At 29.2% G+C, this 57,671-nt stretch carries 54 protein-coding genes, 5 tRNA genes, 1 rRNA gene, 2 riboswitches and 1 other annotated feature (1 of these 63 running past the window's edge); of the genes, 11 read left to right on the forward strand and 49 right to left on the reverse strand.

Annotated elements, in window-relative coordinates; genetic code table 11:
* Positions 1 to 61: ribosomal RNA gene (locus ACUSRV_RS13760) — 16S ribosomal RNA — on the reverse strand; the annotation flags it as partial.
* A 322-nt stretch (positions 62 to 383) separates the two neighbouring features.
* Here ACUSRV_RS13760 and ACUSRV_RS13765 point away from each other — a divergent pair.
* Both ACUSRV_RS13765 and ACUSRV_RS13770 read left to right on the forward strand, forming a co-directional pair.
* Positions 384 to 635 (forward strand): hypothetical protein, encoded by a 252-nt coding sequence (locus tag ACUSRV_RS13765; RefSeq protein WP_490142543.1) that lies wholly within the window; start codon positions 384 to 386, stop codon positions 633 to 635.
* 4 nt (positions 636 to 639) lie between these two features.
* A complete protein-coding gene (locus tag ACUSRV_RS13770; RefSeq protein WP_490142544.1) occupies positions 640 to 2,760 on the forward strand; it encodes a tetratricopeptide repeat protein in 2,121 nt (706 codons plus the stop codon).
* 32 nt (positions 2,761 to 2,792) lie between these two features.
* Here the strand turns inward: ACUSRV_RS13770 and ACUSRV_RS13775 are convergent, their stop codons facing one another.
* From ACUSRV_RS13775 to ACUSRV_RS13855, 17 genes are all read right to left on the reverse strand, one after another.
* Positions 2,793 to 3,314 carry a hypothetical protein gene (locus ACUSRV_RS13775; RefSeq protein ID WP_490142545.1) on the reverse strand — a complete coding sequence of 174 codons (522 nt, stop codon included), beginning with the start codon at positions 3,312 to 3,314 and terminating at the stop codon, positions 2,793 to 2,795.
* Between the two features lie 50 nt (positions 3,315 to 3,364).
* The gene (locus ACUSRV_RS13780) at positions 3,365 to 3,712 is read right to left on the reverse strand and encodes a hypothetical protein (protein ID WP_490142546.1); all 348 of its coding nucleotides are present in this window, start codon (positions 3,710 to 3,712) and stop codon (positions 3,365 to 3,367) included.
* Positions 3,713 to 3,845: 133 nt separating this feature from the next.
* A tRNA-Trp gene (locus ACUSRV_RS13785) sits at positions 3,846 to 3,921 on the reverse strand.
* Positions 3,922 to 3,926: 5 nt separating this feature from the next.
* Positions 3,927 to 4,003 (reverse strand) — tRNA-Ile (locus ACUSRV_RS13790).
* Between the two features lie 13 nt (positions 4,004 to 4,016).
* A tRNA-Ser gene (locus ACUSRV_RS13795) sits at positions 4,017 to 4,105 on the reverse strand.
* Positions 4,106 to 4,114: 9 nt separating this feature from the next.
* Positions 4,115 to 4,198: transfer RNA gene (locus ACUSRV_RS13800), tRNA-Leu, on the reverse strand.
* 3 nt (positions 4,199 to 4,201) lie between these two features.
* Positions 4,202 to 4,276, reverse strand: a tRNA-Thr gene (locus ACUSRV_RS13805).
* 126 nt (positions 4,277 to 4,402) lie between these two features.
* Entirely contained in the window at positions 4,403 to 5,716 is a 1,314-nt protein-coding gene (gene argH / locus ACUSRV_RS13810; RefSeq protein ID WP_490142547.1) for an argininosuccinate lyase, read from the reverse strand.
* A gap of 8 nt (positions 5,717 to 5,724) precedes the next feature.
* Positions 5,725 to 6,921, reverse strand: coding sequence for an argininosuccinate synthase (locus ACUSRV_RS13815; protein ID WP_490142548.1), 1,197 nt, complete (start codon positions 6,919 to 6,921; stop codon positions 5,725 to 5,727).
* 390 nt (positions 6,922 to 7,311) lie between these two features.
* Positions 7,312 to 7,522 (reverse strand) — a binding site (T-box leader).
* A gap of 76 nt (positions 7,523 to 7,598) precedes the next feature.
* Positions 7,599 to 7,922 (reverse strand): hypothetical protein, encoded by a 324-nt coding sequence (locus tag ACUSRV_RS13820; RefSeq protein ID WP_490142549.1) that lies wholly within the window; start codon positions 7,920 to 7,922, stop codon positions 7,599 to 7,601.
* Positions 7,923 to 7,973: 51 nt separating this feature from the next.
* Positions 7,974 to 8,780 (reverse strand): metallophosphoesterase, encoded by an 807-nt coding sequence (locus ACUSRV_RS13825; protein ID WP_490142550.1) that lies wholly within the window; start codon positions 8,778 to 8,780, stop codon positions 7,974 to 7,976.
* 97 nt (positions 8,781 to 8,877) lie between these two features.
* Positions 8,878 to 9,576: an ABC transporter ATP-binding protein gene (locus ACUSRV_RS13830; RefSeq protein ID WP_490142551.1), complete on the reverse strand. Its 699-nt coding sequence runs from the start codon at positions 9,574 to 9,576 to the stop codon at positions 8,878 to 8,880.
* Positions 9,554 to 10,570 (reverse strand): ABC transporter substrate-binding protein, encoded by a 1,017-nt coding sequence (locus ACUSRV_RS13835; protein ID WP_490142552.1) that lies wholly within the window; start codon positions 10,568 to 10,570, stop codon positions 9,554 to 9,556. Before ACUSRV_RS13835 ends, ACUSRV_RS13830 begins: the two co-directional genes overlap by 23 nt.
* Positions 10,571 to 10,574: 4 nt before the next feature.
* Entirely contained in the window at positions 10,575 to 11,342 is a 768-nt protein-coding gene (locus tag ACUSRV_RS13840) for an ABC transporter permease (RefSeq protein WP_490142553.1), read from the reverse strand.
* On the reverse strand, positions 11,317 to 11,607 hold the full coding sequence (locus tag ACUSRV_RS13845; protein ID WP_490142554.1) for an MTH1187 family thiamine-binding protein: 291 nt from the start codon (positions 11,605 to 11,607) through the stop codon (positions 11,317 to 11,319). Before ACUSRV_RS13845 ends, ACUSRV_RS13840 begins: the two co-directional genes overlap by 26 nt.
* A 75-nt stretch (positions 11,608 to 11,682) precedes the next feature.
* Positions 11,683 to 11,788: riboswitch (TPP riboswitch) on the reverse strand.
* Between the two features lie 45 nt (positions 11,789 to 11,833).
* Positions 11,834 to 12,595: a TatD family hydrolase gene (locus tag ACUSRV_RS13850; RefSeq protein WP_490142555.1), complete on the reverse strand. Its 762-nt coding sequence runs from the start codon at positions 12,593 to 12,595 to the stop codon at positions 11,834 to 11,836.
* Positions 12,596 to 12,613: 18 nt separating this feature from the next.
* Positions 12,614 to 14,116, reverse strand: a complete 1,503-nt coding sequence (locus ACUSRV_RS13855; RefSeq protein WP_490142556.1) for a patatin-like phospholipase family protein — start codon at positions 14,114 to 14,116, stop codon at positions 12,614 to 12,616.
* 209 nt (positions 14,117 to 14,325) lie between these two features.
* Positions 14,326 to 14,430, forward strand: a riboswitch (SAM riboswitch).
* A 77-nt stretch (positions 14,431 to 14,507) separates the two neighbouring features.
* Between ACUSRV_RS13855 and ACUSRV_RS13860 the strand changes: the two genes are divergently transcribed.
* From ACUSRV_RS13860 to ACUSRV_RS13880, 5 genes are all read left to right on the forward strand, one after another.
* Complete coding sequence (locus ACUSRV_RS13860) at positions 14,508 to 15,266, forward strand: methionine ABC transporter ATP-binding protein (RefSeq protein ID WP_490142557.1); 759 nt, start codon at positions 14,508 to 14,510, stop codon at positions 15,264 to 15,266.
* Positions 15,259 to 15,912 carry a methionine ABC transporter permease gene (locus ACUSRV_RS13865; RefSeq protein ID WP_490142558.1) on the forward strand — a complete coding sequence of 218 codons (654 nt, stop codon included), beginning with the start codon at positions 15,259 to 15,261 and terminating at the stop codon, positions 15,910 to 15,912. The genes ACUSRV_RS13860 and ACUSRV_RS13865 overlap by 8 nt, the downstream gene beginning before the upstream one ends.
* A 20-nt stretch (positions 15,913 to 15,932) precedes the next feature.
* The gene (locus ACUSRV_RS13870; protein ID WP_490142559.1) at positions 15,933 to 16,742 is read left to right on the forward strand and encodes a MetQ/NlpA family ABC transporter substrate-binding protein; all 810 of its coding nucleotides are present in this window, start codon (positions 15,933 to 15,935) and stop codon (positions 16,740 to 16,742) included.
* Between the two features lie 141 nt (positions 16,743 to 16,883).
* On the forward strand, positions 16,884 to 18,158 hold the full coding sequence (locus ACUSRV_RS13875) for a bifunctional O-acetylhomoserine aminocarboxypropyltransferase/cysteine synthase (RefSeq protein ID WP_490142560.1): 1,275 nt from the start codon (positions 16,884 to 16,886) through the stop codon (positions 18,156 to 18,158).
* Between the two features lie 8 nt (positions 18,159 to 18,166).
* The gene (locus tag ACUSRV_RS13880; RefSeq protein WP_490142561.1) at positions 18,167 to 19,051 is read left to right on the forward strand and encodes a homoserine O-succinyltransferase; all 885 of its coding nucleotides are present in this window, start codon (positions 18,167 to 18,169) and stop codon (positions 19,049 to 19,051) included.
* Positions 19,052 to 19,229: 178 nt separating this feature from the next.
* Here the strand turns inward: ACUSRV_RS13880 and ACUSRV_RS13885 are convergent, their stop codons facing one another.
* The 9 genes from ACUSRV_RS13885 to ACUSRV_RS13925 form a co-directional block, all read right to left on the reverse strand.
* Complete coding sequence (locus tag ACUSRV_RS13885; RefSeq protein ID WP_490142562.1) at positions 19,230 to 20,504, reverse strand: dicarboxylate/amino acid:cation symporter; 1,275 nt, start codon at positions 20,502 to 20,504, stop codon at positions 19,230 to 19,232.
* Between the two features lie 219 nt (positions 20,505 to 20,723).
* Entirely contained in the window at positions 20,724 to 21,701 is a 978-nt protein-coding gene (locus tag ACUSRV_RS13890; RefSeq protein WP_490142563.1) for a galactose-1-phosphate uridylyltransferase, read from the reverse strand.
* A 22-nt stretch (positions 21,702 to 21,723) separates the two neighbouring features.
* On the reverse strand, positions 21,724 to 22,197 hold the full coding sequence (locus tag ACUSRV_RS13895; protein WP_490142564.1) for an aminoacyl-tRNA deacylase: 474 nt from the start codon (positions 22,195 to 22,197) through the stop codon (positions 21,724 to 21,726).
* A gap of 154 nt (positions 22,198 to 22,351) precedes the next feature.
* Positions 22,352 to 23,188: an AIM24 family protein gene (locus ACUSRV_RS13900; protein WP_490142565.1), complete on the reverse strand. Its 837-nt coding sequence runs from the start codon at positions 23,186 to 23,188 to the stop codon at positions 22,352 to 22,354.
* A gap of 2 nt (positions 23,189 to 23,190) precedes the next feature.
* Positions 23,191 to 24,018, reverse strand: a complete 828-nt coding sequence (locus ACUSRV_RS13905; RefSeq protein ID WP_490142566.1) for an AAC(3) family N-acetyltransferase — start codon at positions 24,016 to 24,018, stop codon at positions 23,191 to 23,193.
* A 52-nt stretch (positions 24,019 to 24,070) separates the two neighbouring features.
* Positions 24,071 to 25,213, reverse strand: a complete 1,143-nt coding sequence (locus tag ACUSRV_RS13910) for an aldo/keto reductase (protein WP_490142567.1) — start codon at positions 25,211 to 25,213, stop codon at positions 24,071 to 24,073.
* Between the two features lie 117 nt (positions 25,214 to 25,330).
* On the reverse strand, positions 25,331 to 26,098 hold the full coding sequence (locus ACUSRV_RS13915; RefSeq protein ID WP_490142568.1) for a DODA-type extradiol aromatic ring-opening family dioxygenase: 768 nt from the start codon (positions 26,096 to 26,098) through the stop codon (positions 25,331 to 25,333).
* Between the two features lie 150 nt (positions 26,099 to 26,248).
* Positions 26,249 to 27,334, reverse strand: coding sequence for a putative NPN-dependent ornithine cyclodeaminase (locus ACUSRV_RS13920; RefSeq protein ID WP_490142569.1), 1,086 nt, complete (start codon positions 27,332 to 27,334; stop codon positions 26,249 to 26,251).
* A gap of 236 nt (positions 27,335 to 27,570) precedes the next feature.
* A complete protein-coding gene (locus ACUSRV_RS13925) occupies positions 27,571 to 28,413 on the reverse strand; it encodes a sulfurtransferase (RefSeq protein ID WP_490142570.1) in 843 nt (280 codons plus the stop codon).
* A gap of 222 nt (positions 28,414 to 28,635) precedes the next feature.
* On the opposite strand from ACUSRV_RS13925, the gene ACUSRV_RS13930 reads away from it, so the two are divergent.
* Entirely contained in the window at positions 28,636 to 29,835 is a 1,200-nt protein-coding gene (locus tag ACUSRV_RS13930; RefSeq protein WP_490142571.1) for a pyridoxal phosphate-dependent aminotransferase, read from the forward strand.
* Between the two features lie 46 nt (positions 29,836 to 29,881).
* Here ACUSRV_RS13930 and ACUSRV_RS13935 read toward each other — a convergent pair whose 3' ends face one another.
* Positions 29,882 to 30,721, reverse strand: coding sequence for a tetrahydrofolate dehydrogenase/cyclohydrolase catalytic domain-containing protein (locus ACUSRV_RS13935; RefSeq protein WP_490142572.1), 840 nt, complete (start codon positions 30,719 to 30,721; stop codon positions 29,882 to 29,884).
* 328 nt (positions 30,722 to 31,049) lie between these two features.
* Here ACUSRV_RS13935 and ACUSRV_RS13940 point away from each other — a divergent pair, with 328 nt between their 5' ends.
* Positions 31,050 to 32,252 (forward strand): pyridoxal phosphate-dependent aminotransferase, encoded by a 1,203-nt coding sequence (locus tag ACUSRV_RS13940; RefSeq protein ID WP_490142573.1) that lies wholly within the window; start codon positions 31,050 to 31,052, stop codon positions 32,250 to 32,252.
* A gap of 71 nt (positions 32,253 to 32,323) precedes the next feature.
* Here the strand turns inward: ACUSRV_RS13940 and ACUSRV_RS13945 are convergent, their stop codons facing one another.
* On the reverse strand, positions 32,324 to 32,779 hold the full coding sequence (locus ACUSRV_RS13945; RefSeq protein WP_490142574.1) for a MarR family winged helix-turn-helix transcriptional regulator: 456 nt from the start codon (positions 32,777 to 32,779) through the stop codon (positions 32,324 to 32,326).
* Positions 32,780 to 32,972: 193 nt separating this feature from the next.
* On the opposite strand from ACUSRV_RS13945, the gene ACUSRV_RS13950 reads away from it, so the two are divergent.
* A complete protein-coding gene (locus ACUSRV_RS13950) occupies positions 32,973 to 33,833 on the forward strand; it encodes a DMT family transporter (RefSeq protein WP_490142575.1) in 861 nt (286 codons plus the stop codon).
* 18 nt (positions 33,834 to 33,851) lie between these two features.
* Here the strand turns inward: ACUSRV_RS13950 and ACUSRV_RS13955 are convergent, their stop codons facing one another.
* From ACUSRV_RS13955 to ACUSRV_RS13975, 5 genes are all read right to left on the reverse strand, one after another.
* The gene (locus ACUSRV_RS13955; protein WP_490142576.1) at positions 33,852 to 34,730 is read right to left on the reverse strand and encodes a DUF1002 domain-containing protein; all 879 of its coding nucleotides are present in this window, start codon (positions 34,728 to 34,730) and stop codon (positions 33,852 to 33,854) included.
* Positions 34,731 to 34,913: 183 nt separating this feature from the next.
* Positions 34,914 to 35,075 carry a rubredoxin gene (gene rd, locus ACUSRV_RS13960; RefSeq protein ID WP_490142577.1) on the reverse strand — a complete coding sequence of 54 codons (162 nt, stop codon included), beginning with the start codon at positions 35,073 to 35,075 and terminating at the stop codon, positions 34,914 to 34,916.
* Positions 35,076 to 35,307: 232 nt separating this feature from the next.
* Positions 35,308 to 36,819, reverse strand: a complete 1,512-nt coding sequence (yjeM, locus tag ACUSRV_RS13965; protein WP_490142578.1) for a glutamate/gamma-aminobutyrate family transporter YjeM — start codon at positions 36,817 to 36,819, stop codon at positions 35,308 to 35,310.
* 246 nt (positions 36,820 to 37,065) lie between these two features.
* Complete coding sequence (gene purB, locus ACUSRV_RS13970; protein ID WP_490142579.1) at positions 37,066 to 38,508, reverse strand: adenylosuccinate lyase; 1,443 nt, start codon at positions 38,506 to 38,508, stop codon at positions 37,066 to 37,068.
* Between the two features lie 78 nt (positions 38,509 to 38,586).
* On the reverse strand, positions 38,587 to 39,495 hold the full coding sequence (locus tag ACUSRV_RS13975) for a tyrosine-type recombinase/integrase (RefSeq protein ID WP_490142580.1): 909 nt from the start codon (positions 39,493 to 39,495) through the stop codon (positions 38,587 to 38,589).
* A gap of 147 nt (positions 39,496 to 39,642) precedes the next feature.
* Here ACUSRV_RS13975 and ACUSRV_RS13980 point away from each other — a divergent pair, with 147 nt between their 5' ends.
* On the forward strand, positions 39,643 to 40,467 hold the full coding sequence (locus ACUSRV_RS13980; RefSeq protein WP_490142581.1) for an undecaprenyl-diphosphate phosphatase: 825 nt from the start codon (positions 39,643 to 39,645) through the stop codon (positions 40,465 to 40,467).
* Positions 40,468 to 40,493: 26 nt separating this feature from the next.
* On the opposite strand, the gene ACUSRV_RS13985 is transcribed toward ACUSRV_RS13980, so the two are convergent.
* The 15 genes from ACUSRV_RS13985 to ACUSRV_RS14055 all read right to left on the reverse strand — a co-directional run.
* A complete protein-coding gene (locus tag ACUSRV_RS13985) occupies positions 40,494 to 42,287 on the reverse strand; it encodes a DNA helicase (protein ID WP_490142582.1) in 1,794 nt (597 codons plus the stop codon).
* 153 nt (positions 42,288 to 42,440) lie between these two features.
* Entirely contained in the window at positions 42,441 to 42,896 is a 456-nt protein-coding gene (locus tag ACUSRV_RS13990; protein WP_490142583.1) for a M15 family metallopeptidase, read from the reverse strand.
* 136 nt (positions 42,897 to 43,032) lie between these two features.
* On the reverse strand, positions 43,033 to 44,568 hold the full coding sequence (gene murJ, locus ACUSRV_RS13995) for a murein biosynthesis integral membrane protein MurJ (RefSeq protein WP_490142584.1): 1,536 nt from the start codon (positions 44,566 to 44,568) through the stop codon (positions 43,033 to 43,035).
* Between the two features lie 89 nt (positions 44,569 to 44,657).
* On the reverse strand, positions 44,658 to 44,969 hold the full coding sequence (locus ACUSRV_RS14000) for a hypothetical protein (RefSeq protein ID WP_490142585.1): 312 nt from the start codon (positions 44,967 to 44,969) through the stop codon (positions 44,658 to 44,660).
* A 183-nt stretch (positions 44,970 to 45,152) separates the two neighbouring features.
* The gene (rny, locus tag ACUSRV_RS14005) at positions 45,153 to 46,688 is read right to left on the reverse strand and encodes a ribonuclease Y (protein WP_490142639.1); all 1,536 of its coding nucleotides are present in this window, start codon (positions 46,686 to 46,688) and stop codon (positions 45,153 to 45,155) included.
* Positions 46,689 to 46,830: 142 nt separating this feature from the next.
* Complete coding sequence (recA, locus tag ACUSRV_RS14010) at positions 46,831 to 47,877, reverse strand: recombinase RecA (protein WP_490142586.1); 1,047 nt, start codon at positions 47,875 to 47,877, stop codon at positions 46,831 to 46,833.
* A 192-nt stretch (positions 47,878 to 48,069) separates the two neighbouring features.
* Positions 48,070 to 48,636 carry a CDP-diacylglycerol--glycerol-3-phosphate 3-phosphatidyltransferase gene (pgsA, locus tag ACUSRV_RS14015; protein WP_490142587.1) on the reverse strand — a complete coding sequence of 189 codons (567 nt, stop codon included), beginning with the start codon at positions 48,634 to 48,636 and terminating at the stop codon, positions 48,070 to 48,072.
* Complete coding sequence (rimO, locus tag ACUSRV_RS14020; protein ID WP_490142588.1) at positions 48,620 to 49,960, reverse strand: 30S ribosomal protein S12 methylthiotransferase RimO; 1,341 nt, start codon at positions 49,958 to 49,960, stop codon at positions 48,620 to 48,622. Before rimO ends, pgsA begins: the two co-directional genes overlap by 17 nt.
* Positions 49,954 to 51,009, reverse strand: coding sequence for a tRNA 2-selenouridine(34) synthase MnmH (gene mnmH / locus ACUSRV_RS14025; protein WP_490142589.1), 1,056 nt, complete (start codon positions 51,007 to 51,009; stop codon positions 49,954 to 49,956). The genes rimO and mnmH overlap by 7 nt, the downstream gene beginning before the upstream one ends.
* A 2-nt stretch (positions 51,010 to 51,011) precedes the next feature.
* Entirely contained in the window at positions 51,012 to 53,285 is a 2,274-nt protein-coding gene (locus ACUSRV_RS14030; RefSeq protein WP_490142640.1) for an FtsK/SpoIIIE family DNA translocase, read from the reverse strand.
* 259 nt (positions 53,286 to 53,544) lie between these two features.
* The gene (locus ACUSRV_RS14035) at positions 53,545 to 54,384 is read right to left on the reverse strand and encodes a ClpP family protease (RefSeq protein WP_490142590.1); all 840 of its coding nucleotides are present in this window, start codon (positions 54,382 to 54,384) and stop codon (positions 53,545 to 53,547) included.
* Positions 54,385 to 54,507: 123 nt separating this feature from the next.
* Positions 54,508 to 55,278 (reverse strand): acyl-CoA dehydratase activase, encoded by a 771-nt coding sequence (locus tag ACUSRV_RS14040; RefSeq protein ID WP_490142591.1) that lies wholly within the window; start codon positions 55,276 to 55,278, stop codon positions 54,508 to 54,510.
* A 251-nt stretch (positions 55,279 to 55,529) separates the two neighbouring features.
* Positions 55,530 to 56,744: an aspartate kinase gene (dapG, locus tag ACUSRV_RS14045; protein WP_490142592.1), complete on the reverse strand. Its 1,215-nt coding sequence runs from the start codon at positions 56,742 to 56,744 to the stop codon at positions 55,530 to 55,532.
* An 11-nt stretch (positions 56,745 to 56,755) separates the two neighbouring features.
* On the reverse strand, positions 56,756 to 57,001 hold the full coding sequence (locus tag ACUSRV_RS14050; protein WP_490142593.1) for a YlmC/YmxH family sporulation protein: 246 nt from the start codon (positions 56,999 to 57,001) through the stop codon (positions 56,756 to 56,758).
* Positions 57,002 to 57,040: 39 nt separating this feature from the next.
* A protein-coding gene (locus tag ACUSRV_RS14055) for a M16 family metallopeptidase (protein WP_490142594.1) crosses the window boundary here: on the reverse strand, positions 57,041 to 57,671 show its 3' portion. 611 nt of this gene lie beyond the right edge of the window; only the last 631 of its 1,242 coding nucleotides appear in the window; its start codon lies beyond the right edge, outside the window; it ends in the stop codon at positions 57,041 to 57,043.

Here is a 57,671-nt window from a genome sequence, read left to right on the forward strand (position 1 = left end):
CTTGCATGTGTTAGGCACGCCGCCAGCGTTCATCCTGAGCCAGGATCAAACTCTCATGATAAACTTGGCATTACTTTTAAATAAATGGTGTTTAATTATCCTACTGTTTAATTTTCAAAGTTCAATTATCTTTTGTCCTTTTCTTAAGGACAAGTATAACTATACCATCTCTAAAATCTGTTGTCAACTTATTTTTCGACCTTTTTCTTCCTTTTTCGAGGACAAGTAATACTATACCACCTTAAGTATATTAAGTCAAACTTTTTATATAACTACACCCTGGAAGTTCATGGTATATAAATTTATTCTCGAATCTATTCTAACTTCATATATTTAAATAAAGACCATACTTAAATCTTTTATAAATTAAAGGAGGACAATTATTGGAAAATAAATATATATATGAAAAAATAGATAAAGTTTTACAAAATCAAGATAAAGTTGATTATGAAGAATTATTAGAACTTTTCAAAATGCTAGAATTAAATATGCAAACTTCTAAAACAAATATAAATAATGAACTAGATGAAAATAGCTTCTATACTTATATAAAGTCTTCATATTATGTAAAGAAATTGGAAACTATCTACTCGAGTTTTGTCGTTACTACATCTAGAAATGAAGATGAGAGGTGAGAATATGAGTTATATAGGACTATCAACATTTAGCGTAGAATCATTAATCAGTTATATAACAAATAACGTAGAGAAAGCAAATAAAATAGAAGATATAACTATTTATTATAAAAAAATCTTTGACTATGCCATTACCTATATTAACGATATTGAATACGACGAAGAACTTAAGTATAGATTTGATAATATCCTAAAATGTTACGAAGGTTTTTTAAGACTACACGGGAATATTAAGTATACGGATACAGAATCAATATCTATATTTAACTATTCTTATACATTTTCAGATGCCATAATCATGCTTAAAGATGTTATACTATTAAATCCAAACGATAAATCAACTTATTTTTTATTAGGAATATGTTACGAGTCCAAAAATCAATATCCTAAGGCCATAGAAAGTTATAAAATGTCTTTAAGTCTATCTAATGAAATTTGGACTTACTATTGGCTCTCTAGATGTTTTTATAAAAGCAATATGCTCGATGAAGCCTTAAAATGTCTAAGTGAAATATTAGATAACGTCAACGGTGAAAATATAAGCAAACAATATTTGGATATATATGAATTCAAGGGGTTGATATTACAAAAGCAAAATAAATTTGAAGAAGTAATACTAAATTGTTTTGATGCAAAAAAATATCTTGAATTGTCTAAAACATTATTTGATGATGCAAAATTTAGTTCTATTAGGCTTTTAGATAAAGTAACTACTGATTGCAAAAAAAATTATGAAGGTAAAAACTATGATAATTTACTGGTAGACCTATTACAATGTTTTGATATATACTATTCATTAGGCATTAATGACCTTGATTTCAGAAGTTATATACATTATGTAAAAGTATCATACGAAACTGATATTTCTGATATACCTTTTTCAGGTATGTTAGAATACAAGGATTGTATAAATTATATAAGAGAAATTCTATTCAATAGACGAGATTATAAAAATTTATTCAATATACAGCTAAAAATAAATCATCTCAATAGTTTAGTTAGATTTCCAGGGTATATAAACTTAATATCTTTAATATCTAAATTGTTAAATGATATTAAAACTGACAAATTTTCATTTGGGCAAAATAAGTTTCAAGGAGACGATATATATATATCTAATTCACTTAACTCACCAATTGTATTCACTTCTATACAAGATAGACGTATAGATTTAATAGATATATTAGATGAATGTTTAGAAATTGAACCTCAAAATAAATACTTATTTTTATTTGAGAAAGCCAAATTACTACAAGAATCAAATCTTTATGATTATGCTTTAGTTTGTTATTCGCTTATAATAGATGAACATTTTGATAAAAATAAAATAGATTTTTATTTATCTAGTGAAATACTAGTTGATAATGAATATATAGATATAGCTTTTAAATCTTTAGATGAAAAGTTAAAAATCCTAAATATAATTTATGGAGATGAGTCTAGAGAAATTTATTTATATTTAAATGAACTATGTAATATATACGATAAATATATACAGTATATACTTAAAGATACCAATATAAAATATGAAAAGATGTATTCCCAAGCATTAAATTACTGTCGTAAAATACTTAATCTAGTAAAATCAAAAAAAGAACTCCAAGAGGTTTGGAAGTTAAAAGAAGAAGAAATATTTTTTAATTATGTAAAAACGCATATTTCTATAATAGACTGTGAAGCAAATTTTATATACGATCCTAATAGCGAAAGTATTATAACTAGGCACTATAACTTTGATGATGAAGGATTAAAGTTATACGACGAATTAATAAAGCTAAACCCTAACAATCCCATGTTTTACTATTATAAAGGAATTCGATTGGCTTCCATAATAAACATTCAAAAAAAGAAAAATTACGGAATGGATTTATCGCATTTTACAATGAATAAAAGTAAGAATAAAAATGCAAAAAACCCTACAACCGAAAGATTTAAAAGTGTAATATACTATATTAAAAATAAAAATATCTATGATGAATTACTATCTTTATATATAAAAGCATACAACCTAGATAAAACTAATGAGGATTTTATAAATCATATATTAGATCTTTTAGAAAAATTAGTTAAGTACAATAATTTTCTAAAATATAATAAAGAAAAAACAAAAAAGTATCTTAAATAAAATAAGCCTACTTATTTAAAGTAGGCTTTCTTTTATATTTTTTCCATATATCCACTTGGATGGAATTTATATATATCTCCATTATATTTGTCTACAAAAAATCCAATATCTCCATCTACATTTGGCAAGAATAAATACCCCTTATATCCTTTATCTTGTAAAACTTCTTTAAACATTGTTTCATCGCCTTGATATATATAATCAACATTGGAATTATACTGTATTAGTAAATTTTTGGCATCTTCAACAGTGAATTCTTTTTTAATATTTTGATTATTAACTTCATTTAAATCCTTATTTGCTTTATTACTTTCAATTAAATTTTCATTGTTTATATTAACAGTTTCATCTTGTTTTTTGATATCTTCACTACCACTTTTTGGTTCATCAACTGCAACTTTTGATTCTTCAACTATAACTTCTGTTTTTGTATCAGTTTCTGAACTAACAACACTTTTTGGATGTGCTTCTATGCTAGAATACCAGTATAACCCCATACCCGAAAAAATTACAATTAACAACGATATTCCTAATTTCTTAATACCTTTTCTCATTTTATTCACCCCTATAAACTTTTAGTATATATCGATTATGGTCATAATAATTAAATATTATTCTCAATACTTATAAATATCATTTTTATATCGTCTATCTGAGCAAATTGTACATATTTTATATTTTCAATATCTTTGTCTTCTATTAATAATGGATCAACAACTACTATTTTCACATCAGAATCTCCAGATGCATCTAGTGTTTTATCTACAAGTTTAATAAAATCTACAGTACTTATAGAGTCTTCTTTACATCCACATAACATTAAATTCCCAGATCTATAGTGTTCTAGAATCCCCTTTATACCCCATAGTTCTTGTCCTTTATTTATACATACTACTTCTGCACCCATATTCTGACCCTTTATAATTTTATCCTTTAACTCTGATAATTTCATTCTATTATCCCCCTCGTATAATAATCTTTATATAATTGTACGAAAAAAAGATCACTTATATTCCACTATATTTATTTTAAAAACAAAAAAAGAACTTGTCAGTGACAAATTCTTTTTATATACATTATTATATTGGCAGGGGTGGAGGGATTCGAACCCCCGGCGCACGGTTTTGGAGACCGACGCTCTACCAGCTGAGCTACACCCCTATTTTTGGTGGACCTTCAGGGACTCGAACCCCAGACCTACCGGTTATGAGCCGGGCGCTCTAACCAACTGAGCTAAAGGTCCAAAAATAAAAAAATGGCGGAGAGGGTGGGATTCGAACCCACGGCCCCTTGCGGAGTCACTGGTTTTCAAGACCAGCTCCTTAAACCACTCGGACACCTCTCCGTTTTATTATGGTGCGGGTGGAGGGACTTGAACCCCCACGCACAAGGCGCCAGATCCTAAGTCTGGTGCGTCTGCCAATTCCGCCACACCCGCATATGGAGCTAGTGATAGGAATCGAACCTACAACCTGCTGATTACAAGTCAGCTGCTCTACCGTTGAGCCACACTAGCATATTTTTTGTATCGCTTGACAAGTTATATAATATCACCTTTTTTATATGTGGTCAATATTATTTTTTCAAAAAAATTTATATTTTTTTAAAAAAATTAGGACTACTATTATTGTAGTCCTATGAATTATATATACTTTTTTATACCTTGTTTTAATATGTTGTTATAATCTATATATGGATAAATATCTTCTTTAAATAAATTACTAAATGTTAAAAATTCATCCATCGTTAGATCTTCTATATTTTTATTGTTCTCTTCACAGTATAAAACTATATTTCCAACTACTTTGTGTGCATTTCTAAATTCCAATCCTTCTTTAACTAAATAATCCGCAACTTCTGTAGCATTTAAAAATCCTTTTTTAACAGCCTTTAACATCTTGTCCTTATTTACAGTTAATGTATCTAATACCCCATTCATAACTGATAAACATGCTATAGTTGTATCTAACGAATCAAAGAAAGATTCTTTATCTTCTTGCATATCTTTATTATAAGCAAGAGGTAATCCCTTCATAGTAGTAAGAAGTGCCATCAAGTCTCCATATACCCTTCCACATTTACCTCTTATAAGTTCACATGCATCTGGATTTTTCTTTTGTGGCATTATTGATGAACCAGTTGAAAATTCATCACTCATAGTTACAAATTCAAATTCCTTAGAACTAAACAGTATTAGCTCTTCACTCAATCTAGATAAATGCATCATTATTAAAGAAAAATTACTCATCATTTCTATTAAATAATCTCTATCTGAAACACCATCTAAATAGTTATCTACAGGTTTATAAAAGCTAAGCAACTTTGTAGTTACACTTCTATCTATATCATAAGTAGTTCCAGCTAATGCACAACACCCAAGTGGATTTTCATTTAGCATATCTATTGAGTTTAATATTCTCTTTTTATCTCTAAGGAACATAGAATAATAAGCCATAACGTGATATTTAAATGTAACAACTTGAGCTCTTTGTAAATGAGTATATCCTGGCATTATATAAGGATTTTTGTCCCCTAATTTTTTTATAGTTAAAAGTAGTTCATCTATTTTATTCACAATTGAATAAGCGTATTTTCTAGCATACATCTTTGTATCCACAGCTACTTGGTCATTTCTACTTCTAGCTGTATGAAGTTTTTTACCTAGTTCGCCTATTCTTTTTATAAGGTTAGTTTCAACAAATGAATGAATATCTTCGTAGTCACCTTCTATAATAAGACTTCCATTTTCTATATCAGCCAATATACCACTGAGGCCTTCTTTTATCTTATTTGCTTCTTCTTCATTTAATATATTACAACTACAAAGCATATTTACATGTGCTATACTTCCAGTTATATCTTCAAAGTACATTCTTTTGTCAAAACCAAGGGAGGAATTGAAATCCTCCATTAGTTTACTTTCTGAATTCTTAAATCTGCCGCCCCAAAGTTTCATATTATCACCTACTTGTTAGTTTTCATAGATTTTATCTTAAGTGGTAAACTAAATAAGTTTATAAATCCTTCAGCATCTTTATGATCATAAAGTTCACTATTACCAAAAGATGAAATACCATGGTCATATAATGCATTTTCAGTAAATATACCTGCTGGTTTTATATTTCCTTTGTATAACTTAACTTTTACAGTACCAGTTACATTTTCTTGTGTTTTTTCAACAAATGCATCTATTGATTCTTTTAATCCGCCAAACCATAAACCATTGTAAATTAACTCAGCATACTTCATAGATACTATTTGTTTGAAATGAAGTGTATCTTTTTCTAAAGTTGCACTTTCTAAGATATTATGTGCTTCATATAATATAGTACCACCTGGAGTTTCGTATACTCCTCTTGATTTCATACCTACTAGTCTGTTTTCTAGTATATCTATAATACCTATACCATGTTTAGCTCCTAAATCATTTAGATTTTTTACAAGTTCTACGGGAGCAATTTCTTTTCCATTTATTTTCTTAGGTACACCTTTTTCAAAGTATATTTCTATATACTCAGGAGTATCTGGTGCATCCTCAGGGTCAACGCATTTTTTATATACATCTTTATTATGTTCATTTTCTAGACATTCTATGTCTCCACCTTCAGTAGATATATGCCAAAGGTTAGCATCTACTGAATATATCTTTTCCTTTGTAACTGATATAGCTATTTCCTTTTGTGCAGCGTATTCTATAGCATCTTCTCTTGATTTTATATCCCATACTCTCCAAGGAGCTATTATTTTTATAGTTGGGTCAAGTGCTGCTATTGCTGACTCAAATCTAACTTGGTCATTTCCCTTACCTGTGCATCCGTGGCATATATACTTTGCCCCTTCTTTATGAGCTATTTCAACTAACTTTTTAGCTATTATAGGTCTTGCTAAAGAAGTTCCAAGTAAATATTTCCCCTCATACTTAACTTCTGCTTTTATAGCTTTATAAAGAGCTTCTGTTACAAATTCTTCAGTTAAATCTTCTATATAAACTTTAGAAGCTCCACTTATATAAGCTTTCTTTTCTACAGCATCCATATCTTCTTCTTGACCTACATTTGCACAAGCCGCAATAACTTCCATGTCATAATTTTCTTTTAACCAAGGTACTATTATAGATGTATCTAAACCACCAGAATATGCTAATACAATTTTTTCTTTCATTTTTAACTCCTCCTATTAAAATTATTATTATTTTATATTGAGTATCAATTGAGAATTCAAAGTAATTACTATACAATTTTTATTTATATGTTATAATCTAAAATGGATAATTTATTTTTTATTTTTTCTTAAGCAGATGGAATATGGCGTATTTCATTTGCTATTTTTTTGCCCTAGTAATTTACATCACCTCCTAAAATATTTTTTGCTAATTTAGTCAATAACCTTGAGAAGATGGGACCTTGATATAGTTTATATGTGAGAAACCAAAAAAGTCCCTTAGCATATATATGCTAAGAGACGAATATAATCCGTGGTACCACTCTTATTAATAAGTATCTAATCAAATTTAAGTAATAAATGAAATAAAAAAGTCTCTTGGTCCGAAGACCAAGAGACGAATATTATCCGCGTTACCACTCTTATTGATAAGAAAACTTATCCACTCTAATTTCTTAAGGCGAAATATACCTATTACCCTACTATTAGTTCAGGTAATAACCTCAGAAGCTCTCTTCGAATTAAATTTCATTGCTAGGCTCACACCAACCCTAGTTCGCTGAAAATCCATTTAATCTACTTTCTTCTTCACTGGCTTTACAATATTAACTTAATGAAATTATAAATTAGATACATAATCCTGTCAATATATTTTGTGATTTTTTATCATAATTTTTTTAAGATTCATACCCAAGTTCTTCAAGTCTAATTTCAATTATATCCATTAATTCTTCAAACTCTAACTCTAACATTTCTTCTATTTCATCTAAGTAATTGTCTATTTCTACATCTTCAGGGCTACTTTCATTATGTTTTAGTTGAAAAACTTTAAACGCTATATAGCTTAGTTCTTTTTCAAAATCACTTATTACCATATTTACTATATCATCATTCACAAGATCAACATCATTTACATTTTTTGATTTTCCTATTAATCTATCTACTAATTCATTTCCATATTCCTCTGTCGTTATCTTTTGTCTCAACATATTTATATTCACAATAACACCTCTTTATTCTTTTATTTTAATTATATTTTCCAATTTATTTATCTAATAAACATAAAATTCTTTCATATCGTCTAATCTTAAACAACCTAGATATCCATCATCAAATCCGCAGCCACAATCAACACCTATTTTATCATAATTATGTTTCTTATCATACCATATTTTACCTATATTCTCATTTCCATATATATTCATAGTAGGTGTATCTCCAAATACAACGATTTTACCAGTTTTATCTTTTATAGCTGGATTATATATAAATCTATCTCTAGATAATATAAAATCATATATAGTTTGTTTTTCTAGTAGTTCTTTTAATGTATTATATTCAAAAGTAGTATTTATACCAGAGTGAACTAAAAGATAATCTCCTTCTATATAGTATAGAGGAAGTTGTGATAAAAATTTTTTTATATCTTTTCTGTCTTTAGTGTTAATATCTAAAAACTCTTTTAATAAGCTATATCCTTCACCTGTTGATTTAAGTAACCATCTCCAATGGTGAGGTTTTATATCACATTGTTCAATTTGTTCTTTATTTAATAAACATATACTTTTTATACCGTCTTCAAGTCCTATTTTCCCATCAACGACTTCTTTAATTATATTTAATACAAATTCATTATCTACTATGTCCATAATCTCTATGAATAATTTTTCATGATTTCCAAGTACCATATGCATATTAGGAGTATCCATTATATATTTCATAAGTCTAAATGATTTATCTACTCTATATATAACATCTCCAAGTATATATATTTTATCTTTTGATGAAAATTTTATATCTTTTAATAGTTGTGAAAATCTATTAAAATCTCCGTGAATATCGGACGTTATATATATCATATATCTCACTCCTTTAACTATTTATATAATAAATTATATGTAATACAAAATCATTTTATAAGAAAAAAGACTACCATGTGGTAGTCCTTAATAAAATTTAAAGAATATCTAGTATTTGTCTTTTTAAATTTTCTCTATTTTCTTTGTCCACTCTAAATTCATGTTTAATTCTAGATGGCTTTTCAGATATAATATATATTCTGTCTGAAAGGAAAACAGCTTCTTCTACATCATGAGTAATAAATAATGTAGTTATGTTTAGACTATTCCTAACTTCTAGTAGCCATTCTTGCATTTTATATCTCGTTATAGAGTCAAGCGCTCCAAATGGCTCATCTAAAAGCATAATATCACTTGAGTTTACAAAAGTTCTAAGAAAATTAGCCCTTTGTCTCATCCCACCTGAAAGTTGATGAGGATGATTTTTCTCATATCCACTAAGTCCAAATATTTCAAAGTATTTTTCAGCTTTATTTCTAGCTTTCTTTTTACTTTCTCCTTTTAAAACCAAGGGAAGAGATACGTTGTCTAAAATATCTTTCCACGGAAGAAGCAAATCTTTTTGATGCATATAACTTATCTCTCCGTTTACATTTACTTCTCCACTGTCTTCTTTTGTTATCCCAGTTATAATATTAAATATAGTACTTTTACCACTTCCACTTGGACCTAATATAGATACAAGTTCTCCTTCTTTTACTTCAATTGTAATTTTATCTAGTATCTTTGTATTATCAAAGGACTTTTTTATATCTTTAAGTTCTAGCTTGATATTACTTTTCTGGCAAGAATTCATTAGTATATGCCTCACTTGCTTTCATGTCCTTCTCAATTAACTTGTTATCTAAAAGGAATTTTGTGTAATTATTCCATACACTATCTTTCATTTCGCCCCATCTTGCTGCATCATCTGTATATTTATCAGCTAAGAACTTTTGACTTTCAATTACAAGGTTTTCATCTAATTCTGGAGCATGTTTAAGTAGTATTTTAGCACTTTCTTCTGGATTTTTAATAGCATAATTATATCCTTTAGATGTAGCATTTAAGAACTTCTTAACCATTTCTGGATCATTATCTATGTTATCTTCACTAGAAACTATTACAGGAGTATAATAATCAAGTGCTGGATCTAAATCTTTAACTGGTATATAGTTTATTTCTTCACCCTTTAATCTAGCTTCTATTCCTGTCCAACCTTCAAATATCCAAGCCATATCTATATGTTTTTTTGTTGCAGTAAAGAAATCATCATTACCCATATTTACAAGCTTTAGTTTAGAATAGTCTGCTCCTGATTTTTCCATAACAGCTTTTAAAACTGCTTCTTCAGAAGGAGATCCCCATCCTCCATACGATTTTCCTTCAAAATCCTTTGGAGAAACAATATTTTTATCTTTAGGAGAAGCGAATCCTGAAGTATTATGTTGAATCACAGTTGCTATAGCTTTTATAGGTAGTGGGTCTTCTGAAGTTTTTGCATATGTAACTTCCTCTTGATAACTTATAGCAAAGTCAGCCTTATTAGTAGCTACAAGTACAGGTGCAGTACTTTCTGCAGGTTGTACTATTTCAACATCCAAGCCTTCTTCTTTATAGTATCCTTCCTCTAATGCAACATATAATCCTGTATGATTAGTATTTGGAGTCCAGTCCAATACCACCTTAACCTTTTGTAACTTAGAAGTTTCTTTATTATCTTCTTTTTTATCTTGACCTGCACATCCAGATAAAAGAGATGCAGTTAAAATTGTACTTGCTAATATCGATATTAATCTTTTCTTAAACATATAATCACTCCTCATTCCAGTATACGAATATTTTTTTGAGAACTTCTGCTATTAGAACAAATATTATACTAATAAATACAACTATAATAGTTGATGCAAATACCTTATCTAGGGCATAAGCGCTTTTTGCCCTTAACATATAAACTCCTAATCCCTTATCTCCTCCTAACCATTCTCCAATAGTTGCAGCCATAATCATATATGTTACAGATATTTTAATTCCAGAGAAGAAACTATTCATAGCCATTGGAAGTTTAAGATGTGAAAAAATTTGCCATCTATTAGCTTTCATAGTTTTGAATAAATTTATGTAGTCTTTGTCTATTTTTTCTAGTCCATCTGCAAAATTTATAACTATAGGAAAAAAACAAGTTATCATAACTACTATTACCTTAGGTAATAACCCAAATCCAAACCATATTATAAGTAGTGGAGCTATTGTAATTGTTGGTACAGTTTGAGATATTACAAGTATTGGATATAGACATCTTTTAACTATTGTAAAAAAATCCATAATTATTCCAAGTAAAAATGCAAATATTACAGCAAGTATAAATCCAACAACACCTTCATAAATAGTTACTAAGGTATGATCCTTTAGAGTATCAAAATCTTCTTTAAAAACTTCTATTATGTCCAAAGGGGTAGGGATTAAATACTGTGGAATATTTTTAAACTCTACAACAAATTGCCAAATAATAATAATAGTTAATATAAAAATTACAGGAAGTATGTTTTCTTTAGTTTTATCTATGATTTTTAAGTTTTTCATTTATTGTAAGACCACCAACTTTTTCGTCTATTCTAGCAGTTGTTATAACCCTTTCTATTCCTAAATCAAAAGGTATTTTGTGAACCTTTTTTATTAAATCAAATACCTCATCAAATTCACCTTGTATTGTAGTGCTCATTGCTCCTATTTCATATTGTAGACCACTATTTTTAATATATTCAATTGCTGCATCTACTACTTTATATACCTCATCTTCACTAATAGCTGGTATTAGTGGGAAAACTGTTATATCTGCTACTACCATTTAAGCCACCTCTTCTTTATTATTTGTAATACAAAAAGTCCTATCCGACTTTGGATAAGACTTAAACCTACTTAATTTAGCAAATTTTCATCTCCCTCCGTTGGCATTACCCAATTCAGGTTCAAGGGTCGAGATTTTCAATCTCCTCTCAGACGGTTTACCGACTCCCCCGATATACTTTTGTTTGTAAAATGATTTCTAAGTTTTATTATATATTAAGTGTTTATTATAATAAAGACGTTATTTGTAAGTTTTTGACTAATTTTACAAAATTATTTTTAATTTGTGCTTTTAATTCATTTTCATCTATTTTTTTAACTCTAGATATATCATAATACACATTTTTTATATAGCTTGGCATTGCATATTGTCCATTAACCCACTCCAAGGCTGTAGGGCCATCTGTTTCTGCAAGTAACTTATGTATAGGTATATATTTAACTATTTCTTGAGTTAATTTACAATATGGGATATCTACGCTTACAGTAAAATAACATCCCATGTCTATAAGCATATTTAAAATATTTATATTACCACTATACCAGTGAATTATAGCATTATTTCCTACATCGTATTTTCTTAGTAAATTCACAATTTCTTCTTCTGAACCTTTTGTATGTACATTTATAACCTTATCGTATTGTTTTGCCTTTTTCAAAAAATACTCAAACACCTTTATTTGATTTGAATAAGTACTTTTATCTTCAATCCAGTGAAAATCAAGGCCTATTTCTCCTATAATCGGTGTTTCTATTATATACTCATCTAATTTTTCTAAACAGTCACCGTAGTTATTTGCATTGTTTGGATGTATTCCAAAAGTTGGTATTATTAAATTACTTTTCTTAGATATTTCCTTGTTTTCTATATAACTTTTTATATCCATTGAACAAGCTAAAGTTAGTATATTGTTTTTATTTATACAATCTATGGCTTCTGTAATTTTATTTTCATAAAAATCTAAATGATTGTGTGCATCTATATACATAAAACCACCTTATATTTTTTATAATATGTAAGGATCGTATATACTTCCCTTTCCTATACATTTTTCAATTTTTTTTATGTAAATAGCAGGTCTTATACCGTCTATTTCATGATAGTCTTTTCTACTTATTGTTGCATTATCTTTTACTACTCTTTGTTTTTTGTAACTTTCTGACTTTATCTTATCATATGTTGGCATCTTTTCGTAAGAAAAATCTCTAAGCCAATAAGATTTCCCATGTATAGTATAAGCTAAATTTTGTTTTTTTAGAAATTCTACAACTTCTTTCATGGAAAGTATAAATACCTTATCATTTTTCGAAACTCTTTTCATCGTCTCATCATATCCTTTTAAACACCCATTTATATCAGGTTCATAAGGTGAATTTTCATATAAATATTCATTATCTACAGGTATTATTAGGCTTTTTTCTAAATCAGTAAAATCTTTCAAAAATATATATTCATTATTTAAAAACTCCCTAATTGAACTATTTTTCCAATTTGCATAACCTCCGAATTCCTTATATTCTACAATATTTGTAGACAATAAAAATAGTCTATCATCTTCTTTGTTAATTACTTGCCATACTATATCTTCATAATTGTATCTTCCAAATTTCATATAATCTCCGACCATAATTTCTACTTTGTTTTTTGTATTGATTATAGGCAAATTAATAGTTATCTTAGTTTTATTTTCATCTTTTATTAAGCTCGGAAGATAATCCTTTAATTCTCTTATTGTATCTACATATCCGTGATTTAGTCTCCATATAGCCCCATTTGATGTAAAGTCGTATTCTCCAGGGACACATGGTATAGATATTGGTATAGGAAGGTTTATTTTATTTTCTCCATCTAAATTGTGTTTTGGCCTTAAAGTTATTATTTGTACATTTGGATATTTACTTTTTAAGTTTTTTATGTATCTTGCCTCACCTTTTGTAGGTTCATTATTTAGACTTACAGATATTATTAAATCACACCCTATTTCACAAAGGGGTTTTAGAGTTAGATTATCAGTTTTATATCCATCGCAATATTTTTTGCAATCTATTACTACCTCTTCAAAAACCTCAGGTATAGCAGAAGAAGCTAATAATATGTCTATTATATTTTCTGGGCTTCGGTTGCTTTTATTTATTTTAAAATACTTTGCTTTGTTATGTTCTACATCTGTACAACCTACAAAAAAATCTATGTCTGATTTTGATATGTTGAGTAAATTTATATTTTCTCTTATGAATTTTATAGTGTTTTCTCTTTTGGGTACCATTTTTTTATTTAGGATCTTTATTATATCTACATATCCTATATGTTCAAAGGATATAGATTTCCAAACTTCTTTTGTTCTATGAAGATTTCCATCTACAAAAAAAGCTGCTGTTATTGCCCCTATTGATGTTCCAGATACTGCGCATATTTTTTTGTCTAATCCTAAATCGTATAAAGCCCTCCATACTCCTATATGGAATGCCCCTTTTGCTCCTCCACCTGCCAATGCTAATCCTATTTTCATATATATCCCCTTTTAATTTTTATTTATATTATTTACAAAAAGTCTTCATAAAATCTCAAAATCTATAATATATTAAAAATAACAAATAACTTAATAATTATAATTTGAATTTAATTATAATTAATTTTTTTCAAAATTTTGTTGACATTTAATTTCTAGATGCATATAATACAAATATAGAAAACAACAAAACATAAAATTAAATATCATTCTTATCAAGAGTGGCAGAGGGACTGGCCCTATGACGCCCGGCAACCTGCGTTTAACAAACGTGTGGTGCTAATTCCAGCGGTATATTTACCGAAAGATAAGGTTCCTGAAAAAACTTTTACCTCTTTCGGCGTATGCTGAAAGAGGTTTTTTAATTTTTAAAACAAAAGGAGTGGTAAAATTGATTGAAATTGTAGATCTAAGTAAAGTTTATGAAGGTAATAAAACTAAGGTTCATGCGCTAAAAAATATTAATCTAAAAATAGATAAGGGAGAAATATTCGGAATAATAGGGCTTAGCGGAGCTGGTAAGTCTACTCTTATAAGAACTATTAATCGACTTGAAGAACCAACTAGCGGAAATATACTCATAGAAGGAGAAAATATTATTAAATACAACAATAAAGAGTTAAGAAAATCCAGAAAAGAAATAGGAATGATATTTCAACATTTTAATTTATTAAAATCAGCTAGTGTATTTGAAAATATTGCTTATCCCCTTAGGATTTGTGGTTATAAAAAAGATTACATTGAAAAAAGAGTACACGAATTACTTCAATTAGTTGATTTAAGTGATAAAATATACGCTTATCCATCACAATTAAGCGGTGGCCAAAAGCAAAGAGTTGCAATTGCTAGAGCTTTAGCCAATAATCCAAAAATACTTTTATGTGATGAAGCTACTTCAGCCCTTGACCCTAAAACAACTAAGTCTATATTGTATTTACTTAAGGATCTTAAACAAAAATTAAATCTCACAGTTGTTTTAATAACTCATCAAATGGAAGTTGTAAATCAAATATGTGATAAAGTTGCCGTAATAGAAAAAGGTTCTATATTAGATGTGGGTCCAGTTGATATAATTCTAAGCAATAACAGACTTTGGTCTGATGATAATACCGATAATGAGCTAGATTTGGAGGTAGCATGTTATGCATAATCTATTTGAGTTACTTACCCCTTCGATTATACAAACAATATACATGGTTTTGGTATCTACCTTGGCATCTTTAATAATTGGTTTTCCTATGGGAGTTTTACTTATATTAACTGAAGAAAACGGACTTATAGAAAATAAAATTGTATATAGAGTTCTTGACTATATAGTTAATATAAGTAGATCTATTCCATTTATAATACTTATGATATTAGTGTTTCCTCTATCTAGACTTGTAGTTGGAACTACTATAGGAACAACAGCAAGTATAGTTCCTTTATCAATTGCAGCTGCACCTTTTGTTGCAAGACTTATAGAAGGTTCTCTAAAAGAAGTAGATAAAGGAATTATTGAAGCTGCAATAGCAATGGGGTCTACTCCACTGCAAATAGTAACTAGAATATTAATACCTGAAGCATTGCCTTCATTAGTATCTAATATAACTATAACTTTAATAAATTTAATAGGGTATTCAGCTATGGCTGGCGCTATTGGTGGAGGTGGTCTTGGAGATTTAGCTATAAGATATGGGTTTTATAGATTCCAAACAGATATAATGTTGGCATCTGTAGTGGTTATTGTTTTACTTGTTCAAAGTATTCAATATTCAGGAAACAAAACAGTACAAATATTAAATAAAAACAGATAAAAATTGGGAGGGAATTAAAAATGAGATTAAAAAAATTATTATCAGTAGGGTTAACAGTTTGTGTGGTTTCTTTAGGATTAATAGGATGTACTTCAACAAAAGAAGACAATGTTTTAAAAGTAGGGGCAACGCCAGTTCCACATTCTGAAATACTTGAGATAGTTAAGGATGATTTAGAAAAAGAAGGTATTACACTTGAAGTAGTTGAGTTTACTGACTACATAACACCTAATACTGCTCTAAATGATGGAGAAATAGATGCCAACTTCTTCCAACACGTTCCTTACATGGAGAGTTTTGAAAAAGAAAACAATATAGACTTATCTTCAGCTGGAAGTATACACGTTGAACCTATAGGTCTTTATTCTAATAGTGTTAAATCTGTTGATGCATTAAAAGATAATGCTGTTATAGCTATACCAAATGATCCAACTAACGGTGGAAGAGCTCTTTTATTATTACAAGATAAAGGGCTTATAAAGTTAAAAGCTGATGCAGGCCTTGAAGCTACAGAAAAAGATATCGTTGAAAATAAAAAGAATTTCACATTTAAACCTATGGAAGCAGCCCAACTTCCTAGAGTTTTAGGTGATGTTGATGCAGCAGTTATAAACTCTAACTATGCTATAGAAGCAGGACTTAATCCAACTAAAGACTCATTATTAATAGAAGGAACCGAATCTCCTTACGCTAACATTGTATCTGTTAAAGCCGGAAATGAAAGTGATGAAAAAGTAAAAGCACTAATAAATGCACTTCAATCTGATGAAGTTAAAAAGTTTATAGAAGATAAGTATGAAGGTGGGGTTGTTCCTGCCTTTGCAAAATAAAATTCGCGACCCTCATGTCGCCGACGATCTTAAGAAGATGGGACCATGATCAAGTTTACCAGTTGGAAATTATAACTTATCTACATACCGGATAAATTATAATTTCCTTAAATATAAAAATTTAAATCGAGGGGTATTTTTATGTCAAAACAATATAACAATGGAACAATTTGTGTTCAAGGGGGATATAGTCCAAAAAATGGAGAACCAAGAGTCTTACCATTATACCAAAGTACAACTTACAAGTATGATGATCCAGATTTTTTAGCTAATTTATTTGATTTAAAGGTAGAAGGTCATATTTACTCAAGAATAAGCAATCCTACTGTAGCTGCTTTCGAAGAAAAAGTAAATGATTTAGAAGGTGGTGTTGGGGCATTAGCAACATCTTCAGGGCAGTCAGCATCTATGATTGCAATTTTAAATATATGTAAAAATGGAGATCATATATTATGTTCATCTACAATATATGGAGGTGTATTTAATTTATTTGCTGCTAGATTTAAAGACTTTGGAATAGATGTTACCTTTTTCGATCCAAATTTAAGTGCAGAGGATATAGTTAAATTAGGTAAAGAAAATACAAAGGTAGTATATGGAGAAACAATAGGAAATCCAGGGCTTAATATACTTGATTTTGAAAAGATTTCAAATGTTTCTGAATCTTTAGAAGTACCATTTGTTGTAGATAATACTTTAGCAACTCCTTATCTTTGCAATCCACTAAAACATGGTGCAAATATAGTTGTACATTCAACTACAAAATATATAGATGGTCATGCTAGTTGCGTAGGGGGTATTATAGTAGATGGTGGTAATTTTAACTGGGATAATGGAAAATTTGATGGACTTGTCATCCCTGATCCTACGTACCATGGTCTTGAGTATACAAAAGCTTTCGGAAATGCTGCATATATATTTAAAGCTAGAGTTCAATTAATGAGAGATTATGGAAATACTATGAGCCCTTTTAATGCTTATTTAACTAACTTTGGAGTAGAAACTCTTCACTTAAGAATGGAAAGACATAGCTATAATGCACTTAAATTAGGCGAGTATCTACAAAAGCATGAAAATATTAGTTGGGTAAACTACCCTGGATTAGAAAATAGCGAAAACTATGAACTAGTAAAAAAGTATCTACCTAAGGGCGCTAGTGGAGTTCTTACATTTGGAGTAAAAGGCGGACTTGAAAATGCAAAGATATTTATTAAAAATCTTAAATTAGCTGCACTTGTAACCCATGTTGGTGATTCTAGAACATGTGTACTTCACCCTGCTAGTACTACTCATAGACAGTTAACAAGTGAGCAACAATTAGCTGCAGGAGTTGCCCCTGATTTAATAAGACTTTCTATAGGTATAGAAGATATAGATGATATTATAGCTGACGTAGAGCAAGCTTTAGCATTCTAGAGTATAAGATGCCAGTTATCGTAAGTAAATATTTGCCTGCAGCAAAAATATTAGAATTAGAAAATATACATGTATTATATAAAGAAGATTATAATCTAAATAATAAGGAATCTTTAAAAATATGTATATTAAACTTAATGCCTACTAAGTTAGATACAGAGGCTCAATTACTTAGATTATTGTCAAATAATGTTATAAATATTGATATTACTTTTATATATACCGAAAGTTACGATCCTAAAAATACAACTTTTGATCATATTAAAAACTTTTATAAAACTCTTAACGATATAAAATATCAGAGTTTTGACGGTATGATAATAACAGGTTCTCCTGTTGAAAATATGAATTTTGAAGAAGTATATTATTGGGATGAATTAAAGGAAATAATGGAATATGCTAATTTAAATGTAAATTCTACTTTGTATATATGCTGGGGAGCACAAGCAGGATTATATTATAATTATGGAGTTAATAAATACCCTTTATCAGAAAAAATATTTGGTGTTTTTAAGCATAACATAAATGAAAAAGATAATTTATTAAAAGGCTTTGATGATGTATTTTATGCTCCTCATTCAAGACATACAGAAGTTAGAAAAGAAGACTTAAATAAAATTAACGGTATAAAAGTTCTTTCTTATTCAGAAGATGCAGGAGTCTACTTAGCATCTTCTGTAAATAAAAAACAAGTATTTGTTATGGGACATAGTGAATATGATCCTTGCACATTGAAGAATGAGTACGATAGAGATATTAGTAAAGGAATTAAAATTGATGTTCCTAAAAACTACTTTAGAGACGACAATCCTGACAACGAACCTATTGTAAAATGGAGAAATCATGGAAATCTATTATTTTCAAACTGGATTAACTATTATGTAAAAAAATGACCTCTCTGAGGTCACCTCCTTAACTGACACCTAACGGTTGTCAGTTTTTTTGTATTCAAACTTAGCTCTGCAATTTGGACAAATTAGTTCTGGTACTCCTTTTTCAAAATCATAAGATTTACATTCATAATTATCCTATTAATTAAAAAAAGATGCATTTTAAATGCATCCTCTATAATTAACTTATACTAGCAACAACTTCTTTCTCGCTATAGTATTTCTCTAAATCAAGTTCTTTTTCGGTTTTAGCTACTACTAATGTACATGCACAATCGCCCATTACATTTATAGTAGTTCTACACATATCTAATATTCTATCTATCCCCATGATAAGTCCTATACCTTCTACTGGAAGGCCAACAGAAGTTAATACCATAGATAGAGTTATCATACCAACTCCAGGAACACCTGCAGTACCAACAGAAGCTAATGTTGCTGTTAATATTATAGTCATCATGTCTTGCATTCCTAAGTCTATACCATATACTTGAGATATAAATATAGCAGCTGCTCCTTGCATTATAGCAGTACCATCCATATTTATAGTAGCTCCAAGAGGTAATGTAAATGCACCTATATTTTTGCTTACACCCATTTTTTCCATTTCTTCCATAGTTACAGGTAATGAAGCATTACTTGATGACGTTGAAAATGTAACTGCAGCAATTTTACCAAATTTTTTGTAAAAAGGTGTAGCTTTTAAACCAGTACATAACTTTAATAACCCAGTATAAGTAATTGTTCCTTGAAGTAATAATGCAAATAATACTACAAACATATATTTTCCAAGTGCAAACATTGCATCTATACCAACAGTTGCAAACGTATTAGTAACCAATGCAAATACTCCATATGGAGCAACTAACATTATCATTTCTACCATTTTCATACATATTTCATTAGCTGATTCAAATATCTTTTTAACTGGTTCAGCTTTTTCTCCAATTATACTCATTGCCGAACCCATAATTAATGCAAATATTATTATTTGTAACATATCTGCATTTGCCAAAGATGCAACAGGATTTGATGGTATCATTGCAAGTATAACATCTACTAAAGATTTATTTTCACCTATAGTAGGGCTTTGTGTTATTAAGTTAGACATATCAAGGCCTAACCCTGGATTAACTATTTTCCCAACTATTAATGCTATAGTTATGGCAAGTGCTGTAGTAAGTAGATAGAATGACATAGTTTTTCCACCTATTCTACCAAGCTTACCTATATCCCCCATAGCTGAAGCTCCACATACTAAAGATACAAATACTAGTGGTACAACCATCATCTTTATTGCTGTAGTAAATCCTGTTCCTAGTATTTTTAATATTCCACCTAAAAGTACAGTGTCTTTGATATAGCCTGCAGGCATTCCCTTTATTATAAGACCAAATACTACACCAATTAAAAGACCTATCATTATCTTCGTAGTTAAACCTATTTTCTTTTTCATAAATTCCCTCCTATTCTATTTGTCGAATTTTATCGTAAACATATCTTATATTTATAAAGTATATCACGTTTTATTAATTTTTAGAATATTTTTTTCAATTCATACAAAAGAATCTTTTTTTACAAATTATTCATTTTTTGCATAAATAAATTTTTTTATCCCCATTTACCCCATAAAATAAAAAAAGCCTATCGTATGCAAATGCACAAAATAAGCTTTTTAATATCTTAATAAATTTGTAAGTTTTTCTGGACTTGTTGAATTAACAAAAACTCCAGTTGCAATTTCAAATCCTCCTAGGTTGTATTTCCTAGGTACTATATGAATATGCCAGTTGTAGTAATCTTCACAATTAAGGTATTTTGGATGGCTGTGTAAATATACATTTAAAGGTATAATACCGTATATATCATTTATTTTTTTAAATAACCTTTTAAAAATCAATGATATTTCTTTTATATTCTCATTTGTTATATTCTCAAATTTTTCATTACTTTTATTTATAATAGATACTTCTCCACTATATATAGATGCAAATGGAGCTATAACTATAAAATTTTCACTTTCATGTATTACTCTTTTATCTTCTTTTATTTCAAATTCTATAACTGATTCATGAAGACTTTTATTATTTTTTTCAAAATAATTTCTGCAATTATTCACTTCCTCTAAAACATCCTTAGGTACTATAGGAAGAGATATTATTTGAGAATGAGGATGTGCCATTGATGCTCCTGAATTTCTTAAAAAGTTTTTAAATAAACTTATATATTTTATATTTTCATTATCAATCAAATCATTATATCTGTCTTTATACATAGTAAATAAAAGCTCAAATTCACAAACACTCATATTAAAGAAATTTCCATTATGCCTATATGTATCTACAAGGACTTCATGTACTCCACATCCATCTAAACTTATAAAAAATTCCTCTTTTTTATTACTTTCAGAGTCTTGGGTTAATATAGGAAACTTATTATAAAATGAGCGAACTAACCATTTTTTATCTTCTTCTATTCTAAATGTTTCTTGTGTAGTTTGACTTTCATTACCTATACAAAATGGACAACTTTCTTCATATTCGTCGGTTTCTATTTCATAATTGGCTTTTCCTAATTTCATAGGACGTTTTGATCTATCAATTGCAATTATTACACTTTGTCCTGTAAATAAGTCCGTTCTAAATTCTGACATTTAATCACCTCATTAAGACCTTTTATTCCTTAGTTATTTTAGCTATTATTCCATTATTTATTCTTATAAGTTCTTTTGTAGGTATTTTTACTAATGATCTAGGAGAACCTCCACCCATAAGAATTTCATATTTTTCCATAACCTTTTCATCTATTAAGAATTTAGCTTCATATCCAAGAGAAGGAACTCCACCACATACATACCCTGTTTTTTCCAGTATTTCTTCCTCAGTTGCAGTTCTAGGCCTTGGAATATTTAGTGCATGTCTTACATTTGGCACACTTATTTTATCATTACCACTTAATATAGCTACTATTAAGTCATTGTTTTTATCTATAAAACATATGCTTTTTACTATATCCCCAACTTCTACATTTGCAGCTTTTGCAGCTTCTTCAGCTGAATGACAAGATTCATTAAAAATTAAATGAGTAGCTTGTATGTTGTTATTTTCTATATATTTTATTAAGTTTTCTTCATATGTATTTAAATTCATTTTTATACCTCCTATCTTATATATTTTACTACACTATTATATATTTTGTAAAATCACTTATATTGCAATTTTCCGAATAACATTTATTAAATAACATTATTATGTAAACTAATAATAAAAGCTTTAGACAGGTATCATCTAAAGCTTTTGCTATTTATATTTTTGTATTTGAGCTTCCACCGGGATTACTCATTCTACCTACTCCGTAACCAAGTTTTCTATAAGCTATTTCAGTAGGAACTAACCATACCTTACCTCTACCTTTAAATACGTTTAATAATCCTTCTCCACTAGTAGCAGACCCTATTAGTGATTTTGAAGATGTTTCTACAGTAAATATTACACCTTCAGTTCTAAGTATAGCAAAGTTTCCATCTACCTTTAATGTTTCATTATTAAGTTCAACTTCTAGTATTTCTTCCTTTGGAACAGGAACTTCAAGAACTACAAATCCAGTTCCCGATAATTTCACTTGAAATAATCCTTCATTTCCAAGTACAGCTGAAGATAAGTTTTTTTGCATAAATACGCCTACATCTACAGTGTCTTCACATGCATAAAACACACCATCATCTACTATTACTTCTTCATTTTCTAGCTCTATTATTATATAATGCCCATAACTCGGTTCTAAGTATAGCTCTCCGCTTCCTTTATATGTAGGCCTAAATGTAGTTTCTCCTGTTACACTACTTTTTAGAAATTTCTTACCAAGACCTATTAATCCTCCCATTTTGTTGTCCATTTCTATATCGCCTTTTAACATGTATAAAGCTCCTGCTTCTAGTCTTACAGCAGTATTTTTCATAGTCATTTTTACTTGTCTTAATTTAACATTAGATTTTTTCATAAAATAAAGCATCATCGAATCTGAAGCAGAATTTCCACCAGTTAAATCATCGTACTGTAGTATTTCAATAGATATTCTTTCATTCTCAACCTTATCTATTGTAGTTATTAAGTCTTTATTAAAATTTATATTTGACTTCATTTTTACACCTCTATTTTTTTATTTTTAAACCTATTTTCAGCTAGCCAATCTTTTGCAAAATCTACTCCTGACCTCATATCAAACAATTTACACTTTGCATTTCCTACCATTCCAATACTTATATCGTATTCTTTTTCAAATTCTCTACCTATTATATCAAAGTCATCACAGTCATAATTAAAATCCTCAAACCACTTCCAAACTCTTACACCATCATCCATTATTGATGTTCCCATTCTTTTTTTAGCCATTTGAGCATTTAAAGATTCAGCAAGATGAAAGCTTGTGCAAGAACTATATCCTACCCCAAGTAAAAGCACCTTTGCATTTAATTCATACATTTTGCCTAAAGGTGAATTCATTCCAAATCCAGGTGTTAGTTCATGATTTTCAGTAATTTGCTTTGCAAGTTTACCATTTGCAGAAAATGACACTTGAGGATGATTTGATCTTATAGTGTTTGGAATTGTTCTAAAAAGTTCCGGTATTTTTCCCATACCCTCAGTGGGAGTCACCATTGGATCAAATGCCGGCATATTTTCATAAATATCGTAAATCCAGTCATGAGGCACAGGAGGATTTTCCCATTCTTCAGGATCAGATATTGATGCACTTTGGGTAGGCATTACTAAAGTTCCTTCACTCCCAATTGATTTCAAAAGGGCCATTATTACAGCTTGAGTCCCTCCACAAACCCAGCCAATACTAGATAGAGATGAATGAACTAACACAACATCCCCTTCACATATGCCTAATTTTTTTAGATCATTATAAATAGAATTAACTGTATTAGGATATCTAGTTAGTTCTATTATTCTTATCTCACTCATGTGTACAATAACCTTCCTTTTATATGTTCTTCTTATAACTTCCTATATAAAATTACACAGTTACATTGTTAGTTCCTTTTTCTTCCCACACAGAAATTTCTTTTAATCTATCGACAATAGGAAGATGTTGAGTGCATTCACGTTGACATTTGCCACACTTTATACAGTCCTTTGAAAACTTTTTAGCATTCATTGTATAGTTCCAATACTCAAGTCCATAAACCTCATTTATCATTTCTTCATCGCTTTTTTTAAACATCTGTTTTTCATTGTAAAATAACATATATCCAGGTATATTTATACCTGCTGGACATACTTTACAATACCCGCAGCCAGTACAAATTTCATTCATATTTTTATCTAGTTTATTTTTCAAGTTTTCAATATCATCTTCTGTAAATGGTTTGCTCTCATCAGCAATTTTGCAAGCTTCATCAATTTCTTTATAGTTATTAAATCCAATTAATGAAACAGTTATAGGTTTAGCTGATATATTAAATCTCAATGCTACTTCTGTAGCAGTTTCTCCACTTTCCGATAAAAAAGATAGCTCTTTTTCATGGGCTGGAATAGACCCTCCACTAAGTGGATTCATAGCCACTACTCCATATCCATTTTCATATGCATATTTAACTCCGTTCCATCTATATGGGAAATTCAATAAATTTATTCCCATAGTGACACCTTCAAATTTACTTTCATTAAGTACGTTGATTACTTCATCTCCTGATTGATGAGATGAAAATACAATATGATCAATTAATCCTTCTTCCTTACACTTTAATAGTCCCTCATATTGTCCACCTTTTTTCATAGCTAATTCATAGTGGTCCATTTTTCTAATACACCATACGTGGTAAAAGTGTATTTTAGGAACTCCTAATCTTTCTAAAGATTCTTTTACCCCACTTATAGCTTTTTGCGCAGTGTCAAATACTGTTGGCCTTCCTTTTGTTGAAACATAAAAGTCACTTTTTCCTTCTTTTATCATTTCTCTAAAAGCTACTCCAAATATATCTTCACTTCTACCATTGCAATATCCTGGAGCTGTATCAAAATAGTTAATTCCTTTATCATATGCATATTTAACTAGCTTTGCATTTTCATCATTACTTGTATCTAAATCAAATCTAAGACCACCAAATCCAACTACAGAAACATCTTTATTTGTATTACCGTATTTAACATATTTCATATGATTATCCTCCAAAATAAAAATACTTCATTATAATTATTATACCCCTAAGAACAGGTTAATGTATATCTTATCCAAGACAAAAAGGCACTTACATTTGTAAGTGCCTAGTAAAAATTAAAACTCAATACATAAATTACTAAATGTCCCCATTTCATAAGTTCTATTCATAACTTTAGGAGTTTTATTTTCTTCGCCACTTCCCATAGCATTGAAGAGAGGAACGAAATGCTCAGGTCTTGGAACTGAAAAAAGAGCATGAGGCGCAAGTTCAACATATCTGTTTAATGAATCCAAATCCCTATCCTCTATCTTTTCAATTAGCCAATTATCAAATTCTAGAGCTTCTAGTTTTGGAGTTTTTAATTCTGGAAAAATCTCACGTAAATTATGCACCGTAGTTCCACTACCAATTACTAAAATATCTTCATTTCCAAGTCCCATCAGTGCCTTTCCGATATTAAATTGTTCTTTGATTGATAAGAAAGGATTAACTGATAATTGTACAACAGGAATATTAGCATTAGGATACATATGTTTTAATGCTACCCATGAACCGTGGTCTAATCCTCTTTTTTCCTCTCTTCTTGTTTTTATTCCATGATTTTTAAATCTCTCTTCAAGAATAGAAGCAATCTTTGTTGAGCCTTTTGCTGGATATTTAACCTCATACATCTCTTTTGGAAAACCATAATAATCGTAAACAGTATCTAACACCTCATCAGTATAAGTTATGGAAAGAACTTCACTTTCCCAATGAGCACTAAAAATAACGATTGCTTTCGGAGTAATACTTTTACCTAGATTATTAAGAAATCTTGTATATTCATTTGTTTCAACTGCTAAATAAGGTGTACCGTGGCTAATAAATAATGATGGAACCATTTTTATCCTCCTTTTTATTAAAAATTTATTTTATAAATTGACATAGCTAGTATTTATATTTAATATTAGATTTATACCTTAAATTAGCACAATTAATCACACTATAATAGAAAACAAAAAAGCACTTACAAAATTGTAAGTGCCAATTCATTATACTAAGTTGTCCCTTAATTTCACTATAAAGTCTTGTACATTTGTAACTATAGTAGTTACCTCAAGACTTCCTCTATCTCTTAACTTATTTACCGCAAACTCCGAAACGTCAACAGAATAGAAGTAAACAGGTCTTACTTTTCCATCTACAACTCTATATGAAGGTGTCATATTACCTGTAGCAATAGAATGTAATTGAGTAGCCATACATATTACTGTTGTAGCCTTACTTACATGCTTTCTCATCTCTTCTTGAGTTTCATATACATCTGATATTACTATAGGTAGTGGTCCATCGTCTCTTATAGAACCTCCTAATACTATAGGTACATTGTTTGTTACACAAGCATGAACAATACCACTATCTATGTTTTCATCTTCTATTAATTTTTCTATTGAACCTGCTCTTCTTGCTTTATTTAATAAATCTAGGTGATGATAATGTCCATCTTTTCTAGATTCTTGAGTATATATATCTTGTCCAAGAGCTGTGTTAAATACCGCCCCTTCTAAGTCATGTGTAGCTACTGCATTTCCACCAAATAGTGCATCAACATATCCATTTTTTATTAAGTCAGCCATTGCATCTCTAGAACCCTTAGCAAATATGGCAGCTGGGCCTAATACCCATACTACATATCCATTTTCTTTCTCATGTTTTAATAATTCATATATATTTTCATAATCTTTAGTATATGAAGTTTCTCTTGATCTACCTGATCTAAATGCAAATAAATCTTTATCTTGTAAAGCTTTTGTAAATCCATGAGGATATACATATATTCCTTCACTACCATTTTCTGTTCTACCTACAATAACCTTATCTCCAACTTTTAAATTCCTAAATTCTTTTACATCAACTTTCTCATCACTGTTAACAACTGCAACGCAATCCATTCTACTTTCTTCTGCTAAAACCCACTTGCCATTTATCTTGAAATATTCAGGATATATAGAATTAGCATGGTAGTTATCTGGAGCAACTCCTGCCTTTATAACTTCAATGGTTGTAACATTTGGAGCTGATAGAAATCTTTCTTCATTAAAATTTGGTCCAACGTATTCTCTTAACTTAAAGCCCATTTGTCATCACCCCTATGTAATATATTTTTGATTTTAACTTATCTATTCCGTTTATTTTTTAACATTATATATATTATAACATAATTTGACATTTTTCAAACAAAAAAATTTTTTTATATAAATAATAAAGCTTCTGTTTTCACAGAAGCCACTGTTAACATAAATTATTTTTTGCATTTTTATTTAAATATATTCTATTCCTGTATAGTGAAAACATGGGATTTTTTCACTATACTTTACTGATGCAAGTTTGTTTCTACCTCATTATCATCATAACTTACCCAATCACTATAGCTTCCTGCATATACCTTGTGTTTGATTCCTAATTCATCAAGCGCAAGGCTATTAACTGTAGTAGTTAACCCTGATCCACAGTACAATATTACCTCATCATAGTTATTTAGTTTTTCAAAGTGTTTTTCTAATTCTTCTAGAGTTTTCAACTTATTTTCATCTGTATTTAATGCTTCCATCCAAAAATAATTTAGTGCTCCTGGTATATGACCTGGCTTTTTATCTATTGGCTCAATTTCCCCTTTATATCTTTTTTCTTCCCTTGCATCTACAATAGCTACATTTTCCTTATTAAGTTTTTGTTTTACTTCTTCCATACCTACTAACATACCATCATTTATATTTATATCAAAAATTTTTCTTTCTTTCGAAACTGGTTTATCAGATGATAATTCATATCCAGCTTCATTCCACGCCTTAATTCCTCCATTTAATATGTAGACATTATTGTGTCCCATATATCTTAATAACATCCAAAGTCTAGCTGCACCAGCTAATTCTCCATCGTCGTAGGCCACTACAGTTGTATCATTTCCTATACCTATACTTTCTAATTTTCCTTTAAAATCATCTAAATTTGGAAAAGGATGTCTTCCTCCATGTTCTTTAACTTTTGATGCTAGGTCATTTTCCATATCCATAAAAAATGCACCTGCTATGTGTCCTTTATCATAACTTTCCTTTCCGTATGAATGTTTCATTAAGTCAAATCTACAATCTACAATTGTAATATCTTCATTGCTTGTATTTTCTTTTAACCAATTAACATTTACTAAATTCTTCATTTTTATAACCTCCATTAACAATTTTATGAAAAATTTATTCTTTACTTTATTATTTCATTAATGTGAATATAATAACTCTATAATATATTATTTACCTTATAAAATATTTTTTCAACAAAAAATGACATTTTTTGTCAATTAATATTTTCATTTACTAAATTTTAGTATATTATTATTATAAGGAAAATGTTTTACAACTATGACAACAAGGAGGAATTTAAAATGAATTTTTCAAATAGGGTTTTATCAGTACAGGAATCTCCTATATTTAATTTAGTACCATACGTAAATGAAGCAAAGAAAAAAGGTATGAAAGTTTACCACCTAAACATTGGACAACCAGATATTAAAACTCCAGATGGATTTTTTGATGCAATTAAAAACTTTAAACAAGAAGTTTTAGAATATGCCCCAACTAGTGGAATCCCAGAACTTGTAACTGCTATAATAGATTATTACAAAACTTTTGATATGCATTTTGAACAAGACGAAGTTGCTGTAACAAATGGAGGTAGTGAAGCATTACTATTTGCTATGTTAACTATATGTGATGGTGGAGACAATATATTAATACCTGAACCATTTTATACTAACTACTCAAATTTTGCCCAAGCATTAGACGTTAATTTCAAGCCAGTAACTACTAAGGCTGAGGATGGATTCCATTTACCATCTAAAGAAGAAATAGTTAAACAAATAAATAATAAAACTCGTGCTATACTTTTATCTAACCCAGGAAATCCAACTGGTGTTGTTTATACAAAAGAAGAAGTTCATATGATAGCTGATATAGCTAAAGAACATAACTTATTTATAATAGCTGATGAAGTTTATAGAGAATTTGTATACGGCGGATTAGATTATACAAGTTTTGGTAACATAAAAGAAGTTGAAGATAAAGTTGTAATAGTAGATTCAGTATCTAAGCGTTATAGTGCTTGTGGTGCTAGAATAGGTTCTCTTGCTTCTAAAAACAAAGGATTTATGAAACAAATATCAAAATTATGTGTTGCTAGACTATGTGTTCCTACATTAGAACAAATAGGATGTGTAGAGTTATACAAAACTCCTAATTCATATTTTGAAGAAGTTAATGCTGAATATATGAAAAGAAGAGATGTCTTATATGATGGTTTAATGAAAATTCCAAACATTATATGCGAAAAGCCTACTGGTGCATTTTATATAGTTGCAAAATTGCCAGTTAAAAATGCTGAAAACTTTGCTAAATGGATGTTACAAGAATTTAATTTAGATGGCGAGACTTTAATGGTATCTCCAGCTGAAGGATTCTATATTACTGAAGGATTAGGGAGAAATGAAATCAGACTTGCGTATGTATTAAATACAAAAGATTTATCTAGATGTGCAGAAATACTAAAAACTGGTCTTGAAAAATATTTAGCTGAAATTGATAAATAATAAGGCAGCCTATAGGCTGCCTTATTATTTATCCTTTAAGTTATAATTATTTTCTTTCCCAATTTGTATTTATAAATTTATTTAACATGGATGTTATGGTCATCATACCAGTAGAACTAAATAAAGATGTGACTTTTACATCATGGTTTTCATTTATATTTTCTATATCAAAATCAGGATATACTTGACCGTCTCTTTCCCCCATACCTACATTTATAAGTAATTGACTATCTTTAGTCATATCTTCAGTTACTAAATGAGGTACTCCACAACAACCAACTACTATATCACTCATAAGACACATTTGTTTTAATGTATCTCTTTTAGTATCAGCATGAGCTCTTAAAACCGTAGCCCCTTTTTGCTCTAGGCAATGTGCAATGGGTTTTCCACTTAATCTACCTATTCCTACAACAGTTACAACCTTACCTTTTACATCTATATTTTCATTTTCTATTATTGTTAATACTCCTAAAGCTGTTAAAGGTATATTTTCTATATCTATATTATTTTCAACATATAATTCTGTTTGTTTTTTTGTAGATATACAATCAATATCAAGTTGTGAATATGTATTTATTAAATAATCTGCTACTTGTCTATATTTTTGTTCTATAGGTTCTTGTATTATCATCGATGATATTTCTTTATTTTCTATCATACTTTCTATTTCTTCTAAAACATCCTTAGGATCTTTACTCATATCGCTATAAATATGTGTTTGAATTCCTATTTCGTTGCATACTTTTATATTGTTACCTACATACTTTTGACTAGCAAGCGACTCATTTAAGTGTAGTATAAGGAACTTCTTATCATTTGGAATAAATCTTTCTTTTAAATCATTTCTCATTTTACTTGATAATTCTTTACAGTTAAAAATCACGTATATCCCCCCAATTTTATAGTAAATACCTTTTCATTAAAGTTTTTTGTAATCACACAACATATATATTTACTTCATATATTTTATTATTATATTTTTTTATATATTCCTTAGTATTTGATGTTAATGGAATAACATCAAAATAAATTAATAATTAAACTTTATTATACTTATCATTTTACAACACCTTTTAAGCTTTTTTGTAAGAATTTGTTAATCTGCGTCTGTTTTTTGTAGATGATTTTTATATTTGGTTATGTTATTATGAATATGTGAAATATTATAAATATTTTCAAGAATACATATAATTGCTAGGGGGTTACATACAATGAAGTTTTCAAGTAGAATAACTGATATGCAAGCTTCTCCTGTAAGAAAGCTTGTTCCATTTGCAACTGAGGCTAAGGCTAGAGGTACTAAAGTTTATCATTTAAATATAGGTCAACCGGATATAAAAACTCCAGAAGGATTCTTTAATGCTGTTAAAAACTATAAAGAAGAAGTTTTAGAGTATGCATTATCTCAAGGTATTCCAGAGCTTATAGATGCTATGATAGAATACTACAGAACTTATAATATGGAATATGATAGAGATGATATATTAATAATGAATGGTGGTAGTGAAGCACTATTATTTGCAATGATAGCTACTTGCGATCCAGGAGAAAACATGTTATCACCAGAGCCATTCTATACAAACTACAACGGATTTGGTGATGCTGTAAACGTTGGTATAAAACCTATAACTACTAAAGCTGAAAATGGATTCCATTTACCTTCTAAAGAGGAAATAGTATCTAGAATAGATGAAAAAACAAGAGCTATACTTTTATCTAACCCAGGAAACCCAACAGGTGTTGTTTATACTAATGAAGAAATCCAAATGATAGCTGATATAGCTAAAGAAAATAACTTATGGATAATAGCTGATGAAGTATATAGGGAATTTGTATACGATGGATTAGATTATACAAGCTTTGGCAATGTTAAAGAAATCGAAGATAGAGTTTTAATAATAGACTCTGTTTCTAAACGTTATAGTGCTTGTGGAGCTAGAATAGGTTCTATAGCTTCTAAAAACAAAGACCTTATGAAACAAATATTAAAATTATGTCAAGGTAGATTATGCGTTCCTACTTTAGAGCAAGTAGGTGCTGTAGAATTATATAAAACTCCAGTAAGCTATTTCAAAGAAGTTAATGAAGAATACAGAGGAAGAAGAGACGTATTATATAAAGGTTTAATGGAAATACCAGGTGTAATATGTGAAAAGCCAACTGGTGCATTCTATGTAGTTGCTAAATTACCAATCACAAACGCAGAAGATTTTGTTATATGGATGTTAAAAGAATTTAATTTAGATGGGGAAACTGTTATGATGTCTCCAGCTGAAGGATTCTATGCTACTAAAGGTCTAGGAAAAGATGAAGTAAGACTTGCTTACATATTAAATAAACAAGATTTAGCTAGATCTATGGAAATATTAAAAGCTGGCCTTGAAAAATATTTAGCTGAGGTTGAAGGTAAATAAAATTCTAGATGCTTAAGTTTATAATTGAATATTATAATAAAAAAGGCAGCCAAATTGGCTGCTTTTTTTAATTAAAATATATCTTTATTTTTTCCCATAATTTCTTGCATTTTAATTATAGAGTTCAAATACTCTCCTCTATCTTCTTCTGATAATTTACTTAGTTTCTCATCTAATCCATTTGTAAGTTTATCTATACATTCTGTAGCTACTTCATTTCCTTTTTCTGTTAAGTTTATTAGGTATTTTCTTCTGTCGTTTAAGTCTCTTTCACGTACTACATATCCCTTATCACTTAAATCATCTATCATACTTGTTAGGCTGCCTTTTTCTATATTTAGTTTAAGACATAACTCAGTCATACTCTTTGGCCCATTGTTCTTTATAAATATTAGTGCTCTTAATTGTGTTTTATTAACATTATAATTAGGACTATATAATTTTAAATAGTCTAAATATAAGGAAGAATATATCTCTGGCAGCGTTTTAGATACAAACGTTATTGTCTCATGTACTAGATTTTTCATTATATCACCTCTGAATTTTGATTATAAATTTTCTTATATTATATTTACGTATAACTTTATAATTTTCAAGGGGGAGTTTTCACCACAAAAATATTATTCCCAATGATATAGTTAAATAATGCAATTAACTTATTATATATTTTTACATATTATGATATAAATATTATAATAAAAATTAAAGGTGGTTATTGACATGAAAAATAGCAACAGAGGTATATTTTTTATGATTTTATCTGCACTTGCTTTTTCAACTATGGGTCTTATGGTTAGATTTACCGATAATATCCCTGTATTTGAAAAGGTATTTTTCAGAAATCTATTTAGCTTATTAATAGTTTTATTTATAGTACTTAAAAATAAGGCAAGCTTATTAGGAAAAAAAGAAAATCAACTTCTTTTAATGTCAAGAGCTCTATTAGGAGTAAGTGGTGTAATTTTATATTTTTATGCTATAGACCACATGCTTTTGGCTGATGCATCTATGTTAAATAAGCTTTCACCATTTTTTGTAACTTTATTTGCATATTTATTTTTAAAAGAAAAAATATCTTTTGTTCAAATACCAGGTCTTATTTTGGTATTTATAGGCTCACTATTAATTATTAAACCTCAATTCGATGTTTCTATGATACCTGCTCTTGCAGGATTTGCATCTGCATTATGTGCAGGATCAGCAGGGGTTTTAGTTAGGGTTTTGAATAAAAAAGAAGATTATTCAACTATAGTATTTTATTTTTCATTTATATCTGTTATTTTTGTAATTCCTTTTATGTTATTCGATTTTGTAAATCCTAATTTCCATCAACTACTAGGGCTTATTGGAACAGGTGTATTTGCAGCACTTTATCAATTATTTCTGACTTTAGCATACAAATACTCAAAAGCATCTGACTTAGCTATTTACGACTATTCTACAATAGTATTTTCAGGAATTTTAGGATTTATATTTTATTCTGAAGTACCAGATTTTTATAGTATTATGGGAGGTATTTTTATAATATGTTCTCCAATATTAGTTTATTTATATAAAAACAAAAAAACAAAAGAAGCCTAGGCAACCTAGGCTTCTTCCCTATTTAAATGAATCAAATATAGAATTCATTATATTTTGTATAAAATCAATTAGACTGTTAAAAAATCCTTGAGCTTGTTCAACGTCTACATTTCCTAATGTTTCTTCTATTTTAGAGCTTATATTTTGTAATTGACCTTGTAGTTGACCTAAGTCTAAATTTAAATTAGATATATTCTTCATTAACCCCATAATTTGAGCTATTTGATCTGGAGTTAAATTTATATTGTATTCATTAGATATATTTATTATTATTTGTTTTATTTCATCTTCTGATTTAGCACCTTGTTTTACAACTTCTTCTTTTATTTGATTTATTACTGCTGCTGCTTCGTCTTTACCTATATTTTGACCTAACTCACCTGTAACAACCAACTCTTCATTTGCTGTTTGTAGTGCTTCTTTGTCTATTTTTTCTCCAGTAGACTTTTCAAATCCTTTAACTATACCTGTAAGAGCTGCTGTTCCAGATACCTTAAATGGAGCTGAGGCTACCACCTTTGCATCTTCAACCCCTGCTGTAGCTAAGGCATTTGCTATCATACTCTCAGTAACCCATGTTAAATTACTAGTCTCTACATCAAGGCCACTTCCTTTAGAAAGCGGTTGAACATAAGAACTTGATATAGATTTTGTTCCTATTTGTTCTTCAGGTGCTACACCTTGTAGATATTGTCTTTCTTCGCTATTGCTTATTGTTAGTACTTGAGCATCCCCATCTTTAACTCCAAAGTAATTTAACATCTGATTTTTTTGATCTTCACTTAAATTAGCTCCAAGCGTAACTACGTTGTACGTATCTGCAAAAGCAGTTAATGATGAAAATGTTAATATAGAAGCTACACATAATGTACTTATAAATTTTTTTGTAAATTTCATAATTATCTCTCCTTACATTTTATAAAATAACATACATAGATTATATATGATATCACTAACTTATTCAATTACAGTTTTGTAATGTAATTTGTTATTAATGTTCATTAGATTTATATTATATAATAAAAACAAAAAATACACAAAAAAGGCCGCTCTATTTAGAACAGCCTTTTTATGTATTGTCTATGCTTCTACTTCAAATTGATCTTTTCCTACTCCACATAATGGGCATAACCATTCTTCTGGTACATTTTCCCAAGATGTTCCTTCAGCTACTCCATTGTCTGGATCTCCTAGCTCTGGATCATAAACATAACCACATACTACACATACATATTTTTCCATAATAATTACCTCCTTAATTATATTACTAATTATATTTTGTATCGTTATTTAGTTTATACCACTTTTTCTACATAGTAAACAGAAATTATAAATTTTTTTGGTACTTTATTCCTATTTAATAGTATACTAAGTGACACTTACTTAGTATGATACATTTTTATTAAATTTATAAATGTATTTTTAAATATAAAAAAGGGTTGTTGAATAATCAACAACCCTTTAGCTTATTATATTAAGCCGCTTTTTTCGCACTTTTTGTTTTCTTTTCATAATTGTTGTACATTACTACAGCAACTATTGAGAAGAATAATGGTCCAGCTATCATCCATATAGTAGATGATATATCACCTCTTGTAGCTGGTTCTATTATTGTAAAGAAGTTAGCAAACCCTACAGTCAATGTAACTATTACTGAAGCTATTAATGCACTGTTATAAGTTTTATAAACTTCAAATGGTTTTTCTATAGATTGATTCTTTTTGAATTTAGGGAATGCTCCTGATAAGAACATGTATGGTAATGTCATAGCAACGTTAGTCATTAATACTAACTTAGTGAAGAATGCAGCTGCTGCGTCTCCTCCAAATGCTACTAGTACCATCATAACTATAACAACTATACATTGAATCCACATAGCGTTTATAGGCATACCATCTTTTAATTCGCCCATTTTACCTGGCCATAATTCTTTTGGAGTACCTTCTATTAATTGCTTAAGCGGAGCATAAGCTAATGTGAAGAATGCACCACTTAATGCTAAGAACATTGATAAACCAACAAATCTAGCTACCCATGCTCCCATTGTTAATGAAACAGCTTCACTTAATCCAAAACCTTGTCCTAATTGATATCCTAAGTTTTGCATAACTACATATCCAACGTTACCCATGTGTACATTTTCTGAAGATAATATATCAGTCCAGTTAGTAAATATACCAACCATAAATATACCTACAGCATATCCTACAGATATTACTATAGCAGCTATTGTAACCCCTTTAGGGAATGTTTTTTCAGCATTTTCAGTTTGGTCAACTAATCCACCAACAACTTCTATACCGCCATAAGCGAATATAGCGAAAACTAAGAATGATAACATACTTATTGGTGTTTGATAAGCTGGGTTAGGAGCTTGTGTAAATGCTTGTGCAGAAGTTATTGGTTGAGCTAACTCTCCACCATTTGCTATTAATACAATTACCCCACCTACTATTAACACTATATTAAGTGCTGCAACTGCAGTACCACCTAGAGATGTTATTTTTGATATTTTTTCTAAACCTTTAGTAGCTGTAAATGTTACAAGAGTTATCCAAGCAACACCTATTATTCCTAAAGTTTGAGTTGAGCTTAATCCAAATAATGACCAAGTTGCAGTTGTATCTGTTCCAAATATTGCGTTTGATAAAGGTATCATCATTGCTGAACCTACGTTAACCATCCATATTATATAAGATGCATACCACATGAATGTTCCTATAAATGCGTATTTAGGTCCAACTGATTTTTCCATCCAAGAGTATATACCACCCTTTTCAGTTTTAAATGCTGCACCGTATTCTGACATCATAAATGCGTAAGGTATAAAGAATGCTAGTCCAGATATTATATACCATGGAATTGCAGCATATCCTGTTAAATAAAACGATCTTGGCATATTATTAAAACCAAATACAGATGTAAATATCATTAATATTAATGCCGTCATCGATAATTTCTTATTATTGCTTGTATTTGCAGACATCGTTTTTCCTCCTTGAATTTTTGTTAAATTTTTATCTCTCAACTCTGTTATTTATTATAATTCCTTTCTTTCTGTTTTGCAATACAATTTTTCGACATGAATTTTAATTTATTAACCCTTCAATTTGTCGAATTTTGTATTATTTTTATAACTTTATAAATATTCTTTCAAATAAAAAAAGAGCTACAAAATAGCTCCTTTTTGGGTATTATACTTTAGATATTACTTTATATATTAATTTTTTCTTTATACATTTAAATCTATTTTCATACCTATTTCACTTTTAAATGACTCTATCGATGGGTCGACATGTTCTACTATAAATTCTTCTACTTGCTCTGGTGCTCTACCTACAAAATTTATAGGATCCATTATAGACTCTATTTCTTCTTTGCTCATTTTAAATGACTCGTCATTTTTTATCATTTCTATTAAATTATTATTTTCACCTTCTTCTTTAACTCGTTTTGCAGCTTCCATGGAATAAACTCTTATTTTTTCATGTAGTTCTTGTCTATCTCCGCCTCTTTTTACTGCTTCCATTAATATTGTTTCTGTAGCCATAAAAGGAAGTTCTTCATTTATATGTTTATTTATCATATTCTTATAAACTACTAGTCCATCAGTTACGTTTATACCTATTTCAAGTATTGCATCTACAGCCATAAAAACCTGTGGAACTGCTAGCCTTTTATTAGCTGAATCATCTAAAGTTCTCTCTAACCACTGTGTAGCGTGAACTAATGCTGGGTTTAGACTTTCTGAAATAACAAATTTTGAAAGAGATGAAATTCTCTCACTTCTCATAGGATTTCTCTTATAAGCCATTGCTGATGATCCTATTTGATTTTTTTCAAAAGGTTCTTCTAATTCTTTTAAGCTTTGTAATAATCTTATATCATTAGTTATTTTATGCATACTTTGAGCTATAGAAGATAAAACTGCTAAAATTTGATAGTCAAGCTTTCTAGTGTATGTTTGTCCTGTTACAGCAAAGCTTTTATCAAATCCCATTTTCTTACATACAAGTTTATCTAATTCCCTTACCTTTTCATGGTCTCCTTCAAATAAGCTTAAGAAGCTAGCTTGAGTACCAGTTGTACCTTTAACCCCTCTTAGCTTAATATTTTCTATTCTGTAATTTAAATCTTCTAAATCTAATAATAAATCTTGTATCCAAAGACATGCTCTTTTCCCAACTGTAGTTAATTGTGCTGCTTGAAAATGTGTAAATCCTAAAGTTGGAATATCTTTATTTTTTAGTGCAAAGTCTTTTAAGTTACTTATTAAATTTGCTAATTTAATTCTTAAAAGCTTTAATCCTTCATTCATTTGTATTACGTCTGTATTATCTCCAACATAGGCACTAGTAGCACCTAAATGAATTATACCCTTAGCACTTGGCGCTTGTATGCCGTATGCCATTACATGAGACATAACATCATGTCTAACTTCTTTTTCTATTTTTCTAGCTTCATCAAAATTTATATTTTCAATGTTCGCCTTTAATTGTTCTATTTGTTCCTCAGTTATATTAAGTCCAAGTTCTTTTTCGGATTCAGCAAGAGCTACCCATAATCTTCTCCAAGAAGAAAATTTAAATTGGGGAGAAAAGATATAACTCATATCCTTGCTGCAGTATCTGTCTATTAATGGATTGCTGTATGTAGTGTATTTCGATTGTTCCATATGTCAAGCTCCTTCCTGTTTAAATACTTTCTTATTGTTTATAGATTTATTATACACAATATTACGAACTATAACAAGCTACTTTTTATTTATGTTCATATTATCTTCTTTTAATATATAATCTACAGCTTCACTATCTACAAAGTTCAATACGTACTTATATCTTATAGCATAATGCTTATCACTCCAGCCCAATTGTTTTTTAAGGTCTTCTTCTTCTGCACCTAACCTTAGGCTAATTGCGGCAAAAGAATGTCTAAAATCTTTAGCTGAATAATTACAAAGACCTGCTAAATCTAAAGCCTTTCTAACTATAATTCTCACATTTCTATCTGTTATAGAGTCACTTTTTTGTGTTGTGAAAACAAATTCATCAGTTGGCTTTATTTCTTCAGGAAGTCCAGAATAATTTCTATACTTTAAAATTAAATCCCAACAGTAAGGATGTATTTTTACTATTCTCTCTTTCCTTCCTTTTCCTAATTTACAATAAGCATTGTCATTTTCATCTAACATTAAATCTTCCCATTTTAGTTTTACCAATTCATTTAATAAACACCCTGTAGTTATTAAAAATACAATAATAAGCCTATCTCTTATATTCAGACTTGGCAATGTTTCTATTAGTTTGTTTATTTCTTGAACACTTAAAACGTCGTCTTTAGTTTTTATTCTAGTTACCTCTGGCTTTTCTACATTTCTAAATGGATTTATATCTATATATTCTTCTTTTTTTAGAAAATTATAAAAACTATGCAAATAACTATATATTTTTTCACAAGTAGATTTTGCATAAGTTTTTTTAATAGCTTCTATAAACTTCCGACAATCTTCACTAGTTACATCTATAAGTTCTTTTCCATCTAAAAACTCCTTAAACAACATTACCTTGCCTAAGTAATCATTTTTAGTATTTGGGCTTAATTTTCTAGAAAAAATTTTAAAAACTTCGTATTCATAGTCATTTAATACTTTTATAGTTCCCATAATTATCCCCCCGCTTCTATTTATTTAAATCATTTCCATTTTTTACAAATATTATTACCTTTAATGGTATTTAAGTTTATTATTGATTATATATATTAATATTGGTATACTTTAATTTGTTATATATTGCTAAGATTGGAGGTAACAATGTTGATAGAATTTTTAAAAGCGCTTATACTTGGTACTGTAGAAGGAATTACTGAATGGTTACCAGTAAGTAGCACAGGCCATCTTATATTAGTAGGTGAATGGATTAAGTTTAATTTTTCTCAGACGTTTATTAATACATTCAACGTAGTTATACAACTTGGTGCAATACTTGCAGTAGTTGTTATTTACTTTAAAAAATTAAATCCTTTCGACCCTAAAAAAACTAACAAACAAAAAAGAGATACTATAGACCTTTGGGTTAAGGTTGTAATTGCAGTTATTCCATCTGCTGTATTAGGGTTTTTATTTGACGATGTAATTGAAGCTAAGTTCTTCAACCCTGTAACAGTATCTATAATGCTTATATTATACGGTATAGTAATGATACTTTTAGAGAGAAGAAAGAAAAAACCTAGAATAAAAGATTTTTCTCAACTAAGTTATATGAGTGCAATAGGTATAGGTTTATTTCAGTGTTTAGCAATGATTCCAGGTACATCTAGATCAGCTGCCACTATAATTGGTGGAGTATATCTAGGAGCGTCAAGATTTATTGCTGCTGAATTTTCATTTTTCCTAGCTATACCTACAATGCTTGGTGCTAGCGCACTAAAACTAGTTAAAGATGGTGCTTCATTTAGCTCTTATGAATGGTCAATTTTAGGTTTTGGGTCTTTAATGGCATTTATAGTATCAATACTTGCTATAAAATTCCTTGTGAGTTATATACAAAAACATGACTTCAAAGTATTTGGTTATTATAGAATAATACTTGGAGTAATAGTACTTGGTTATTTCTACATGACTGGTGGATTATTCTAAAAAAGAAGCACTGTATAGTGCTTCTTTTATTTTTGCTCTCTAGAATCCATAAGTAGTTTTATTATATCACTTGAGTCTTCATTAAATGTAGTAACTATAGTCAAATAATCTGTAGCTGCATTTATTCCTAAATACACCTTATTTAAATCTCCTACAAAGTCATTTATTTGATAATCTTGTTTAGTGTCGACAATCATATGGTTATATAACATCTCAAGTTCACAAAGTATAACGGCTTTGTATTCAAGATTGTTTATAGTGTATATGTTAGATATTGTAACTCCACTTTTATAAGATAAATTTGTAATGTCCTCATCTGCACATACATAAGGTATTTTACTTTCTTCTAAGTTTTTTCTAAGCATATACTGAAAGTATATAGTTTTTCCATTTTTAAGCTTCTTTTTATTATATGGATAAACTATAGCTATATCTGAATATTTTAGCCCCTTTTTATTTATAAAGTATTCTATTTCCCACACTATAGAGCTTATTTGTTCTTCTAAATTAGATACTTTCAATACATCTACATTCTTATTTATACTTCTAAGAGGAATAGATGGTATAAAATAATCATCTGCAAAATCTGATTTTAATGATTTTATATACTCACAAGCATTTTTACCAAAATTATTTGTAAACTTAACTATCTCTTTTGTTTGCTTATAGTTATTTTGCAAATAAATAGTCTCATTAAATTCAATATTATCCCATGGATTTTTGTATATATTTACAAAATTAGATATATTTTTAGATTTACATGAGAATATATTAAATACGAATTTAGATTTGTATAAGAATTCTCTTATAAAATCTATTTCCTCATAAGTAAAACTTTCTGCTTCGTCTACGAATATACCTTTAAACATATTTTTATTTTTTATGCTATTTTTAGCTTGCAGTAAAATATTTTTAACAGCCTTTTCATAGTTTTCTTTTAACTTAGAATAATCAACTACTAAATCATATTGTTTTGCCAGTTTGAACAAGAACGATTTAAAAGTATGAACCTCTAGATTTTTATTGTTTGGTAACAATATACTTAACATTTCTCCTAGCTCATTCGATAACTGTTTGCTATGTGTAAATACTATAAATTTGTGATGCGGATATATACGAGCTAGCTTTATGGCTCTTGATAACATAATAGTAGTTTTCGAAGACCCAGAAGGCCCTATAACTAAGGTATTACTGTATTTTATAGAGTCTATATCTTTTATTTGTTCTTCGTTTAAAAACACACTTGTATAGTTATAAAAATCTCCAGAAAAAGATATTTTTTTAAAATCTTTATTAAAGTATATATCTTCTCTATTTTTTATAGTATAGTACTCTGGACATGCTTGTAACATAAACAAGTTCAAAGTTACATCATCATTTTTCTCTTTTAAATAGCAATTTAATTTTTCTTCATTCTCTTTTAATTCATCTAATTTAGATTTATCTATTATATTATAATCCACAAAGTTGTCAAATCCACATTTATCTTCTACTGTTACGTATGGCATTACGAAAACATAGTTGTAATTTATATTGTTTGAAGCTTTTTCCATTTTCGATTTTAGAAGTTGATGCTCTTCGTTCATAACTTCTAATAACTCTTCATCCATTATTGAGTATATTTCTTCAGTAGTATCCATAAATTTAATAAAAAGTACACGTCCATCTTTTATATACAGAAGATCTGTATTTACCCCTTTAAATGGAGTAACCTTTGGAATTATTTTCCCATCCAATTTAAATATGTTATAAAACCCTTTTTCACTTTCTTTTATCTTAAGAGCATCTAGTTCAGAATCTATTTGTCTGTATAGGCTCAATTTTACATTCCCCCTTATTTTATATAATTATATCATTTTTATCGGGGTTTTTCTATATTTTGACATATTTGATAACTTAATATTCATAAAAAACAAAAAAAATCGTTTCACTGTGTCGCCAACAACCTTCAGAAGTAGGTCTATTACTCAAGTTTATGGTAATGAAATTATAATTTTCTTAAATAAAAAAGAAGAGGTTAAATACCTCTTCTTTTTCTTTGCCTTTGGTATACTAAACTCTCCAGACCATTCGAAGTGTTCTGGCTCGTAGAAACCATTTTTAAATTCTCCCCCCCAGGTAAGCCCTAATGATTTGGCTATAATACCCATTTTATTCAATATATCTTCTCTATCTTTAGTAGTATTTCCATCTATTACCGGGAGGGCATCAAAGGCTAATCCATAATTATGATGAGAATACCCTCCTTTTATATTTGTTGTTATAGCCCCTGGAATTGACCTTCCTAGACTATATAATTCCTCTTGTTCATCTATAGTTCTATAAGTAGATATAATTTTTACTTCTATATTTTCATTAATACATTCTTGTAAAAATAATTTAGCTAAATGTTTTACATACGGATGAAGTGTATTTAACTCAGATGTCATTTCTATCCCCCATTATATTAATAACATTTTAATAAATATGCTAATTAGCATACTTACTATATATTATGTATTTTAAAAGAAAAGTTTACACAATAAGAAACCTTTGCTATACATAGCAAAGGTTTCTTATAATTATTTAATTAAACTTTGATATTATTTTTTCTTTTATAGACTTAATCATATCTTTTATCTCGTTTATATTTAATATAAATGCCATTAAAATGTATATTAATGTGCCTATTATGACTGAAGCTATACATAAGACTATTAAATTCAATCCCAGCAAATATCCTTTACTTAAAAACAAATTCATAAAAATTCCCATTATAAAAGAAGCTATCTGTACTTTTATAAAGTTCTTTATTGTATTTTTCATTCCAAGCTTACCTATTTTTTTTCTAAGTGATAATCCCAGTAATAAAGCTGCTATTATACCTGCTATAGATGTAGATAAGGCTAACCCCCCTATACCCATAACCTTAACTAACATCAATGAAAGTACAATATTAAATAAAACTGATATAGCGGCGTTTTTTACTGGTGTCTTAGTATCTTGTAATGAATAAAAAGTTCTCGATAATACATCTCTTACTCCATAAGCTACCATACCTATAGAATAATAAAATAATGCTATAGATGTAAGATAAGTATCATGAGAGTTAAATGAACCCTTTTCAAACAAAACCTTTACTATTGGAGTTGCCAAAACCATTGTCATAAATGTTATAGGTATCATAAATACTACAACTAGATTTACAGATTTTATAACATACCTTTTAAACATCTCCATATTATTTTCACTAGACAATCTAGATAATATAGGATATAGCACAGTAGACAACGACATAACTATTATCCCTGTAGCAAATACATTTAACTTTGATGCATAGTTTAGAGCAGTTATTGCACCTACCTCAATGGTAGATGCCAATGACCTATTAATCATTGTATTTATTTGATCTACATAAGATCCGATAAATACTGGAATTACTAAATATAAAAGTTTATGTATATTTTTATCCCCTAAATTTATGTGTAATTTATATTTATATCCATCATTTTTTACAAATACAAATTGAAAAATCATTTGTGCAATATATGCAAATAAGGTTATATATACCATTGTATAAGCATTACTATTAGCCCCTATTATTATTGCAATTATACATATAATATTAAAAGGTATGGTAGATGCTGCAGATATGTAAAATTTATTATTAGCTTGTAAATAAGCTGACTGTATTGAGTTTATTGCTAAAAATAGCATCGCTGGCATAAGTATTTTAGAAAAATCTACAGTTAAATCTAAAATATCTCCATTAAATCCTACAGCAAATAATTTAACTATATAAGGTGTAAATGTAAACCCTATTGCTATTAAAATTAAACTACATAAAACAACAATGCTATATACATTATCTGTAAATTTATAAACTCCACTTTTGCCTTCTTTTTCTTTAACACTATAAAACATAGGAATATATGTTGTCGCAAGTGATGCGCTGACTCCAGCAAATATTACAACAGGAATATTAAGGGCAGTTAGGTAAGCATCAGTTACATGACTTGCTCCAAAATTTGAAGCTAAAATTATCTCTCGTACAAATCCTAATACTTTAGAGATTAAAGTTATTACCATAAAAATAAAAGCAGATTTTTTAAAACTGGGCATAGTGCACCTCATCTCTAAATTTCATAATATATTTATTATATAATAAAACAAGAATAATAAAAAGAAGCTAAAAATTAGCTTCTTTTTATTTATTGTATGCGGTTATGACTAGCAAACATTTTAAAATATTTATCCATCCAGTTACTCATTTCTCTTCTTACTTGATGTCTTTTTACTTCATCAAATTGAGCATCTTGTATTCCATATGAGTGGTTCATAAACTCTGTATTTGGAGGATAAGTTAAGAACTCCCCATTATTATTTTCAAAACCTATAGACATTATATCATAAACATATTCTTCGTTATCTTCACTTTTATTTATATTTGTAACTACTCCATATTCTGTTCTTTCAGGTCTTGTTATTTTAACATATTGATTTTGAGCTAATTGTTTTAACATAGTTATCTCCTTTCTTTTTCTTATAAAGTTACTAACTATATTATTACCATTTTTCATTATTCTTATATGAATACAATTTTTGGAATTTTTTGTAAAGTTTGTTTCGCTCATGTCGCCAACGACCAAAAACCAGGTCCGTTGCTCAAAAAACAAAAAAGAGTGGTGAAATCACCACTCTTTCAATTATTTAGCATATTCTATTGCTCTAGTTTCTCTTATTATACTTACTTTTATTTGTCCTGGATATTCTAATTCATCTTCTATTTTCTTTGTCATATCTCTAGCTAATAAATGTAAATCTTCATCTCCTACATTTTCAGGTTTAACCATTATTCTGATTTCTCTACCTGCTTGTATAGCAAAAGATTTATCTACGCCTTCATATGAGTTAGCTATTTCTTCAAGCTTTTCTAGTCTCTTAATATAAGATTCTAAAGTTTCTCTTCTAGCTCCAGGTCTTGCAGCTGACACAGCATCTGCAGCAGTAACTAAAACAGCTTCAACTGTTTGTGGCTCATGATCTCCATGATGAGTTGACATCGCATGTATAACATCTTTAGACTCCTTGTATCTTCTAAGTAAGTCCATACCGATTTCAACATGTGTACCTTCCATCTCGTGGTCCACTGCTTTACCTATATCATGAACTAATCCGGCTCTCTTAGCTAATTTAACATCTGCTCCTATTTCAGCAGCCATTATACCAGCTAAATGAGAAACTTCTATAGAGTGTTTAAGGACATTTTGCCCATAACTAGTTCTATATCTAAGTCTTCCAAGAAGCTTTACAAGTTCAGGATGTAAACCGTGTACTCCTGTTTCAAATGTAGCTTCTTCGCCGTACTCTTTAATAGTATTATCAACTTCTTTTTTAGCCTTTTCAACCATTTCTTCTATTCTAGCTGGATGTATTCTACCATCTGAAATAAGTTTTTCAAGAGCTATTCTTGCTATCTCTCTTCTTATAGGATCAAATCCAGAAAGTATTACTGCTTCTGGAGTATCATCTATTATTAAATCAATACCCGTCAATGTTTCTAGAGTTCTTATATTTCTACCTTCTCTACCTATGATTCTACCCTTCATTTCGTCATTAGGTAGGTTGACAACAGTAACAGTAGTTTCTGCTACGTGGTCAGCAGAACATTTTTGTATAGCATATCCTATTATTTCTCTAGCTTTCTTTTCAGCTTCTTCTTTAGCCTTTGTTTCTGTTTCTTTTATCATAATAGACATTTCATGTCTAACTTCTCTTTCAGCATTAGATAAGATGATTTCTTTTGCTCGTTCTGAGCCTATACCCGATATGCTTTCCAGTTTTTCTATTTGTTGGGCTTTTATGACTTCTACTTCTTGTTCTTTGAGTTCTACAACTTTTAACTTTTCGTTTAAATTACCTTCTTTAGATTCTAAAGATTGTAACTTTCTGTCTAATACTTCTTCTTTTTGAATTAATCTCTTTTCATATTTTTGAAGTTCGTTTCTTCTTTCTTTACTTTCTTTTTCTACTTCATTTCTATATCTATGAGATTCTTCTTTAGCTTCTAGTAACTTTTCTTTTTTTGCTGTTTCTGCATCTCTATTGGCTTTATCTACTATGTCTTTAGCCATTTGTTCTGCTTGTCCTATCTTAGCTTCAGACATATTTTTTCTTATAAAATAGCCTAATAAAATCCCTATCCCTGCCCCTAATATGGCAGCTATTATATATCCTCCTATGACTTCCACCTCCTCTTTTTGTTAATATATATATATCTTTGTCTATTTATAGAATTTAATTAGACACGAAGGCATAAAACTCCTTGTTTAATTGTATAATTTTTTCTAAAATGTGTCAAGGCAATAGGAGGTGTTATGTCATTTATTCGCCTAAATCTTCCAATACGTCTTCAACATCGTCTACAGAATCATCTAATTTATAGTATGCCCTTACTTTTGTTTCTATTTCATTTACTAAATCAATATTATCTTGTAGGAATTTTTTTACATTTTCTCTACCTTGTCCTAGTTTTATCTCATTATAGTTATACCAAGACCCGGATTTCTTTACTACGTCTATTTCAGCAGCTATATCTAATAAGTCTCCTATTTTAGATATACCTTCTCCATACATTATGTCGAATTCACATTGTTTAAACGGAGGAGCAACCTTATTTTTAACTACCTTAACTCTAGTTCTACTTCCTAAAATTTTGTCACCTTGTTTTATTGTATCAACTTTTCTAACATCAAGTCTTACTGATGCGTAGAACTTAAGTGCTCTACCACCTGTTGTAGTTTCTGGATTACCAAACATAACTCCAATTTTTTCTCTTAATTGGTTTATAAATATTGCAACACAATTTGATTTTTTTATAGAACCTGTTAATTTTCTTAAAGCTTGGGACATAAGTCTTGCTTGTAATCCCATGTGCGAATCTCCCATTTCTCCTTCTATTTCAGCTTTTGGAACTAATGCTGCAACAGAGTCTACAACTATAATATCTATAGCTCCACTTCTTATAAGCGCTTCAGCTATTTCAAGAGCTTGTTCTCCTGTATCTGGTTGAGATATTATTAAGTTATCTATATCAACTCCTAAAGCCTTAGCATATATAGGATCTAGAGCATGTTCTGCATCTATAAATGCAGCTATTCCACCTTGTTTTTGAGCTTCAGCTACAGTGTGAAGTGCAACTGTTGTTTTACCAGAAGATTCGGGTCCGTATACTTCTATTATTCTTCCCTTTGGCATTCCACCTATACCTATAGCTATATCAAGTCCTATTGACCCTGTTGGTACAACATCTATTGTCATTTTAGATGCTTCTCCAAGCTTCATTATAGATCCTTTACCAAAATCCTTTTCTATCTGATTTAGTGCCGCACCAAGTGCTTTTAATTTTTCTTCATTATTATTTGTTGCCATTTAATTTACCACCTTTCATCTATACACAATATTTATTGTAAAATCCTACCACAAACATTTGTTCTATATAATAATTATATATTATAAATAAGCACCTAGTCAATGGCCAATACCACTTTATATTATGAAACTATATTTATATTTTTAATCAAAAATAGTAATAAAAAAATACTGGATTTAATCCAGTATTTTTTATTTGCTATTCATAAATATTTGCTTGTTGTTATTTAAATACTCTATTCCTGAAGTTAATGCAAGCACAACTGATATTCCAATTAATATATCTCCAAATATTATAATAGATACCATATTAAACTCTAATCCAAATAATAAAACTATTATACCTACCATTTGACTTATAGTTTTTAGTTTTCCACCCTTACCTGCTGCTATTACCTTTCCGTCTGCTGCTGCTATAGCCCTTAAGATGCTTACAGTAAGCTCTCTTGATACTACTATTACAATAGATACTATAGCTACCCAACTTGGAATAAGCATTAAATCATTAAATGGAACTAAACATATTAAAGCCGATATAACTAATAACTTATCTGCAAGCGGATCCATAAACTTCCCAAAGTCAGTTATTAAATTATATTTTCTAGCAATGTGTCCATCCAATGCATCAGTTGATGAAGCTATTATAAATATTATATTAGATATTAAGAAGTGATTTGGCAAATCTGTCCATAACATAGTTAACATAAGGACAGGAACCAAAATCATCCTAAATGTAGTTAGTTTATTTGGCAAATTCATCCAAAACATCCCCCATCAAATCGTATTCCAAAGCACTACTTATTTTTACATTTACAAAATCCCCAACATTTAATTCTGTTTTGCTCTTAACGTATACTACCCCATCTATTTCATAAGCGTCAAATTGTGTTCTGCCTATATATACATTATCTTCTACTTTTTCTTCTATTAAAACTTCATATACTTTTTCTACTTTTTCTTCTTGTAGTTTTGAAGAAATACCTTGTTGAGTCATCATTAGCGATTCTCTTCTTTGCTCTTTTATTTCTTGATCTATGTGATCTGGTAATTTATCAGCCCCTGTATCTTCTTCCCTTGAGTAGGTAAATACACCAAGCCTATCAAATTTAACATCTTTTATAAATTCATTTAATTCTTCAAATTCTTCTACAGTTTCTCCCGGGAACCCTACTATTAATGAAGTTCTAAGAGTTGCATTAGGTATATTATTTCTTATTAAATTTATCTTTTCTAATATTGTTTCTTTAGTAGTCTTTCTATTCATTAATTTTAATATCCTATTGTTACAATGTTGAATAGGAATATCAAAATAGCTACATATCTTATCATTTTCTTTTATAACCTTTACTAACTCTTCAGTTATTGACTCGGGATATGAATACATAACTCTTATCCATTTAAATCCACTTATTTTTGCTAATTCTTCTAATAACTTAGGTAATTTTTCTTCATTGTATATATCAAGACCGTATTTAGTTGTATCTTGTGCTATTACTATTAGTTCTTTAACTCCACTATCTGCTAAAGATTTTGCTTCTTTTAATATATCGTCAATATTTCTACTTCTATATCTACCTCTTAGTTTAGGAATTATACAGTACGTACAGTGATTGTCGCAACCTTCTGCTATTTTTAAGTAAGCCATATGACTTGGAGTTGATATATATCTTGGAAGCTCTTCATTAAATACAAATTCTATATCATCAAGTTTTGTTATAACTTGCTTATCCTCTAAAAGTTCAGCCATTATCTCATCTATATTTTGATAACTTCCTGTCCCTACTATAGCATCTATTTCTGGTATTTCGTTTTTTAATTCATCTGAATATCTTTGTGCAAGACATCCAGTTACTACTAATACCTTTAAGTTACCATTTTCTTTATACTGAGCAAGTTCAAGTATTGTTTGTATAGACTCTTGCTTAGCTGATTCTATAAATCCACAAGTATTTACTAGTATTATATCTGCTTCAGCAAAATCTCCAACTAATCTATACCCCTTTTTATTTAATATACCTAGCATTATCTCTGCATCTACTAAGTTTTTTGAACATCCCAATGACTCTAGTGCTATTTTTAACATATTTGTTCTCCTCTCATTGCGTCCTTAGTAAAATTAATTACCTTTTGTAGCGCTTTATTTATATCGTCAGCGTTTATAATCATATCGTAAGTATATTGTTTTACCGAATGATTATATAAAGGGTCATAATAATCAACTAGATATTCTTCTATAACCTCTTCATATTTTCCATTATTAAACATTTCTATTAGTTTATCTATTTTTTCATGTCCAAGTCTTTTTCTAAATCTATTAATACAATCTACAAGTTCTTTTTTATCTTTATGCTCAGAATACACATAGTCTTTAGTAAGTCTATCTACTCTAGTTTTTGTGCTACACTCTAGAAGTAAATGAATGCTATCTTGAGTCATAGAGTTGTATATTGGTAGTGGGACTGATACATGACCAACTCTTTTACTTTCACTTTCTATAAATATATAGTTTGACTTTGAATAATATAACTTTTCAAATATCTTTGTCTCAAATTCCTTTTGGGTAGGAGGTTTCTTATCAAATGTTATATATCCAAATACTGATCCACTATTACTTGCCATATCTTCTAAGTCTACTATATCTAGTCTTTCTTTTTCTAGTAGTTTTAACATATCTGTTTTTCCAACACCTGTTAGACCATGAAGAACTATGAATTTTTTTTCATTCATTACTGTGTCTAAATAGTTTATTACAAAATTTCTATATGATTTATATCCGCCTTCTAGCTGATATATATTTAGACCAAGAGAATCAAAAAAACTTACTAAGCTTTTGCTTCTCATTCCGCCTCTAGCGCAGTATATAACTATATTTTTATATTTGTTAGACAAACCCTCTATAGTAGAATACATATACTTTAATTTGTAACCTACATAGTCAAATCCTTTATTTATAGCTTGTACTTTTCCTTGTTGTTTATATATTGTACCTATATCAGCATGTTCTTCATTATTTAATATAGGTAAATTTATGGAATCTATTATATGATCTTCTTCATACTCCTTAGGAGTTCTAGCGTCTATAAAAATTACATCTTCTAAATTTAATGCATCTTTAATACTTATTGTTCTCAAATCTACTCACCTGCCGAATTTTGACTTTGAAATTCTTCTTTACTTACAAGTACCTTTCTAGGTTTGCTCCCTTCACTAGGTCCTATTATACCTCTTTCTTCTATAGAATCTATAAGTCTAGCAGCTCTATTAAATCCTACTCTAAATTTTCTTTGAAGCATAGATGCTGAGGCTTGACCGCTTTCAACTATAAATTCTATAGCTTCACTTAATAATTCATCATTGTCTTCGGATTCAGTGCTTATCGGCTTAGTGATACTTTCTAATATATCTTCTTGATAATTAACTTCTTCTTCCCTACATTGATCTTTAACAAAGTCTACAACACTTTCTATTTCATGTTCTGATATAAATGCTCCTTGAAGTCTCACAGGTTTTGACGCTCCAAGTGGATAGAATAACATATCTCCTTTACCAAGTAACTTCTCAGCCCCACCCATATCAAGTATAGTTCTAGAATCAGTTTGAGATGATACAGCAAATGCTATTCTAGACGGTATATTAGCTTTTATAACACCTGTTATAACGTCAACAGATGGTCTTTGTGTAGCTACAATTAAATGCATACCAGCAGCCCTTGCCATTTGAGCAAGTCTACATATAGCATCTTCTACTTCACTTGCTCCTACCATCATAAGGTCAGCTAACTCGTCTATTATAATAACTATTTTAGGAAGTTTTTCTTCCATCTTTTCATTATAACTAGATATATCCTTAACTGTATTTTCAGCAAACAACTTATATCTTCTGTTCATTTCAGTTACAGCCCAGTTAAGAGCATAAGAAGCTTTTTTTGGATCTGTAACTACAGGTATAAGTAAATGTGGTATTCCATTGTAATTTGCAAGTTCAACTACTTTAGGATCTATCATTAAAAATTTAACTTCATCTGGATTTGATTTATATAAAATACTATTTATAAGGGTATTTACACATACACTTTTACCAGAGCCTGTAGACCCTGCTATAAGTAAGTGAGGCATTTTCCCTATATCACCAATTATCGGCTTTCCTGCTATATCTTTTCCTAGAGCCATAGCCAAAGTCGAATCAAATTTTTTGAATTCTTCACTTTCAAATACGTCTCTAGCTGAAACCATTTGTGCTTCTTCATTTGGAACTTCTATTCCTATAGCAGATTTACCAGGAATTGGAGCTTCAATTCTTATACTTTTTGCAGCAAGACTTAGAGCTATATCATCTGTTAAATTTACTATTTTACTTACCTTAACCCCAGGACTTGGTTGTATTTCATATCTAGTTATAGTAGGCCCTATAGTAACTTGATTTACAGTAGCCTCTACTCCAAAATCTAATAAGGTCTTTTCAAGCAATGATGCATTTTTTAGTACCTTCTTCTTATTTTTATCATCTGATTTACTGTCTACTTTATTTAATAAATCTATAGTAGGCTTTTTATAATTTTCATATTTAGTTTGTACGTTTATATCCATTGAACTATTATTTGTGTCTAGTATTTTCAATTGTTTCTCTTTTGGTTTTTCTTCTTTTTTATATTCCTTAATATCATCATCTTTAAGGCTAGACAGTTCTGGCATACTGCTAGTTCCTTCTAGTATTTCTAAGTAGTCATCTTCTGCTTTATTAAATCCAACTATTTTTATAGTTTTTTCACCTTCAAATTCCTTAGAATCTTCTTCTTCATCTTTTTTAAATAAATTAGAAAGTAATCCTTCCTTCTTTTTAGGTTCATCTTCATCAGTTTCTACAGTCATCATATCTATCATAGACTCTTTTAATCCTAGTAACTTTTCTTTTAAAGAAGCTCCTTGACTAGCTTTTATATTTTTCTTTGATTTTGGTTTTGATGACTTTGATGATTTTGCTGAGTTAAACGTTCTAATAATATCTTTTAATGATATATTAAATGTAAACATCAGCATTATAGTTAATGCAAATATGCTCATAAGCCAAGCACCCGTTACACCAAACATTTTAACTATATAATAAGTTATTATAGTTGAAAATATACCGCTACCTTCTCCTTCTACAGACATGTTAAATATTCCTTTTAACATATCAGATTTAAATGGACTATCTATAGGTAAATACTCTGTATTAAACAATCCATAAAATAGTAATATGAAAAATCCAATGGCATAATAAAGTTTTGTACTTTTTATTTTGTATATATATTCATTTTTATCAAAGAAGTTTAAAATCCCAACGAGTATTATTATATAAGGTATAATCATAGATAATTTACCGAAGAACCCCATAAATGTAGCTTGTATAAAAGTACCAAGTATACCCATAGATTTAGAATTTAGACTATATAAAAAGAATATTCCTACAAATATTGTTATTAAATTTCTATACTCATCTCTAAAAGTTTTATCTTGATAGCGGGCTTTTTTATCTATATTTTGTTCTTCAAATTTATCTTTTTTCTTTCTCCCTCTAGCCAAATAAATCACCTCTTTATATTTTTTCACACAAAAAGTGTTAATGTACAAGACACTAACACTTTAATATACCAACTAATTATAACATATTATTATATATATTAACAATTTATTTATTATTATCACCTTCGTTTTGTTCCTTTTTGTTATCATCTTCTTCTATTAATTTATTCAAATAAGCTATTGCTTCTTTTAATCCACCTACTTCATCTATAAGACCATTTTCTACTGCTTCTTTCCCTATTAATATGCTACCTACATCACTTACTAAATCCTCTTTGGAGTTCATAAGTTTTTCAAATTCATCTCTACCTATTTTTGATGTTCTAGTTACAAATTGTATTATTCTTTCTTGCATTTTTTTGAAGTATGCAAATGTTTCATTAGTCCCTATAACTAGTCCATTCATTCTTATAGGATGTATAGTCATAGTAGCTGTAGGTACTATGAATGAGTAATCTCCGGCAGTAGCTAATGGAACACCTATACTATGACTTCCTCCTAATACTAATGTAACAGTTTTTTTGGATAAACTGTTTATAAGTTCTGCCATAGCAAGACCAGCTTCAACATCTCCACCTACAGTGTTAAGTATTATAATAACGCCTTTTACATTGGAGTTTTCTTCTATTTCATATAATAGAGGTATTATGTGCTCATATTTTGTAACTTTCTTTTGTGGACTACCTACAAAATGTCCTTCTATTTCACCTATAACAGTAATACATTGTATTTCTTTTATAGCTGGCATACCTACTGGAGGCATCCCCAGTTCTTTAATATTGTCAATTCTTCTATTATCATCAGTGTATTCTTCTTTTTCATTATTATTAGACTCATTCTTTAAATTATCATTATTATTGTCATTTACAAATCTGTTTATTATCTCATTGCCACATTCATCATTGTTATTATTTTTATTGTTATTGTTTTCATTGTTATGTAACATAGATTTATCCTCCTGTTATTTTTTCTAAATAAAACTCTTTTTAGTTTCTCCAATAAATTAAATTTTTAATATAATTCTTAAAAATTTTATATTTTAAAATAAAAAAGAGAGCTTTGCGCTCTCTTATTTCTTCATATTATATCCTATAACTGCAGCTCCTAATGCACCTATTATTTGTGTATCATCTGATGTATATATTTCTGTTTTCAAATTATTTTTTAACATATCTATTAATAATTTGCTTTTTGCAACGCCTCCAGTAAATGCAACTTCATCTAATACATCTGCCTTTTGTAACATAGATGATGCTCTATTAGCTATTGACTGAAGTATACCTGCTGCTATACATTCCTTAGACGTATCTTGTGCTAATAAACTCACTACTTCTGATTCTGCAAATACTGTACACATACTTGAAATAGTTTCAGGTATAGCATCACTTGATAATTCATCTATGTTTTCAACATCAGATCCAAGCAGACTACACATTACTTGTAGAAATCTTCCTGTACCTGCTGCACACTTATCATTCATTATAAAGTTTGATACATTTCCATTATCATCTAAACTAATAACCTTACTGTCTTGTCCACCAATATCTAATATAGTTCTTACATTTGAGTTAAGAAAGTGTACTCCCTTTGCATGGCAAGTTATTTCCGTTATAGTCTTATCTACAAAATCCATAGATACTCTACCGTACCCAGTACCTACTATCTTTTTTATATCTTCTCTTTTAATATCAGTATCTTCAATTAATATATTATATACTTCTTTTGATGCATATTTTGGACTCCAACCAGTAGGAATTACAACCTTTTTAAGTATTTTTTTTCCATCAAATAATACGCCTTTAGTTGCAACAGAACCCGAATCAATTCCTATACTATACATAACCTACCCCCAAATCATAAAGTTTATATAATTAATATAACATTTAATCTATGATTATTTTAATTATCAATGTAATATTATAATCGTTTTTATCTATATAACACTATCTATCTATAGATATTTTAAATAATAAAAAATTCGCTTTGCTCATGTCGCCAACGACCTTGAGAATCAGGTTCGTTGCTCAAATTTATATGTTGGAAATTATAATTTCCTTGTAATTAAAAAGGTGATGTCTAAGACACCACCTTTTATAATTTAAATCCTTGATGTAATAAATGAATAGAATTTATCATATCTTCTTCTTTAACTAAACACGATATAGTCATGCTTGAGTCTGAAGTTTGAAGCAACTGTACGTTTCCTTTTGATAGTGCTCTAACTATTTTAGCCATAACACCTGGTATTCCAGTTATTTTAGCCCCTATTAACGTTACCTTAGCACAGTTTTCTAGTGCTTCATATTCAACACCATATTTATTTAGTATTTTTTCTAAAGACTTAAATTTATCATGTTCTATGACAAATGCCTTTTCAGATACAAAGAAGTTTATCATATCTATACTTATCTCATTATTTTCTATTTCATTTAGTATATCGGTAAATACATCTTCTCTACAATTTTTTATTCTTATTTGAGTAACTCCAGACTTATGAGCAACAGCAGTCATTAAGTTATTATTTTCTCCAACAGGACCTAATACTTCAAACTTAGGACTTATACCGCTTATACTTGTTCCTTCATAATCAGGATTTAGTGTATTTTTTATTTTAAGAGTTATATTTCCGCTTTTTGCTATTTCAACAGCACGAGGATGTATAACCTTAGCTCCTTTATCTGCCATTTGGAATATTTCATCATAATTTATATGATTTAATACTTTAGCATCTGGTTCAACTCTTGGATCTGCAGTCATTATACCATCAACATCTGTATATATTTCTACAACCTTACATTCTAAGGCCTTACCTATAGCAACTGCTGATGTGTCACTACCTCCACGTCCTAAAGTAGTTATTTCTCCGTCTTCTGTTGCTCCTTGAAATCCTGCTATAACTACTACCTTTCCAGTTGATATCTCTTTATTTATTCTCTCAGGTTTTATATCTACTATTCTAGAATCTCCAAATCTTCCATTTGTCAATATACCTGCTTGTGGTCCACTTAAAAACACAGCATCTATACCCTTACCTTTTAGTAGATGAACAAGTATAGTTCCACTTATTATCTCTCCACAAGACATAATTAAATCTAACTCTCTAGATGATAATTCTTCATTTGCCTTCTTGCACAAGTCTATTAAAGTATCAGTAGCATATGGAGCTCCCTTTCTACCCATGGCAGATACTACTATAACCAAATCATAGCCTTCTTCTTTATATTTTTTTACTATATTACATGCTTCATTCATTCTTTCATATGATTCAACTGAGGTACCCCCAAATTTTTGCACAAGAACGTTCATCTTTACTCCTCCTAATACATTCCATCATATTCGATTATTATCATGTCATTTCCTATTTTTTTCACATTCCTCCAAGGAACTTCTAACATTGCCTTATCTTTCTTGAAGTTAAATAAACCTTTTTCTTTTGGTATTAGTAAAGCTAATATTTTCCCTGTTGCTTCATCAACTATTAGGTCACAGTCTCCAACTACCCCTAATCTTTCCCCTGTAACTAAATTTACTATTTCCTTCCCAGCTATTTCAGATAAATTCATATTAATCCCCCCACAAATTTAATAAAAAAAATTTGAAAATTATAAAGTTATACCTTCTACATCTTTCCCAACTAATGATACAGCTATATTATCTAAATCAAATACTTTATCTATTACACTTTTTACTTGTTTCATATCTACTTTATTTATATAATCTAATATATCTTTTGGAGTATCTATTTCTTCGCTTAATAATTGAGATTTTCCCATAGTCATCATTCTACTACTAGTGCTTTCTAGGCCTAATATAAAGCTACCTTTTAGCTGTTCTCTACTTTCATCTATTTCATCTTGTGTTAAGTAATTTGTCTTTAGTTCTTTTATTTCTTCTATTATTAATTTATATACCGTTTCTAAATTTTCATTACCCATACTTACAAAAATACCTAAATCTCCAGATTTTCTATGAATACTTGGTGAAGAATATATAGAGTAAACCATTCCAGCATCTTCTCTTATACTTTGGAATAATCTAGAACTCATACTTCCGCCAAATATGTTGTTTACAACAGCTAGTGCATATATATCATCTTTATCTTCTAAAGTTACCCCTTTTAAATTAATACATAAATTCACTTGTTCTATATCTTTGTTTTTAGTTATAAAACAAGGTTTAAATATAGGCTCTGTTATATCTATAGTTACTTCTTTTTCATTCCATCCTGAGAAT

The sequence above is a fragment of the Sporacetigenium sp. TC11 genome (assembly GCF_058146105.1).

Coding starts and splice junctions, on each gene's coding strand:
- ACUSRV_RS13770 (WP_490142544.1), top strand. CDS start 640: ATGAGTTATATAGGACTATCAACATTTAGCGTAGAATCATTAATCAGT.
- ACUSRV_RS13775 (WP_490142545.1), bottom strand. CDS start 3,314: ATGAGAAAAGGTATTAAGAAATTAGGAATATCGTTGTTAATTGTAATT.
- ACUSRV_RS13780 (WP_490142546.1), bottom strand. CDS start 3,712: ATGAAATTATCAGAGTTAAAGGATAAAATTATAAAGGGTCAGAATATG.
- argH (WP_490142547.1), bottom strand. CDS start 5,716: ATGAAACTTTGGGGCGGCAGATTTAAGAATTCAGAAAGTAAACTAATG.
- ACUSRV_RS13815 (WP_490142548.1), bottom strand. CDS start 6,921: ATGAAAGAAAAAATTGTATTAGCATATTCTGGTGGTTTAGATACATCT.
- ACUSRV_RS13825 (WP_490142550.1), bottom strand. CDS start 8,780: ATGATATATATAACGTCCGATATTCACGGAGATTTTAATAGATTTTCA.
- ACUSRV_RS13830 (WP_490142551.1), bottom strand. CDS start 9,576: ATGAATTCTTGCCAGAAAAGTAATATCAAGCTAGAACTTAAAGATATA.
- ACUSRV_RS13835 (WP_490142552.1), bottom strand. CDS start 10,570: ATGTTTAAGAAAAGATTAATATCGATATTAGCAAGTACAATTTTAACT.
- ACUSRV_RS13840 (WP_490142553.1), bottom strand. CDS start 11,342: ATGAAAAACTTAAAAATCATAGATAAAACTAAAGAAAACATACTTCCT.
- ACUSRV_RS13845 (WP_490142554.1), bottom strand. CDS start 11,607: ATGGTAGTAGCAGATATAACAGTTTTCCCACTAATACCAGCTATTAGT.
- ACUSRV_RS13850 (WP_490142555.1), bottom strand. CDS start 12,595: ATGTATATAGATGCACACAATCATTTAGATTTTTATGAAAATAAAATT.
- ACUSRV_RS13855 (WP_490142556.1), bottom strand. CDS start 14,116: ATGAAAATAGGATTAGCATTGGCAGGTGGAGGAGCAAAAGGGGCATTC.
- ACUSRV_RS13865 (WP_490142558.1), top strand. CDS start 15,259: ATGCATAATCTATTTGAGTTACTTACCCCTTCGATTATACAAACAATA.
- ACUSRV_RS13870 (WP_490142559.1), top strand. CDS start 15,933: ATGAGATTAAAAAAATTATTATCAGTAGGGTTAACAGTTTGTGTGGTT.
- ACUSRV_RS13875 (WP_490142560.1), top strand. CDS start 16,884: ATGTCAAAACAATATAACAATGGAACAATTTGTGTTCAAGGGGGATAT.
- ACUSRV_RS13880 (WP_490142561.1), top strand. CDS start 18,167: ATGCCAGTTATCGTAAGTAAATATTTGCCTGCAGCAAAAATATTAGAA.
- ACUSRV_RS13885 (WP_490142562.1), bottom strand. CDS start 20,504: ATGAAAAAGAAAATAGGTTTAACTACGAAGATAATGATAGGTCTTTTA.
- ACUSRV_RS13890 (WP_490142563.1), bottom strand. CDS start 21,701: ATGTCAGAATTTAGAACGGACTTATTTACAGGACAAAGTGTAATAATT.
- ACUSRV_RS13895 (WP_490142564.1), bottom strand. CDS start 22,197: ATGAATTTAAATACATATGAAGAAAACTTAATAAAATATATAGAAAAT.
- ACUSRV_RS13900 (WP_490142565.1), bottom strand. CDS start 23,188: ATGAAGTCAAATATAAATTTTAATAAAGACTTAATAACTACAATAGAT.
- ACUSRV_RS13905 (WP_490142566.1), bottom strand. CDS start 24,018: ATGAGTGAGATAAGAATAATAGAACTAACTAGATATCCTAATACAGTT.
- ACUSRV_RS13910 (WP_490142567.1), bottom strand. CDS start 25,213: ATGAAATATGTTAAATACGGTAATACAAATAAAGATGTTTCTGTAGTT.
- ACUSRV_RS13915 (WP_490142568.1), bottom strand. CDS start 26,098: ATGGTTCCATCATTATTTATTAGCCACGGTACACCTTATTTAGCAGTT.
- ACUSRV_RS13920 (WP_490142569.1), bottom strand. CDS start 27,334: ATGGGCTTTAAGTTAAGAGAATACGTTGGACCAAATTTTAATGAAGAA.
- ACUSRV_RS13925 (WP_490142570.1), bottom strand. CDS start 28,413: ATGAAGAATTTAGTAAATGTTAATTGGTTAAAAGAAAATACAAGCAAT.
- ACUSRV_RS13930 (WP_490142571.1), top strand. CDS start 28,636: ATGAATTTTTCAAATAGGGTTTTATCAGTACAGGAATCTCCTATATTT.
- ACUSRV_RS13940 (WP_490142573.1), top strand. CDS start 31,050: ATGAAGTTTTCAAGTAGAATAACTGATATGCAAGCTTCTCCTGTAAGA.
- ACUSRV_RS13945 (WP_490142574.1), bottom strand. CDS start 32,779: ATGAAAAATCTAGTACATGAGACAATAACGTTTGTATCTAAAACGCTG.
- ACUSRV_RS13950 (WP_490142575.1), top strand. CDS start 32,973: ATGAAAAATAGCAACAGAGGTATATTTTTTATGATTTTATCTGCACTT.
- ACUSRV_RS13955 (WP_490142576.1), bottom strand. CDS start 34,730: ATGAAATTTACAAAAAAATTTATAAGTACATTATGTGTAGCTTCTATA.
- rd (WP_490142577.1), bottom strand. CDS start 35,075: ATGGAAAAATATGTATGTGTAGTATGTGGTTATGTTTATGATCCAGAG.
- yjeM (WP_490142578.1), bottom strand. CDS start 36,819: ATGTCTGCAAATACAAGCAATAATAAGAAATTATCGATGACGGCATTA.
- purB (WP_490142579.1), bottom strand. CDS start 38,508: ATGGAACAATCGAAATACACTACATACAGCAATCCATTAATAGACAGA.
- ACUSRV_RS13975 (WP_490142580.1), bottom strand. CDS start 39,495: ATGGGAACTATAAAAGTATTAAATGACTATGAATACGAAGTTTTTAAA.
- ACUSRV_RS13980 (WP_490142581.1), top strand. CDS start 39,643: ATGTTGATAGAATTTTTAAAAGCGCTTATACTTGGTACTGTAGAAGGA.
- ACUSRV_RS13990 (WP_490142583.1), bottom strand. CDS start 42,896: ATGACATCTGAGTTAAATACACTTCATCCGTATGTAAAACATTTAGCT.
- murJ (WP_490142584.1), bottom strand. CDS start 44,568: ATGCCCAGTTTTAAAAAATCTGCTTTTATTTTTATGGTAATAACTTTA.
- ACUSRV_RS14000 (WP_490142585.1), bottom strand. CDS start 44,969: ATGTTAAAACAATTAGCTCAAAATCAATATGTTAAAATAACAAGACCT.
- recA (WP_490142586.1), bottom strand. CDS start 47,877: ATGGCAACAAATAATAATGAAGAAAAATTAAAAGCACTTGGTGCGGCA.
- pgsA (WP_490142587.1), bottom strand. CDS start 48,636: ATGAATTTGCCAAATAAACTAACTACATTTAGGATGATTTTGGTTCCT.
- rimO (WP_490142588.1), bottom strand. CDS start 49,960: ATGTTAAAAATAGCACTAGAGTCATTGGGATGTTCAAAAAACTTAGTA.
- ACUSRV_RS14030 (WP_490142640.1), bottom strand. CDS start 53,285: ATGGGTATACTTGGTACTTTTATACAAGCTACATTTATGGGGTTCTTC.
- ACUSRV_RS14035 (WP_490142590.1), bottom strand. CDS start 54,384: ATGTTACATAACAATGAAAACAATAACAATAAAAATAATAACAATGAT.
- ACUSRV_RS14040 (WP_490142591.1), bottom strand. CDS start 55,278: ATGTATAGTATAGGAATTGATTCGGGTTCTGTTGCAACTAAAGGCGTA.
- dapG (WP_490142592.1), bottom strand. CDS start 56,744: ATGAACGTTCTTGTGCAAAAATTTGGGGGTACCTCAGTTGAATCATAT.
- ACUSRV_RS14050 (WP_490142593.1), bottom strand. CDS start 57,001: ATGAATTTATCTGAAATAGCTGGGAAGGAAATAGTAAATTTAGTTACA.